The organism is Enterobacter cloacae complex sp. IR5441, assembly GCF_049238215.1.
Classification (GTDB): domain Bacteria; phylum Pseudomonadota; class Gammaproteobacteria; order Enterobacterales; family Enterobacteriaceae; genus Enterobacter; species Enterobacter hormaechei_C.
Window position 1 is genome coordinate 1 of sequence record NZ_JBMKIA010000015.1, and the last position, 55,797, is coordinate 55,797.

Here is a 55,797-nt window from a genome sequence, read left to right on the forward strand (position 1 = left end):
CACATCTTGTTGTCTGATTATTGATTTTTCGCGAAACCATTTGATCATATGACAAGATGTGTATCCACCTTAACTTAATGATTTTTACCAAAATCATTAGGGGATTCATCAGTGCTGAGCGTCGACACCCCGTGCGCTAAAATGTAACGGCAAAACGTTGTTATTAACGCCGCTCATCGCAGCGGCTGTGCTATCCAGCTTTGCAATCGGCATAGATTTTAATGAATCAAGATTGTTCAGAGCGAGCTGTAACAATCGTTCAGCTTCCTGGCTTAATTCAAATATGGTCTGTGTGTGCATGATAAAAGCCTTCCCTTAACGCAAATTTATTACTTTTATTAAGCCACGATGTTTTAATTATACTTTTCAGGCTTATATGATCACGTATGGAAAACATGTTCATTTAATACAACTAACTGAAGATAATGAGAATTTAAAAACCACCCTCGTAATACGTGTAAAACATCCCCTGGCCAGAAAGCCAAAAGTGAATAGACAAAACGCATTTTCAGGAAACATCAGGATATATCATCGTTATTTACCCACCAAAAAAGAGAGGTATTCCCTGGCGCCAAAAGATGTATGGCGTCAGAAGAGGATAGATAAATAACGGCTTGTTCCTTCACCTTATCCGAAATGGCACAGCGTAGCAATTTGCTGTAATAAAATATTCGATACATTTAGCATGATTACGATCTCTGCCGTTCAGGGCTTAAGATTCCCTTAATTCACTGACAGTTCGTGTCATCGCTTGCGCATTTATGCGCTATTTTTATAAAACAATATCACCGACAAAAGTGGGGATTTGCGTTATACTCGCTGCCTTTTTCGGCACACTGCCGTCATTTAGCTGGCGTTTTCCAGCGTGTTAACACTTTTGAGGATACCAACATGCAACTTCCACACTGCCCGAAATGCAATTCTGAATACACCTATGAAGACAATGGCATGTTCGTTTGCCCGGAATGCGCCCATGAATGGAACGATGCGGAGCCTGCACAGGACAGCGATGCGCTGATCGTGAAAGACGCAAACGGCAACCTGCTGGCAGACGGCGACAGCGTTACCGTTGTGAAAGATCTGAAGGTAAAAGGCAGTTCCTCTATGCTGAAGATAGGCACTAAAGTCAAAAATATCCGTCTGGTTGAAGGCGATCATAATATCGACTGCAAAATTGACGGCTTCGGTCCGATGAAACTGAAATCTGAGTTCGTGAAAAAGAACTGATTGTCCCGCCCGGTGACGCTTCGCTTACCGGGCGTTCGGGAACTACACTTAACGGGCTTTTCTTACGTGAGGTAAAGATTATGCCGTTAAGTCCCTACATCTCTTTCGCCGGCAACTGTGCGGAGGCGACCGCCTTCTATCAGCAGGCCGTCGGCGCAGAACTCCTCTACAAAATCACCTTCGGCGAAATGCCCAAAGACGAAAACAGCGAAGAAGGCTGTCCGTCAGGCATGAACTTCCCGGATACCGCCATCGCCCACTCTAATGTCCGCATTGCCGGCAGCGATATCATGATGAGCGATGGTCTGCCACCCGGTAGCAGCACGCAGTACGCCGGATTTACGCTGGTGCTCGACACGCAGGACGTGGATGAAGGCAAACGCTGGTTCGACAACCTCTCTGATGGCGGCAATGTCGAAATGGCCTGGCAGGAGACTTTCTGGGCGCACGGATTCGGGAAAGTCACCGATAAATACGGCGTGCCGTGGATGATTAACGTCGTTAAATCGTAGGCCACATAAGCGCAGCGCATCCGGCAACAGCGCCCGGAGACGCTGCGCTGACCGGGCCTGCGGTGATTGTCATCAAACTCCCCTCAACTCTTCAAACTCCCGCAACCAACACTTAACCTGAATGTCATATTGATGCGCCAGCATGAGGCCACATTTATCGTGAGGCCCGGCACATGCAAACTGTCATTCGCGTCGAGAAACTGAGCAAAACCTTCCATCACAACAAGGCGCTGCATGCCGTTGATCTGACCGTCCAGCAGGGCGAAATGGTGGCGCTGTTGGGACCGTCTGGTTCAGGTAAATCCACCCTTCTTCGTCATTTGAGCGGCCTGATTACCTGTGACAAAACGCCGGAAAGCCGCGTCGAACTGCTGGGGAACACCGTGCAACATGCGGGGCGTCTGGCGAGCGATATTCGCAAAAGCCGCGCTCAGACGGGCTATATCTTTCAGCAGTTCAACCTGGTGAACCGCCTGACCGTGCTCGAGAACGTGCTGATTGGCGCGCTCGGCAGCACCCCGTTCTGGCGCACCTGCCTGCGCTGGTTCTCCCCATCCCAGAAGCAAGAAGCCTTACAGGCGCTGACCCGCGTCGGCATGGCGCATTTCGCCCACCAGCGCGTCTCCACGCTCTCCGGCGGACAGCAGCAGCGCGTCGCCATCGCCCGCGCCCTGATGCAGAAAGCCAAAATCATTCTGGCCGATGAACCTATCGCCTCGCTGGACCCGGAATCGGCCCGCATCGTGATGGAAACCCTGCGCGACATCAATCAGAACGACGGCATCACCGTGGTGGTGACGCTGCATCAGGTGGATTACGCCCTGCGCTACTGCGAGCGCATCGTCGCCCTGCGTCAGGGCCATGTGTTCTTCGATGGCGCAAGCCACCAGTTTGATAACGAACGTTTCGATCATCTCTACCGCAGCGTAAACCGCGTCGAAGAGCGCGCGCAGGCTGCTTAACGTCCCCATAACGAGGAATGGACATGAACTACAAAGCCGTTGCCGCGCTGGCCTTCACCAGCATGTTCAGCATCAGCACCCTGCTAAGCCCTGCTTACGCTGAGGAACAGGAAAAAGCGCTGAACTTTGGCATCATTTCAACGGAATCACAGCAAAACCTGAAGCCGCAGTGGGAACCGTTCCTGAAAGATATGGAAACCAAACTGGGGATCAAAGTAAACGCCTTCTTCGCCCCGGACTACGCGGGCATCATTCAGGGAATGCGCTTCAACAAAGTCGACATCGCCTGGTATGGCAACCTCTCTGCTATGGAAGCGGTAGATCGCGCGAACGGCCAGGTCTTCGCCCAGACCGTTGCGGCAGACGGCTCCCCGGGCTACTGGAGCGTGCTGATCGTGAACAAAGACAGCCCGATCAACAATCTCAACGACATGCTCGCCAAACGCAAAGAGCTGACCTTTGGTAACGGCGACCCGAACTCCACTTCCGGCTTCCTCGTCCCTGGCTATTACGTCTTCGCGAAAAACAACGTCTCCGCCAGCGACTTTAAGCGCACGGTCAACGCCAGCCACGAAACCAACGCCCTGGCCGTGGCGAATAAGCAGGTTGACGTCGCCACCAACAACACTGAAAACCTCGACAAGCTGAAGACCTCCGCGCCGGACAAGCTGAAGGAAATCAAGGTTATCTGGAAATCGCCGCTGATCCCGGGCGACCCGATCGTGTGGCGCAAAAACCTCTCCGAGAGCACCAAGGACAAGGTCTACGACTTCTTTATGAACTACGGCAAAACGCCGGAAGAGAAAGCGGTTCTGGCGCGTCTGGGCTGGGCGCCGTTCCGCGCGTCCAGCGATTTGCAGCTGGTGCCGATTCGCCAGCTGGCGCTGTTCAAGCAGATGCAGGGCGTGAAGGATAACAAGGGTCTGAAGGAAGAAGAGAAGACCAGCAAAGTGTCGGAAATTCAGGCGCAGCTGGACGATCTCGACCGCCTGACCGCCGCGCTCGGTGCCATGACCAGCGTGAATAAAGCGGTGCAGTAACTTACGTCCCCTCTCCCTTGAGGGAGAGGGTTAGGGTGAGGGGGAAATGAGCACGCTGATGCCCTCACCCCGGCCCTCTCCCACAGGGAGAGGGGGAACAGATCGTAGGCCGGATAAGCGTAGCGCCATCCGGCACACAAAGACCCGCGGAGTAAAACATGCAAACCATCACCCTCCCGCCGCCAAAGCGCAGCTGGTTCTCGCTCATAAGCTGGGCCGTTCTGCTGGCGGTGCTCGTTATCTCCTGGAAGGGCGCGGAGATGGATCCGCTGCTGCTCTTCAAAGATTCCGGCAACATGGCGACCTTCGCCGCCGACTTCTTCCCGCCGGACTTCAGCCAGTGGCAGGACTACCTCGGTGAAATGGCGATCACCCTGCAAATTGCCGTCTGGGGCACCGCCCTCGCCGTGATCCTCTCCATTCCGTTTGGCCTGATGAGCGCCGAAAACATCGTGCCGTGGTGGGTTTACCAGCCGATGCGTCGCCTGATGGACGCCTGTCGCGCCATCAACGAAATGGTCTTTGCGATGCTGTTCGTGGTCGCCGTCGGCCTGGGTCCGTTCGCGGGCGTGATGGCGCTGTTCATCCACACCACCGGCGTGCTCTCCAAGCTGCTCTCCGAAGCGGTTGAAGCCATCGAGCCCGGCCCGGTGGAAGGCATCCGCGCAACCGGAGCGAACAAAATCGAAGAGATCCTGTACGGCGTCCTGCCGCAGGTGATGCCGCTGCTCATCTCCTACTCCCTGTACCGCTTCGAGTCCAACGTTCGCTCCGCCACCGTGGTCGGCATGGTGGGCGCAGGCGGCATTGGCGTCACCCTGTGGGAAGCCATTCGTGGTTTCCAGTTCCAGCAAACCTGCGCCCTGATGGTGCTCATCATCGTCACCGTCAGCCTGCTGGATTTCCTCTCTCAACGTTTGCGTAAGCACTTCATCTGAGAAGCGAGGCTTTGATTTGTATGCACTTATCCAGACATCCGACCAGTTACCCCACCCGCTGGCAAGAGATTGCGGCAAAGCTCGAAGTGGAGCTGCGCACGCACTACCGCTGCGGAGACTACCTGCCCGCTGAGCAGCAGCTTGCCGACCGCTACGAAGTGAATCGCCACACCCTGCGTCGCGCCATCGATCAACTGGTGGAGCGCGGCTGGGTCCAGCGCCGTCAGGGCGTCGGCGTACTGGTGCTGATGCGTCCGTTCGACTACCCGCTCAATGCCCAGGCGCGTTTTAGCCAGAACCTGCTCGATCAGGGCAGCCACCCCACCAGCGAAAAGCTGCTGTCAGTCCTGCGCCCGGCCTCCCGCCACGTGGCGGACGCGCTGGGGATTCAGGAGGGCGACAACGTCGTTCACCTGCGCACGTTGCGCCGGGTAAACGGCGTGGCGGTCTGTCAGATCGACCACTACTTCGCGGACCTCACCCTCTGGCCCGTGCTGCAACATTTCGCCAGCGGTTCCCTGCATGATTTTCTTCAGGACGCGACGGGTATCGCGCTCAAACGCACCCAGACGCGCATCAGCGCCCGCCGCGCGCAGGCGAAAGAGAGCAAGGTGCTGGAGATCCCCAACATGGCCCCGCTGCTCTGCGTGCGCACCCTCAACCACCGTGACGGCGACGTCAACGCAACGGAATACTCCGTCAGCCTGACCCGCGCCGACATGATTGAATTTACCATGGAGCACTGAATGCACTTCGACACCTCCACTCGTCAGCGCTGGATGCGCGTGCTGGCCCACAGCCAGCCTGATGCGCTGGCTGCCCGCATGAGCGCGCTCGGCCTGACGCCGGACTACGACACGATCCGCGCGCCGGAGATCGGCCTGGTGCAGATCCAGGCACGCATGGGCGGCACCGGCGAGCGCTTCTTCGCCGGCGATGCCACCCTCACCCGCGCGGTGATCCGCCTGAAAAGCGGCACGCTGGGCTACGGCTACGTACTTGGGCGCGACAAAACGCACGCCGAGCGCTGCGCAGCGATCGACGCGCTTTTACAGGAACAGCCGCATTTTCAGACGTTAATGGAAACCCTTATTGCCCCGCTGGAAGCCGACCGCGCCGCACGCCTTGCCGCGCGTCAGGCCGAAGTGAATACCAGCCGGGTCGACTTCTTTACGCTCGTTCGAGGAGACAACGCATGACGCTTCAACCTGCTTTTACCCTGGCCGTCCAGGATGCCCAACAGAGTTTCCGTCGCCTGCTGAAAGCCATGAGCGAGCCGGGCGTCATTGTCTCGCTGCACCAGCTCTCCCAGGGCTGGCTGCCGCTGAACCTCGCCTCGACCAGCGTGCTGCTGACCCTGGCGGACAACGACACCCCGGTATGGCTGTCAGGCGCATTGCTGAACGATATCGCCAGCCAGAACCTGCGCTTTCACACCAACGCGCCGCTGGTCGAGCAGCCCCAGCAGGCGGTCTTCGCCGTGGCCGACGAGCAAATCAGCCATGAACAGCTTAACGCCCTGAGCGAAGGCAGCGCCATCGCACCGGAAACCAGCGCCACGCTGATTTTGCAGGTCTCCAGCCTGAGCGGTGGCCGCATGCTGCGCCTGACGGGTGCAGGGATTGCCGATGAGCGGATGGTCGCCCCCCAGCTGCCTGAGTGCATCATTCATGAGCTGACCGAGCGCCCGCATCCGTTCCCGCTCGGTATCGACCTGATCCTGACCTGCGGCGAGCGCCTGCTGGCGATCCCGAGAACCACTCACGTGGAGGTGTGCTGATGTACGTTGCCGTCAAAGGGGGCGAGAAGGCGATCGCCGCCGCCCATGCCTTGCAGGCGCACAGACGCCGGGGGGATGACGCCCTTCCCGAGCTGAGCGTCGCCCAGATTGAACAGCAGTTAAACCTGGCCGTCGACCGCGTGATGACCGAAGGCGGCATCGCGGACCGCGAACTGGCGGCGCTGGCGCTGAAACAGGCCAGCGGCGATAACGTGGAAGCCATCTTCCTGCTGCGCGCTTACCGCACTACGCTTGCGAAGCTGGCGGTTAGCGAGCCGGTGAATACGGCGGAAATGCGATTAGAGCGCCGTATTTCTGCGGTGTACAAAGATATTCCTGGCGGCCAGCTGCTTGGTCCGACCTACGACTATACCCATCGCCTGCTGGACTTCACTCTGCTGGCGAACGGTGAAACACCGCAGCTCAGCGTCTCTGACGCTGAACAAGACGCCTCCCCGCACGTCTTTAGCCTGCTGGCAAACCAGGGGCTGGCGAAGGCGGAAGAGGACACCGGCAGCACACCGGATGACATCACCCGCACGCCGCCGGTCTATCCCTGTTCGCGCTCGTCCCGCCTGCAACAGCTGATGCGCGGCGATGAAGGGTATCTGCTGGCGCTGGCCTACTCCACGCAGCGCGGCTATGGGCGCAACCACCCCTTCGCGGCAGAGATCCGCAGCGGTTATATCGACATTGAAATCGTGCCGGAAGAGCTGGGTTTTGCGGTGAACATCGGCGAACTGCTGATGACCGAGTGCGAAATGGTCAACGGTTTTGTCGCGCCAGAGAATGAAGATCCGCACTTTACCCGCGGCTACGGGCTGGTGTATGGCCTGAGCGAGCGCAAGGCGATGGCGATGGCGCTGGTTGACCGTGCGCTCCAGGCGCCGGACTACGGCGAGCATATTGCAGGCCCGGCACAGGACGAAGAGTTCGTGCTGGCCCACGCGGATAACGTTGAGGCCGCCGGCTTTGTCTCGCACCTCAAGCTGCCGCACTACGTCGATTTCCAGGCCGAACTGGAACTGCTGAAACGCCTGCAACGGGAGCGCGCCAATGGCTAACTTAAGCGGCTACAACTTTGCCTATCTGGACGAACAAACTAAACGCATGATCCGCCGCGCCATCCTTAAGGCAGTGGCGATCCCCGGCTATCAGGTGCCGTTCGGCGGCCGCGAAATGCCAATGCCCTACGGCTGGGGCACCGGCGGTATTCAGATCACCGCCAGCGTGATCGGCGAAGCGGACGTGCTGAAGGTCATTGACCAGGGGGCAGACGACACCACCAACGCCGTGTCGATCCGCAACTTCTTTAAGCGCGTAACGGGCGTCAACACCACCGAAAAAACCGAAGACGCGACGCTGATCCAGACCCGTCACCGCATTCCGGAGACCCCGCTGACTGAAGATCAGATTTTGATTTTCCAGGTGCCGATCCCGGAGCCGCTGCGTTTTATTGAGCCGCGGGAAACCGAAACCCGCACCATGCACGCCCTGGAAGAGTACGGGATCATGCAGGTCAAACTGTATGAGGACATCGCCCGCTTCGGCCATATCGCCACCACCTACGCCTACCCGGTGAAGGTGAACGGCCGCTACGTGATGGACCCGTCGCCGATCCCGAAATTCGATAACCCGAAGATGGACATGATGCCCGCCCTGCAACTTTTTGGCGCCGGACGTGAAAAACGCATCTACGCCGTACCGCCGTACACCCGTGTGGAGAGTCTGGATTTTGACGATCACCCGTTTACGGTGCAGGAGTGGGACGAGCCGTGCGCCATCTGCGGTTCGAAGCATAGCTATCTGGATGAAGTGGTGCTGGACGACACGGGCAAACGGATGTTTGTCTGCTCCGACACCGATTACTGCCGCCAACAGAGCGAGGCGAACAGCCAATGAAACCGCTGCTTTCGGTTAATAACCTGACTCACCTTTATGCGCCGGGCAAAGGCTTTAACGACGTGTCGTTTGAGCTGTGGCCGGGCGAAGTGCTGGGCATTGTCGGCGAGTCCGGCTCCGGTAAAACCACCCTGCTGAAGTCCATCTCCGCGCGCCTGACGCCGCAGAATGGCGACATTTTGTATGAAGGCATGTCGCTGTATGGCATGAGCGAAGCCGATCGCCGCCGCCTGCTGCGCACCGAGTGGGGCGTGGTGCACCAGCACCCGATGGATGGCCTGCGCCGCCAGGTCTCGGCGGGGGGCAACATCGGCGAACGGCTGATGGCCACCGGCGCGCGCCACTACGGCAACATCCGCGCCACGGCGCAGCACTGGCTGGAAGAGGTTGAAATTCCCGCCTCGCGCATCGACGACCTGCCGACCACCTTCTCCGGCGGCATGCAGCAGCGTTTACAGATTGCCCGCAATCTCGTCACCCATCCGAAGCTGGTGTTTATGGATGAACCGACCGGCGGGCTGGACGTCTCTGTACAGGCTCGCCTGCTCGACCTGCTGCGCGGCCTGGTGGTGGAGCTAAACCTGGCGGTGGTGATTGTCACCCACGATTTAGGCGTCGCGCGCCTGCTGGCAGACCGCTTGCTGGTGATGAAGCAGGGTCAGGTGGTGGAAAGTGGGTTAACCGACCGCGTGCTCGACGATCCCCATCATCCGTATACCCAGCTGCTGGTGTCGTCCGTATTGCAGAACTGAGGGCGCGGTTGCCGGGTGGCGCTGCGCTTACCCGGCCTACGAACACCGCACCTTGTAGGCCGGGTAAGGCGAAGCCGCCACCCGGCAAAACGAACACCGCACCCGTAGGCCGGGTAAGGCGAAGCCGCCACCCGGCAAAACGAATCGCGAGGCCAACATGATCCACGTACAAAACGTAAGTAAAACCTTTGTGCTCCACCAGCAAAACGGCGTCCGCCTGCCGGTACTGCAAAATGCCTCGTTAGAGGTCAGCAACGGCGAATGCGTGGTGCTGCATGGCCATTCCGGCAGCGGAAAATCCACCCTGCTGCGCTCCCTGTATGCCAACTACCTGCCGGACGAAGGCCATATTCATATTCGCCATAACAATGAATGGGTCGATCTGGTTCAGGCTCCCGCGCGCAAAGTGCTGGAAGTGCGCCGCTCGACGATCGGCTGGGTCAGCCAGTTCCTGCGGGTGATCCCGCGGATCTCCGCCCTGGACGTGGTCATGCAACCCCTGCTGGATCTCGGCGTGCCGCGCGAAACCTGCGCCGCTAAAGCCGCCAGCCTGCTGACGCGCCTCAACGTACCGGAGCGTCTGTGGCACCTCGCCCCGTCGACCTTTTCCGGCGGCGAGCAGCAGCGCGTCAACATCGCCCGCGGCTTTATCGTCGATTACCCGATTTTACTCCTGGATGAACCCACCGCCTCGCTCGACAGTAAGAACAGCGCAGCGGTGATGGAACTGATCGAACAGGCCAAAGCGCGCGGCGCGGCGATCGTCGGGATCTTCCACGACGACGCCGTACGCCAACGCGTGGCGGACAGACTGCACCCGATGGGGACAAACGTATGATTATCAATAATGTCAGGCTGGTGCTGGAAAATGAGGTCGTGAACGGCTCGGTTGAGGTGCGGGACGGTGTCATCCGCGCCTTTGCCGAAACCCGGAGCCGCACTCCTGAAGCGATGGACGGCGAAGGCGGCTGGCTGCTGCCGGGGCTGATTGAGCTGCATACCGATAACCTCGATAAATTCTTCACCCCGCGCCCGAAGGTCGACTGGCCTGCTCATTCAGCGATGAGCAGCCACGACGCGCTGATGGTCGCCAGCGGCATCACCACGGTGCTGGACGCGGTGGCGATTGGCGACGTGCGCGACGGCGGCGATCGCCTGGAGAACCTGGAGAAGATGATCAACGCCGTGGAGGAGACGCAAAAGCGCGGCCTCAACCGCGCCGAGCACCGCCTGCACCTGCGCTGCGAGCTGCCGCACCACACCACCCTGCCGCTGTTTGAGAAGCTGGTGGGCCGCGAGCCGGTCTCGCTGGTTTCCCTGATGGATCACTCGCCGGGGCAGCGCCAGTTCGCCAACATTGAAAAGTATCGCGAATACTATCAGGGCAAATATTCGCTCAACGACGCGGAGATGGCGCGCTACGAAGAAGAGCAGCTCCAGCTTGCGGCCCAGTGGTCGCAGCCGAATCGCCTCTCCATTGCCGCGATGTGCCGGGACCGTAATATTGCCCTGGCCAGCCATGACGACGCCACGCACGATCACGTGCGCGAATCCCACCAGCTTGGCAGCGTGATAGCTGAATTTCCCACCACGTTTGAAGCGGCAGAGGCATCGCGTAAGCACGGCATGAACGTCCTGATGGGCGCGCCAAATATCGTGCGCGGCGGATCGCACTCCGGCAACGTGGCGGCAAGCAGGCTCGCCTCGCTCGGCCTGCTGGATATCCTCTCCTCTGACTATTACCCCGCCAGCCTGCTGGACGCGGCCTTCCGCGTCGCGGACGACGAGAACAACAGCTTCACGCTGCCACAGGCGATTCGCCTGGTGACGAAAAACCCGGCCAGCGCGCTTAATCTTCACGATCGCGGTGAAATTGCCGAGGGGAAACGGGCCGATCTGGTGCTCGCCCACCGTAAGGGCGAGCACATTCATATCGACCACGTCTGGCGTCAGGGAAAAAGGGTGTTCTGATGGGAAGACTCATCTGGTTAATGGGCCCGTCCGGCTCCGGGAAGGACAGCCTGCTGTCGGCGTTACGGCAGCGGGAACATTCACAGCTGCTGGTCGCGCACCGCTATATCACGCGCGATGCCAACGCCGGAAGCGAGAACCATATCGCCCTGAGCGAGCAGGAGTTTTTTACCCGCGCCGGACAAAACCTGCTGGCGCTGAGCTGGCATGCCAACGGTTACTACTATGGCGTCGGTATTGAGATTGACCTCTGGCTGCATGCGGGGTTCGACGTACTGGTTAACGGCTCGCGGGCGCATCTCCCGCAGGCTCGCGCCCGGTACGAAGCGGCGCTGCTCCCGGTCTGTTTGCAGGTTTCCCCGGACGTTCTCCGTAGCCGGCTACAAAAGCGGGGGCGCGAAAACGCGCGCGAGATCGACCAGCGGCTGGAACGGGCGGCACGCTACACCCCGTCGGGTTGCCATCTCCTCAATAACGACGGAAGTTTGCTACAGTCAGTCGAGACCTTTCTATCGCTTATTCGCCAGAAGGAGAAACAGCATGCCTGACTGCCAGCTTCGCCCCGCCACCTCCGACGATGCGCCGATCGTTTACGCGCTGATCTGCGAACTTAAGCAGGCCGAGTTCGATCATCAGGCGTTTCACGCCGGGTATCTGGCCAACTTGCAGGATCACAATATGCGTTACCAGCTGGCCGAGCTGGACGGGCAGATCATCGGTATGATCGGCCTGCATATGCAGTTTCACCTGCATCACGCCCGCTGGATCGGCGAGATCCAGGAGCTGGTGGTGATGCCGCAGGCGCGCGGATTAAAAGTGGGCAGCCAGCTGCTGGCCTGGGCAGAGGACGTCGCGCGACAGGCAGGCGCCGAGCTGACCGAGCTTTCCACCAGCGTGAAGCGCGTGGACGCGCACCGTTTTTATGTTCGTGAAGGATATACGCAAAGCCATTTCCGCTTCACTAAACCGCTGTAGAGGTGCGTTATGAGTCTGACGATCACGCTGACAGGAACCGGAGGGGCTCAGCTGGTGCCGGTGTTTGGCTGCGACTGCGCGGCGTGCCGACGGGCGCGTTTACAGGAAAATTATCGCCGTCGCCCCTGTAGCGCGGCGGTGAAATTCAACGATTCGGTCACCTTGCTGGACGCGGGTATTCCACACCTGATGGACGACTGGCCCGCGGGGAGTTTCAGGCAGATTTTGCTTACCCATTATCATATGGATCACGTTCAGGGGCTTTTTCCTCTGCGCTGGGGCGTGGGAGCGACCATTCCGGTTTACGGTCCGCCGGACGACGCAGGCTGTGACGACCTGTTCAAGCATCCGGGCCTCCTCGATTTCAGCCACACGGTGGAGCCGTTTGTGATGTTTGAACTTCAGGGCTTGCGGGTCACGCCGCTGCCGCTCAACCATTCAAAACTCACGTTTGGCTATCTGCTGGAGTCCGCCCACAGCCGCGTGGCGTGGCTTTCTGATACCGCCGGGCTACCGGATAAAACGGTGACGTTTCTGCTAAACAATCAGCCGCAGGCGATGATTATCGACTGTAGCCATGAACCGCGCCCGGAGACGCCGCGCAACCATTGTGATTTGAATACGGTGATTGCGCTGAACGAGGTGATTGGCTGTCCGCAGGTGATCCTGACGCATATCAGCCATCAGTTTGACGTGTGGATGATGGATAACCCGCTGCCGTCCGGCATTGAAGCGGGGTATGACGGGATGATGCTGGTACTGGATTAGGTTTTGCCGGGTGGCGGCTGCGCCTTACCCGGCCTACGCGTTGCAATACCGGGGTTACCACCGATCGTAATCATCCTCCAACCGGCGCTCATCCTCTTCTAACCGACGCCGATCGTCATCCAGCTGCCGCTGACGCTCGTCTAAACGCTGGCGTCGATCTTCTAACTGTCGACGACGATCGTCGTACTGGCGGCTGTCGGTTTGACGGCTGCGATCGTAACGATCGTCGTCATCGTCATTACGGCTGCTGCCGGGGTTATAGGCATCGTTGATCGCCTGCTGAATATTGCCAATGGCATCATCAATCACATCGGCATGCGCCAGTTGGCTGGTTAAAGTCAGCAGACCCAATAACAGAGCGGTAGAGTAACGTTTCATAAGGCCAGACTCGCAGGTGAACTGGCCTTACGGTAATGAATGGCAGGGAACCGGGGTAGCGGAGGAATCTCAATTCCTGGCCTGTTCAATCGCCCCTATCGCATCGACTCGCGCCTGATGTCGTCCCCCTTCAAACGGTGCATTTAGCCAGGCATCGACGATCATTTTTGCCAGCTCCAGTCCGACCACGCGCGAACCAAATGCCAGCACATTCGTGTTGTTATGCTGCCTTGAAAGCTGAGCTGAATAAGGTTCGCTACAGACCACTGCGCGGATGCCCGGGAACTTATTGGCCGTAATGGAGATCCCTACCCCCGTTCCGCAGATCAGGATGCCGCCATCCACCTCCTTATCGATAATAGCCTGTGCAACCGCGCTGGCATAATATGGGTAGTCAGTACGCTCCGGGGAACAGGTGCCCTTATCCACCACGTCGATGCCACGCGCGCGCAGATGGGCCAGAATATCCTCTTTCAGCATAAAACCTACGTGATCGCAGCCAAATGCAATCTTTTTCATAATAAACCTCATCGTGGGTTAACTTTACGAACTCGATGGAGTTGTGATTTAAGACCGGTCAGTTGTGCAATAAAACCTCAAAACCATCGAGTTCTGCGCGTGTTCTACACCCCTGACTTTGACATTTCAACTCTCTCATGACGGTATATTTCTTACGGCATGCATTAAAATCCGTTAACGTGTCATAATTATATTATTGATTTTTAAAGGCATCCTAAAGCAACCGCCCATCAAAACTTCACAGACAATAAAACTTTATGAATTTTCAAACATTGTGAAGTTGACAGCATATTTTCATGCCAGAGTGTGGTGATATAGTGTCGTCTTCATTTTTAAGGACAAAAGAGAGCGATGAGTCAGTCAGAATTTAAAAAAGAGCTGCCTAACGGCATTGGCCTTGCACCGTACCTGCGCATGAAGCAGGAAGGCATGACCGACAACGAAAGCCGTATCGTCGACTGGCTGCTCCAGCCGGGTAACCTGAGCGGCGCGCCTGCGATTAAAGACGTTGCCGAAACGCTGATGGTGTCGGAAGCGATGATCGTGAAAGTGGCCAAACTGCTCGGCTTTAGCGGTTTCCGTAACCTGCGTGCGGCGCTGGTCGACTACTTCTCGCAATCCGAACAAGTATTACCTGCGGAACTCGCTTTTGATGAAGCACCACAGGATGTGGTTAACAAAGTGTTCAATATTACGCTGCGCACCATTATGGAAGGCCAGTCGATAGTGAACGTGGATGAAATTCACCGCGCGGCACGTTTCTTCGCCCAGGCCAACCAGCGCGATCTGTACGGTGTGGGGGGTTCTAACGCTATTTGCGCCGACATCCAGCATAAGTTTCTACGCATCGGCGTGCGCTGCCAGTCGTATCAGGACGCGCACATTATGATGATGTCGGCATCGCTGCTGAAGGAAGGGGATGTGGTACTGGTGGTCTCCCATTCCGGCCGCACCAGTGATGTGAAAGCAGCAGTTGAGTTAGCAAAAAAGAACGGCGCCAAAATTATCTGTATTACCCATAGCTACCATTCGCCGATTGCTAAACTTGCTGATTATATTATTTGTTCGCCAGCACCAGAGACCCCGTTATTAGGGCGCAACGCCTCCGCGCGTATATTACAGCTTACATTATTAGATGCGTTATTTGTTTCCGTTGCACAACAAAATATCGAACAGGCCACACTTAATATGCAAAAAACCGGCGCTATTGTGGATTTCTTCTCTCCTGGCGCACTGAAGTAAATTAAAAGGTTAATCCTGCTCAGGCGGGATTAACAACAACATACCCTACATTGAGAACACTGCTATGAATAAATATCTGAAATATTTCAGCGGCGCCGCTATGGGCTTAATGTTATCCACCAGCGCGTTTGCTGCTGCGGAATATGCGGTGGTATTAAAAACGCTCTCCAATCCATTCTGGGTGGATATGAAGAAAGGGATTGAAGATGAAGCCAAAACCCTGGGAGTAAGCGTTGATATTTTTGCCTCGCCGTCAGAAGGGGATTTTCAGTCCCAGCTACAGCTGTTCGAAGATCTGAGTAATAAAAAATACAAGGGTATCGCTTTTGCCCCACTCTCCTCCGTGAATCTGGTCATGCCCGTCGCGCGCGCCTGGCAGAAAGGTCTCTATCTGGTGAATCTCGATGAAAAAATCGATATGGATAACCTGAAAAAAGCAGGTGGCAATGTAGAGGGGTTTGTCACAACGGACAACGTGGCCGTCGGCGCAAAAGGGGCCGATTTTATTATCAATAAACTTGGTGCGGAGGGGGGCGAAGTCGCAATCATTGAGGGTAAAGCCGGTAACGCATCGGGCGAGGCGCGCCGCAATGGCGCAACAGAAGCCTTCAAAAAAGCAAACCAAATTAAGCTGGTTGCCAGCCAGCCCGCCGACTGGGATCGCATTAAAGCTCTGGATGTGGCAACCAACGTGCTGCAACGAAACCCGAATCTGAAAGCCTTCTACTGCGCGAACGATACCATGGCGATGGGCGTGGCACAGGCGGTGGCAAACGCCGGTAAAATCGGCAAAGTGCTGGTGGTCGGCACCGATGGTATTCCAGAGGCGCGTAAGATGGTCGAAGCCGGTCAGATGACGGCAACCGTCGCACAAAACCCGGCGGACATCGGGGCGACCGGCCTGAAATTAATGGTGGATGCCGCGAAAACCGGGAAAGTCATCCCGCTGGAAAAAACGCCTGAATTCAAGTTGGTGGATTCGATTCTGGTGACAAAATAACGCAGAACTGTGCGGCTTGATGCCCTCACTCCGGCCCTCTCCCACAGGGAGAGGGTGAACAGAGAAGGAAATAAACATGGTCACGCCATATATCTCGATGGCGGGGATCGGCAAATCCTTTGGTCCGGTTCACGCATTAAAATCGGTTGATTTAACTATATACCCTCATGAGATCCACGCGTTATTAGGGGAGAATGGTGCCGGTAAATCAACCTTAATGAAAGTATTGTCGGGAATTCATGAACCGACCAAAGGCTCCATTATTATTAATGAAAAGAATTACGACAAATTGGATCATAAACTGGCAGCACGACTGGGCATCGGCATTATATATCAGGAACTCAGCGTTATTGATGAATTAACCGTGCTGGAAAATCTATATATAGGCCGTCACCTGACCAAAAAGGTTTGTGGCATCAGGATTATTGACTGGAAAAAGATGCGCATTCGCGGTGCGATGATGCTCTTACGCGTCGGATTAAAAGTCGATTTAGATGAAAAAGTAGCGAATTTATCCATCAGCCATAAACAGATGCTGGAAATTGCGAAAACCTTAATGCTCGATGCCAAAGTGATCATTATGGATGAACCCACATCTTCATTAACCAATAAAGAGGTGGATTATCTTTTCTTGATCATGAATCAGCTGCGTAAAGAAGGCACCGCCATTGTCTATATCTCGCATAAGCTCGCGGAAATCCGCCGCATCTGCGACCGCTACACGGTAATGAAAGACGGTTCCAGCGTATGCAGTGGCCTGGTGAGTGACGTTTCAAACGACGACATTGTGCGCCTGATGGTCGGCCGCGAACTGCAAAACCGCTTTAACGCCATGAAAGAGAGCACCGGCAACATCGAACGCGACACGGTGTTTGAGGTGAACAACGTCACCAGCCGGGACAAGAAAAAAGTGCGTGATATTTCGTTCAGCGTGAACCGCGGCGAAATACTGGGTTTTGCGGGTCTGGTCGGCTCGGGACGTACCGAACTGATGGACTGTCTCTTCGGCGTGGATAAACGCGCGAGCGGTGAAATTCGCCTCAACGGCAAAACCATCTCCCCGCGTTCGCCTCTGGATGCGTTGAAAAAAGGGATGGCCTACATCACCGAAAGCCGCCGCGAAAATGGCTTTTTCCCTAATTTCTCTATCGCCCAAAACATGGCCGTCAGCCAGAGCCTGAAAAACGGTGGCTATAAAGGGGCCATGGGGCTCTTTCGCGAGCATGAAGAACGCAAGACCGCCGAAGCACAGCGCCAGTTGCTGGCGTTGAAGTGCCATAGCGTAGAGCAAAACATCACCGAACTCTCCGGCGGCAATCAGCAAAAGGTGCTGATTTCTAAATGGCTGTGTTGCAACCCGGATGTCATCATTTTTGATGAACCCACGCGAGGCATCGACGTCGGCGCAAAGGCCGAAATCTACAAGGTGATGCGCCAGCTGGCTGACGAAGGCAAGGTCATCCTGATGGTGTCGTCTGAATTATCTGAAATTATCGCCGTCTGCGACCGCATCGCCGTGTTCTGCGAAGGGCGGCTGACGCAAATCCTGACCAATCGCGACGACATGAGCGAAGAGGAGATCATGGCATGGGCATTACCACAAGAGTGAAAGGCGATATGGCGGAGAAAAAGCCATTTAACTTCGCGCTGTTCTGGGACAAGTACGGTACCTTTTTTATCCTCGCGATTATAGTCGCCATCTTTGGCACGCTGTCATCGGAGTACTTCCTCACCACCAACAACATCACGCAGATTTTTGTCCAGAGCTCGGTAACGGTGCTGATCGGGATGGGCGAATTCTTTGCCATCCTTGTCGCGGGTATTGATCTGTCCGTCGGAGCCATTCTGGCACTCTCCGGCATGGTGACTGCCAAACTGATGCTGGCTGGTGTCGACCCGTTTTTTGCAGCACTGATTGGCGGCGTACTGGTCGGCGGCGCGCTGGGGGCGATCAATGGCTGTCTGGTCAACTGGACCGGGCTACATCCGTTCATTATCACTCTCGGTACTAACGCCATTTTTCGCGGCATCACGCTGGTGATTTCCGATGCTAACTCCGTCTATGGCTTCTCGTTCGATTTTGTAAACTTCTTCGCTGCCAGCGTCCTCGGGATACCCGTACCGGTCATCTTCTCGCTGATCGTCGCGGTGATCCTCTGGTTCCTCACCACCCGTATGCGGCTGGGGCGCAATATCTACGCCCTGGGCGGTAACAAAAACTCGGCGTTCTACTCCGGCATCGATGTGAAGTTTCATATTCTGGTGGTGTTCATTATTTCTGGCGTATGCGCCGGGCTGGCGGGCGTGGTGTCGACTGCGCGTCTGGGCGCAGCGGAGCCGCTGGCCGGGATGGGATTTGAAACATACGCCATCGCCAGCGCCATCATCGGCGGAACCAGCTTCTTCGGCGGTAAAGGCCGCATCTTCTCGGTCGTGATTGGTGGTCTCATCATCGGCACCATCAATAACGGACTCAATATCTTACAGGTACAAACCTACTACCAGCTGGTGGTAATGGGCGGGTTGATTATCGCCGCTGTTGCCCTCGACAGATTGATCAGTAAGTAAGGAAATCACTATGAAAATTTCACCCTCCCTGATGTGTATGGATCTGCTGAAATTCAAAGAACAGATCGAATTTATTGACCAGCACGCGGACTACTTCCATATCGACATCATGGACGGCCACTTTGTGCCTAATCTGACGCTGTCTCCGTTCTTTGTCGGCCAGGTGAAGAAGCTCGCCACCAAACCACTGGACTGTCACCTGATGGTGACTCGCCCGCAGGACTACATAAGCCAGCTGGCGCAGGCCGGAGCAGACTTCATCACACTGCACCCGGAGACCATCAACGGTCAGGCTTTCCGCCTGATTGAAGAGATCCGTCGTCACGGTATGAAAGTGGGACTCATCCTCAACCCGGAAACCCCGGTTGAGGCAATGAAATACTATATTCATAAGGCGGACAAAATCACCGTGATGACCGTCGATCCAGGCTTTGCCGGGCAGCCGTTCATTCCGGAAATGCTGGAGAAAATTGCCGAGCTGAAAGCCTGGCGCGAACGCGAAGGGCTGAGCTATGAGATTGAGATCGATGGCTCATGCAATCAGGCCACCTATAAAAAACTGATGGCCGCCGGCGCAGATGTCTTTATCGTCGGAACGTCTGGTCTGTTCAACCATGCAGAGAATATCGGGGATGCATGGCAGCTTATGGCCGGGCAGATCCTGTCGGCACGAAACGAGGTTGTTCCTCATGCAAAAACAGCCTGATGTCGTCGCCGGAGTGGATATGGGGGCCACTCATATCCGTTTTTGCCTGCAAACGGCCGACGGTGCGGTGTTGCATTGTGAAAAACAGCGCACCGCGGAGGTTATCCGCTCTGGTGTGGTGTGCGGCGTGACGGAAATGATCGCGGCTCAGCTGCGTCAATTACAGGTTCACTGTCGCGGTCTGGTCATGGGCTTTCCGGCACTGGTCGGCAAAGACAAACGCACCATTATTTCGACGCCAAATCTGCCTTTGCGGGCGAATGAGCTCCGCGATCTGGCAGGCAAACTTGAAGATGCGCTAGGCTGCCCGGTCGAATTTTCCCGCGACGTTAACCTTCAGCTTTCGTTTGACGTGGTGCAACACAATCTCCAGCAGCAAGAGGTTCTGGCGGCCTATCTTGGCACCGGCATGGGATTTGCCATCTGGCTAAACGGTGCTCCATGGACGGGCGCGCACGGCGTAGCGGGCGAGCTCGGGCATATTCCACAGGGGGATATGACGCGGCACTGTGGTTGTGGCAACCCGGGATGTCTGGAAACGGTTTGTTCCGGTATCGCATTGAAACAGTGGTACGAGCAGCAGCCCCGCGAGTATGCGATGGGAGATATCTTTTCAGCCGTACCCGATGACCCCTTCGTACAGCAACTCCTGAATCATGCAGCCCGCGCCATTGCCACCAGTGTAAATCTGTTCGATCCGGATGCGGTGATCCTCGGTGGCGGCGTAATGGATATGCCTGGCTTTCCGCGCGAAGCGCTGATTGTCGGGATAAAGCAGCATTTGCGCCGCCCGCTGCCGCATGAGTCCGTGAAATTTATCCCTGCCTCGTCGTCGTCTTTTAACGGCGCTCAGGGGGCCGCTACCCTGGCTCGCTGCCGGTTCCTGCCATCACCTTGCGCAGCGCCTGCGCCAGCTGTGCGCGGGTGAACGGTTTTCGCAGTAACTGAACGTCCGGCAGCTGCGGGTTATGCGCCGGGCGCAAATCCTGTCCGCTGATCAGCAGCACCGGCAACTGCGGATAGTGGCTGCGTACATGGCCGATCACCTCCGCACCACTCAGGCCGCCCGGCAACATCAGGTCGCTGATAAACATGCCGATATCCGGCGATGCGTCCAGCATGTTCAGCGCCTGCTCGCCGTTTTCGGCTTCAAGCGTCAGGTAGCCAAGCTGGTGCAGTTGCTCGCACAGTGTCTGCCGCACGCCCGCCTCATCTTCCAGGACCAGCACAAGCAGCTCACTCTCTGCCGGGGCCGTGGTCGCCAGCGCGGCATCATCGGAGAACGCGGGCAGCGTCGAGCGCGGCAGCTGGAGCCGCACGGTGGTTCCCTGCCCCGGCGCGCTTTCGATCTCAACGCGCCCCCCGGACTGACGCACAAAGCCGTACACCATCGACAGCCCTAACCCGCTGCCGCTGCCGGTCTGTTTGGTGGTGAAGAACGGTTCAAAGACCTGCGATTTCACCTCCTGCGACATCCCGCAGCCGTGGTCAATCACCTCCAGCGCGACCATATCCTGCCTGCGCCCGTCGCTGCGGGTCACACGCTGGTTCCAGGTGCGGATTTTGAGCACACCATTTTGCCCCTCCATTGCATCACGGGCGTTCATCACCAGGTTGATAATGGCGTTTTCCAGCTGGCTGACGTCAATCCATGCGGGCCAGGCCGGGGTTTGCGCTTCAATATCCAGCGTCAGCGTGGCGGGAAGCGAGTGCCGCATCAGCTCGCTCAGGTTCTCCAGCAGCGGCTTCATCTCTACCGCATGGGGTTGCAGGGATTGCTTGCGCGAGAAGGCCAGCAGACGCTGGGTGAGCATGGCCCCGCGTTCCGCGGCTTTGAGCGCACGAGTGATGCGCGGCGCGTCCGGTGACGCTGAATCGGTCAGCTCCAGACTGCCGATAATCACCGCCAGCAGGTTATTAAAATCATGCGCCAGCCCGCCCGTCAGTTGCCCAACCGCCTTCATTTTCTGGCTGTGCAGCAGCGCCTCCTCCAGCCCCTGACGTTCGATGCGGTCGACCTCCATCTGCGAGGTCTTCTCCTTCAGCAGCCGCGTGGTGTGCTCCAGCGAAGCGGTATTGCGGGCAAAAACGTTAAACGCGCGCGCCAGTTCCCCCAGCTCATCACGCCGCTGTAGCGCGGGCACCGACACATCCTGCTCGCCGTGAGCGAGGCGCGACATTGCCCTTGAGATAGCCGTCAGGTTGGAGCCCAGATTGCGGTAAATATACCAGCAGGCGCAGCCGGTGATGATCAGCGCCAGCACCGCGAAGACGCTGATAAACACGCTGATGGAGCGCAGCTCCTGGTGGCTTTGGGCGGTACGCAGCCGGGAGGCCTGCGCCACCTGTTCAACGTACTGATTGATGTCGCGGTTTAATATCGCCACCAGCGCCTTGATGTGGAACATGTACCAGCTGATGGACAGATCGCTCTCCTCCAGCTGCTTCGACAGTGGCGCGAGCTTGCGCAGCTCATCATTAAAATCCGGGAGCACCAGGTTGACCACCGGTTGCAGGGCGCTCGCGGGTAACATCGCGGTTACTGCATCCAGCTGCTGCACCGTGGCGCGCGGTGAAGGGGTATCAATGGCGGCAACGATCAGCCTGTCCATCTCTGCAAGCTGCCGGGCGTCTGGCACATTGCTCGCGTAACGGCGGTTGATATCCTGCAAATGACGCAGGTAGCTTTGGCTTTGATACAGCGCGCTGAGCAGCGCGTTACGCTCCAGATGCCGTTTTTGCCCGCGCTCCAACATTCCCGTCACGCTCTGCTGTAACTCATTGCTCCTGCGGATAATACGCGCCACCAGCGCCGGCTCCTGCTGCGCCAGCGGCGCATCGGCAAGCTGCTCCAGCGAGTGGCGCAGCGCCATCTGCGTCTGTTTCAGCCGTTCAGCTTCGCCTTTGTACTCCAGCGCACCGACTACCTGCGACAGCCGCACCGCCGCCGTCGCCACATTCGCGGTATCACGCGCGAGGTTCATGCTGCCGGTCATGTCATCCAGCGTTTGCTGCTGCACCTGCTCCTGGATCTGGCTGGCATGACGAAAGCCGAGCACCGCCACGCCGCTCACCATCAGCGTTACCGCCACCACCAGCAGGTTAAATATCAGCAGGCGACCGCGGGCGCTGGTGAAGAACGGGGGGCGTGAAGACATGTTGACTCCGTAACTGTGATCCACATTCGCTATTCATAACTATGACAAATATGAACAGCTTCTGACATTTTGCATTTACGCGCCTGTGATGAAGTGCAGATATCGACATTCACAGGAGATCCGCCATGAGCAGAACCCCGGTTTTAGAGATGCGCAATATTGCCAAGACGTTTGGCAATTTCCACGCGCTCAAGGGTGTGGATTTGACGGTTTTCCCCGGAGAGATCCACGCGCTGATGGGGGAAAACGGCGCCGGAAAAAGCACGCTGATGAAGATCCTCGCAGGCGCTTATACCGCCAGCAGCGGCGACATCCTCATCGACGGTCAGCCGTTTCACATCAAAGGTCCGAAGGATGCGCTGGCCGCAGGCATTACCCTGATTTATCAGGAGATGCAGCTTGCTCCTAACCTGACCGTGGCGGAAAACATTTTTCTCGGCAGCGAGCTGTCGCGCGGCGGGCTGGTCCAGCGCAAAGAGATGGCAGCCCAGGCGCAGGCGGTCATTGACCGTCTGGGCGCGCAGTTCAGTGCCACCGACCTGGTCATGAAGCTGACCATCGCCGAGCAACAGCAGGTGGAGATCGCCCGCGCGCTGCACCGCAACAGCCGTATTCTGGTGATGGATGAACCCACCGCCGCCCTCTCCTCGCGCGAAACCCACCGTCTGTTCGAACTGATTTTGCGCCTGCGCGATGAAGGGATGGCGATTATCTACATCAGCCACCGCATGGCGGAAGTGTATGAGCTTTCCGATCGCGTCAGCGTCCTGCGCGACGGGCAGTACGTCGGCAGCCTGACGCGCGACAAGCTGAATGCCTCTGAGCTGGTGCGCATGATGGTGGGCCGTCCGTTAAGCGATCTGTTTAACAAAGAGCGCGATATTCCGCTCGGCAGCCCGCGTCTGAACGTGCACCACCTGACAGATGGCAAAAAAGTGCTGCCGTGCAGTTTGCAGGTTCGCTCCGGTGAAATCGTCGGGCTGGCGGGGCTGGTCGGGGCCGGACGCTCCGAGCTGGCGCAGCTGATCTTCGGCGTGCGTAAAGCCACGGGCGGCATGATTGAGGTCGACGGCGAGCCGGTGGTGATCCACTCCCCGCGCGCGGCCATTGAAAACGGCATCGGTTTTCTTACCGAGAACCGCAAGGAGCAGGGGCTGTTTCTGGAGCTGGCGGCGCAGGAGAACATCACCATGGCGACGCTGGAGCGCGACGCCACCTTCGGCTGGCTGAACCGCAAAAAAGCGCAGTCTATTTCCGATGACGCCATCGCCCTGCTCAATATCCGCGTGCCGCATTCTCAGGTGCGCGCGGGCGGGCTCTCCGGCGGCAACCAGCAAAAGCTGCTGATCTCCCGCTGGGTGGCGATTGGCCCGCGCATTCTGATTCTGGACGAGCCCACGCGCGGGGTGGACGTCGGCGCGAAAAGCGAGATCTACCGCATCATGAACCAGATGGCGCGCAAAGGGGTGGCGATTCTGATGATCTCCAGCGAGCTGCCGGAAGTGGTGGGCATGAGCGACCGGGTGTACGTGATGCGGGAAGGCAGCATCGCGGGTGAACTTCACGGACGCGACATCTCTCAGGAAAACATTATGACGCTGGCAACCGGCGTGAACGACACACATCATCAGGCGGTGTAATTATGACAACTCCAACCCATCCGCAGCAGGTGGCGAAATCCGCCTCCGCCAAAAAAATGCTGATGAGCGATCTGATGCAAACGATCGGCATTTTGCCGATTTTAATCCTGATTGTGGCGGTATTTGGCTTTATCGCCCCGAACTTTTTCACCGAGAGCAACCTGCTGAATATTACCCGGCAGGCGTCGATCAACATCGTGCTGGCGGCGGGGATGACCTTCATCATCCTGACCGGCGGGATTGACCTCTCTGTGGGCTCGATTCTGGGCACTACGGCGGTAGCGGCGATGGTGGTCTCGCTTATCCCTGAATTTGCGATGCTCTCCATTCCGGCGGCGCTGATGCTCGGTATGGTGCTGGGGCTGTTCAACGGCGCGCTGGTGGCCTTTGCCGGGCTGCCGCCGTTTATCGTCACCCTCGGCACCTATACGGCACTGCGCGGCGCGGCGTATCTGCTGGCGGACGGCACGACGGTCATTAACTCCAACATTAACTTCGAGTGGATCGGCAACAACTACCTCGGCCCGATTCCGTGGCTGGTGGTGATCGCCCTAGCGGTGATTGTGGTGTGCTGGTTTATTCTGCGTCGCACAACCCTCGGCGTTCACATCTATGCGGTCGGCGGCAATATGCAGGCGGCACGCTTAACCGGCATCAAGGTCTGGCTGGTGCTGCTGTTTGTCTACGGCATGAGCGGCCTGCTCTCGGGATTAGGCGGCGTGATGAGCGCCTCGCGCCTCTACAGCGCCAACGGCAACCTCGGCACGGGGTACGAGCTGGATGCGATTGCGGCGGTGATCCTCGGCGGAACCAGCTTCGTCGGCGGGATCGGCACGATCACCGGCACGCTGGTCGGTGCATTGATCATCGCCACCCTCAACAACGGCATGACGCTGATGGGCGTCTCCTACTTCTGGCAGCTGGTGATCAAAGGGGCGGTGATCATCATAGCGGTGCTGATCGACAAATACCGTACCCGACACCATCAAAGTGCATAACAACAATACCCTACGAGAGGAATACAGCATGAGATTGAAGCCCTTAGTGACCGCGCTCTGTGCTGGCGCGCTGCTGGCCGCAACCCCGTTTGCGCAGGCAAAAGATCTGAAGTCCATCGGCGTGACGGTGGGCGACCTGGCTAACCCGTTCTTCGTGCAGATCACCAAAGGTGCCGAGCTGGAAGCGCGCAAGCTGGCGGGAGATAACGTCAAGGTGACGCTGGTCTCCAGCGGGTACGATCTGGGCCAGCAGGTGTCGCAGATCGATAACTTCATTGCGGCGAAAGTGGACATGATCATCCTCAACGCCGCGGATTCCAAAGGGATCGGCCCGGCGGTAAAACGCGCCAAAGAGGCAGGGATCGTGGTCGTGGCGGTTGACGTGGCGGCGGAAGGGGCTGATGCGACCATCACCTCCGATAACACCCAGGCGGGGGAGATGGCCTGTAAGTACATAACCGACCGCCTGAAAGGTAAAGGCAACGTGGTGATCATCAACGGGCCGCCGGTTTCTGCGGTACAAAACCGCGTGGAGGGCTGCCAGACCGAGTTCAGGCGCCACCCGGATATCAAAGTGCTCTCGGATAATCAGAACGCCAAAGGCAGCCGCGAAGGCGGACTGGAGGTCATGACCTCCCTGCTGGCGGCCAATCCGAAGATCGACGGCGTATTCGCAATTAACGATCCGACGGCGATCGGCGCCGATCTGGCAGCGAAACAGGCTCAACGTAATGAGTTCTTTATCGTTGGCGTGGATGGCAGCCCGGACGGTGAAGAAGCTCTGAAGCGCGAAAACTCCCTGTTTGTGGCGACGCCGGCGCAGGATCCGCAGGTGATGGCGGCGAAGGCGGTGGAGATCGGCTATGACATTCTTCAGGGCAAACCTGCGCCGAAAGAGCCTGTGCTGATCCCGGTGACGATGATCGATAAAAAGAACGTCGGCACGTATAAGGGGTGGACGGTTAAGTAAACCCGGTGCGGCCTGATGCCCTCACCCTAACCCTCTCCCTCAAGGGAGAGGGAACTTACTCACCCTCTCCCTTGAGGGAGAGGGCCGGGGTGAGGGGGTGGCATAAAACTCAAGGAGTCCCCATGAAACGCTCCGACATCAATGAAATCCTCGGCCACACGCGGCAGTTCTTCTCCATGCACGACGTGCATCTCCCGCCGTTTGCCAGCTTTCCGCCAACAAAATGGCAGCAGCTTGACCAGGCCGCCTGGCAGGAGGTGTTCGACCTCAGGCTCGGCTGGGACGTGACGGCGTTTGGCGGCAACCACTTTGCCGCACAGGGGCTGACGCTGTTCACCCTGCGCAACGGCTCCCCCAACGGCGTGCCTTATGAGAAGTGCTATGCCGAAAAAATCATGCACGTGCGCGACGGCCAGGTGACGCCGATGCATTTCCACTGGCGCAAGCGGGAGGACATCATCAACCGCGGCGGCGGGAATCTGATTATTGAGTTATGGAATGCGGGGGCGCATGAGGAGACCGAAAACACCGACGTGATCGTCACGATAGACGGTTGTCGGCAGACGCACGCGCCCGGCAGTCAGCTGCGCCTCACGCCAGGGGAAAGCATCTGCCTGACGCCCGGCCTGTACCATAGTTTCTGGGGCGAACGCGGCTTTGGCGACGTGCTGGTGGGCGAAGTGTCGTCGGTCAATGACGATGAACACGACAACCACTTTTTACAGCCCATTGACCGCTATAACACCATCGAAGAAGACGAACCGGCGGTGCTGGTGCTGTGCAACGAGTACACCCTGTTTCGGATATAAGGAGTGAATGATGCCATTGATTTCTCTTGCCGACGGTCTGGCACACGCCAGAGAACACCGCTACGCCCTGGGCGCGTTCAACGTTCTCGACTCCCATTTTCTGCGCGCGCTGTTTGCCGCCGCGAAGCAGGAACGTTCGCCGTTTATCATCAACATCGCGGAAGTGCATTTTAAGTACGTGTCTCTGGAGTCACTGGTGGAAGCGGTGAAGTTCGAAGCCGCCCGTCACAATATTCCCGTGGTGCTTAACCTCGACCATGGCCTGCATTTTGAGGCCGTCGTGCGCGCCCTGCGCTTAGGGTTCAGCTCGGTGATGTTCGACGGCTCGACGCTGAGCTATGAGGAAAATATCCGCCAGACCCGGGAAGTGGTGAAGATGTGCCACGCGGTGGGCGTCTCGGTGGAGGCGGAGCTGGGCGCAGTCGGCGGAGATGAAGGCGGCGCGCTGTACGGGCATGCGGACGAAGCGTTCTTTACCGACCCACAGCTGGCGCGCGAGTTTGTTGATTCAACCGGCATCGATGCGCTGGCGGTCGCCATTGGCAACGCGCACGGCAAATACAAGGGCGAGCCGAAGCTTGATTTCCCGCGTCTGGACGCCATTCGCCAGCAGACGGGCCTGCCGCTGGTGTTACACGGCGGCTCTGGCATCAGCGATGCTGATTTCCGCCGCGCCATCGAGCTGGGCATTCATAAAATCAACTTCTATACCGGCATGTCGCAGGCCGCGCTCGCCGCCGTTGAGCAGCGCATGGCAAACCGCCAGCCGCTGTACGATGAATTTGCCGAACTGCTGCTGGGTATTGAAGAGGCCATTACCGATACGGTCGCGGAGCAGATGCGCATCTTCGGCAGCGCGGGGCAGGCATAATGGAACGCAAAGGGATTATCGCCGCAGGCAACATGCTGGTGGATCACGTTCACCAGATCGTGCAGTGGCCGGAGCGCGGCTGGCTGGCGGAAATCACCCACAGTGAACGCTCAACCGGCGGTGCGCCGCTCAACGTTCTGCTGACGCTGGCGAAAATGCACGTCGGCCTGCCGCTACAGGCGGTGGGGCTGATTGGGGAAGACAGCGACGGAGACTATATTCTGGCGATGCTCGACCAGTATCACGTCAATCGCCAGCGCGTGCAGCGTACAACGTTCGCCCCAACGTCGATGTCGCAGGTGATGACCGACCCCAGCGGACAGCGCACCTTTTTCCACTCGCCGGGGGCCAACCGCCTGCTGGATCTTCCCGCCTTCGATCGTTTAGACGGATCGCTGAAGATCTTCCATCTCGGCTATCTGCTGCTGCTCGACAGCCTGGACATGCCGGACGAGGAGTTTGGCACCCGCAGCGCGCGGTTACTGGCACAGATGCGCGATCAGGGGTATGAAACCTCGCTCGATCTGGTCTCCCGCAAGGGCGATCCGCGCTATCAGCCGCTGGTGCTCCCTGCCCTGCGTCATCTTGATTATCTGGTGATTAACGAGCTGGAAGCCGGTGAGTTTAGCGGGCTTGAGATCCGCGACGGTCATGGTGTGCTGAACATGGTCCATATCGCCGACGCTGCCGCACAGCTGCTGGCGGCAGGCGTGCGGCAGCGGGTGGTGATCCACTGTCCGGAAGGGGCATGGGGTGAAGCACCGGGTGAAAAAGGGCAATGGGTTCCGTCGTGGAAGCTGACGCAGGACGAGATTATCGGCAGCGTCGGTGCGGGCGACGCGTTTTGCGCAGGCTTTTTATACGGTTGCCATGAATCGCTGTCGCTTACCGAGAGTATTTATCTGGCGCACGCCTGCGCGCGGGCCAGCCTGCTGGCGGCCAATGCGATTGACGGCGCGAAAACGCTGGCCGAGCTTCAGGCGTTTATTCAGGAGAACGGTCAGGCGGCTTTCTCATGATGGGAAACGTCCGTGGCAAAAACATAGCCCAGACCGCGAATGGTTTTGATCAGCAAAGGCTGGTGCGGATTGACCTCAATTTTTCGCCGTAGCCGCATGATCAACACGTCGATAGTGCGGTCAAAGACCTCGGCGCTTTCGCTGTGGGTCAGCTCCAGCAGCTGTTCACGACTCAGTACCCGGCGGGCGTTTTGCGTTAATGCCAGCAGCAGGCCGTATTCGCCCTGGGTTAATGGCACGGTATTACGCTGCGGATCGCTCAGCTCGCAGCGGGTGGTGTCCAGCGTCCAGCCGTTAAAGGTAATACCTTCAACGCGCGGCGCGGCAGGCTCCGCGTCCAGCGCGCCGGTTCGACGCAGCACCGCCTTAACGCGGGCGACCACCACGCGCGGATTGAACGGTTTTCCGATGTAATCATCGGCGCCCATTTCCAGCCCGACGACCACATCTGATTCACTTCCCAGCCCCGTCAGCATCACCACCGGTAGCGATGGTCGCTGCTTTTGCAGTTGCAGCAAAACCTGTAATCCGTTGATATCCGGCAGCATCATGTCCAGCAGAACCAGCGCAATGCCGGGATCCTGCTGGACACGGTTCACCGCGTCCTGACCGGTGTGACACGTCAGCACGGTAAAGACGTGCTCGCTGAGCACATCCTGTAGCAGTTCGCAGACTGCGACATCATCATCAACCACCAGAATCGCCGGTTTCATCGCATGCTTCCGTCAGGGGATTATGTTAAGTCTGAACCATTCTGCCGCTGGCTCCAGCCGAATTGTTTTTTACGTGACGGAAATTCAATCCATGTCACATCCCCTGCCCTTTCGACACGTCAATTTTGACGATTGGCTGTTTTTCGTCAGGGTTTTGCCCCGCAAAGGGCCGTAAAGTCAGGAAATACCCATAGTAAAAACATGGCATAGAAGCTGCATATTGGGCAGGTAAGAACTGTTTAACTGGAGCAAAGTGATGAAAAAAGTCGTCACGGTTTGCCCTTATTGTGCCTCAGGTTGCAAGATCCACCTGGTGGTCGATAACGGCAAAATCGTCCGGGCGGAAGCGGCGCAGGGTAAAACCAATCAGGGCACGCTGTGCCTGAAAGGGTACTACGGCTGGGATTTTATTAACGATACCCAAATCCTCACGCCGCGCCTGAAAACCCCTATGATCCGCCGCGAGCGCGGCGGCAAGCTGGAAGCCGTCTCCTGGAATGAAGCGCTGGATTACGTCGCCACGCGCCTCAGCGCCATCAAGGCCAAGTATGGCCCGGATGCGATTCAGACCACCGGCTCCTCACGCGGAACCGGGAATGAAACCAACTATGTGATGCAAAAATTCGCGCGCGCCGTTATTGGTACCAATAACGTCGACTGCTGCGCTCGCGTCTGACACGGCCCATCGGTTGCAGGTCTGCACCAGTCGGTCGGTAACGGCGCAATGAGTAATGCCATCAATGAGATAGATAACACCGATCTGGTGTTCATCTTCGGCTATAACCCGGCGGATTCTCACCCTATCGTCGCGAATCACGTTATTCGCGCCAAACAGAACGGGGCGAAAATCATCGTCTGCGATCCGCGTAAAATTGAAACCGCGCGCATTGCGGATATGCACATCGCACTGAAAAACGGCTCGAACATCGCGCTGTTGAATGCGATGGGGCACGTCATTATTGAGGAGAACCTCTACGACCAGGCGTTTGTCGCGAGCCGTACGGAAGGGTTTGAAGAGTATCGCAAGATTGTCGAAGGCTATACGCCGGAGTCAGTAGAGGCGATAACCGGCGTCAGCGCGCAGGAGATCCGCCAGGCGGCGCGGATGTACGCCGGAGCGAAAACCGCCGCCATCCTGTGGGGCATGGGCGTGACCCAGTTCTACCAGGGTGTGGAAACCGTGCGCTCGCTCACCAGCCTCGCCATGCTGACCGGCAATCTGGGTAAAGCGCATGTGGGCGTGAACCCGGTGCGTGGTCAGAATAACGTGCAGGGTGCGTGTGATATGGGCGCGCTGCCGGACACCTATCCGGGCTACCAGTACGTGAAGTTCCCGGAAAACCGCGAGAAGTTTGCGAAGGCCTGGGGCGTGGAAAGTCTGCCGGCACACACCGGATACCGCATCAGCGAGCTGCCGCACCGCGCGGCTCACGGTGAAGTACGTGCGGCCTACATCATGGGTGAAGATCCGCTCCAGACCGACGCCGAACTGTCCGCGGTGCGCAAAGGCTTTGAGGATCTGGAGCTGGTGATTGTTCAGGATATCTTTATGACCAAAACCGCGGCAGCGGCGGATGTGATTCTGCCGTCGACCTCCTGGGGCGAGCATGAAGGTGTCTATACGGCAGCAGACCGCGGCTTCCAGCGCTTCTTCAAGGCCGTCGAGCCGAAGTGGGATCTGAAAACGGACTGGCAGATCATCAGCGAAATCGCCACCCGCATGGGCTACCCGATGCACTACAACAACACCCAGGAGATCTGGGACGAGTTGCGGCATCTGTGCCCGGACTTTTATGGGGCAACCTATGAAAAAATGGGTGAGCTGGGCTACATCCAGTGGCCGTGCCGGGATGAGTCAGAATCCGATCAGGGGACGTCATACCTCTTTAAAGAGAAGTTCGACACCCCGAACGGGCTGGCGCAGTTCTTCACCTGCGACTGGGTCGCGCCGATCGATAAGCTCACCGACGAGTATCCGATGGTGCTCTCCACCGTGCGTGAAGTGGGCCACTACTCCTGCCGCTCCATGACCGGCAACTGCGCCGCGCTGGCGGCGCTGGCGGATGAACCGGGCTACGCGCAGATCAACACCGCCGATGCCGAACGTCTCGGTATTGAAGATGAAGCGCTGGTGTGGGTGAACTCGCGTAAAGGCCGCATCATTACCCGCGCGCAGGTCAGCGACCGTCCAAACAAAGGGGCAGTCTATATGACCTACCAGTGGTGGATTGGCGCCTGTAACGAGCTGGTGACGGAGAACTTAAGCCCGATAACCAAAACGCCGGAGTATAAATACTGCGCCGTAAACGTGGAGCCAATAGCGGATCAACACGCTGCGGAACAGTATGTGATCGACGAATATAACAAGCTGAAAGCCCGCCTGCGCGAAAGCGCAATGGGATGAAGCCGTTAATTAATCGCTGACTAAATGGGGTGAGATATTCACCCCATTATTATTTATGGCATCGCTATTAATTACATCTATATATATTTCTGAAGGCGTCTCGCAGAAAAAATGTAATTTGCGCGAAAATTAATTACATCTTTGCATTTTAATTCAGCGAGATAAGATATGCGGCGGGTGCTTAAGACTTTCTGTCTTGAGCATTGTTGAGGGACAGAAAGTGGAAAGCCCCGGGAAATTTGCATTTACCCGAGGCTACCCCTCAACAACCAACAGGTTGAGAGTAGCCTCTTATTCTTTTTTTCACAAGGAGTAAAAGGCATGACGCCATTAAAAACTACGTTAGGCATCGTCTTTATTATTTGCCTGACGATAGTGATCTTTACCTTTATTACTCGCGATAAGCTCTGCGAGTTTTCAATAAAGAGTGAACATCAGGAGGTGGCGGCGAAATTAGCCTGTAACGCAGGCTAACCTCTTCGGGCGGAACGCGTGTTCCGCCCGGCTTGTGGGATGCTGAGGTCTTAACGCACCCGTTTTTTTCTTCTGTCACCGCGATTATACTGCGCGGCGTGTACCCAGATGATAAGAATCCATGAAAACCCTTTTTCTGATGTTGTTATTTTTAACCGCGTTTGCCCATGCCGATGAGATAGGCAGCCAGTATAAAAAGCAGGCTGAAGCGGGCGATGCGCGCGCGCAGTATTATCTTGCCGATACCTGGTTCAGTTCCGGCGACAGCGCGCAGGCGGCGCTGTGGGCGGAAAAAGCGGCAAAAGGCGGTGATGTCGACGCCATGGCGCTGCTGTCGCAAATCCACTTTTCGCAGGGTGACTATGCGCAGGCTAAAGCCCTGGCCCAGCAGGCAAACATTGCGGGCAGCAAACGCGGCGCGATCATGCTGGCGCGGGTGCTGGTGAACACGCAGGCGGGCAAAACCGACTACCCGCAGGCCATCGCACTGCTGCAATCGGCGACCGAAGACATCGATAGCGACTCGGCGGTAGACGCGCAACAGCTGCTGGGGCTGATCTATGCCAACGGCATTGAAGTCCCTCAGGATGACGTGCAGGCCGCATCGTGGTTCAAGCGGAGTTCGGCTCTGTCCCGGACGGGCTATGCGGAGTACTGGGCAGGAATGCTGTTCAGGCAGGGTGAGAAAGGTTTTATCACACCGAATAAACAGAAAGCGCTTTACTGGTTAAACCTGAGCTGTACCGAAGGGTTTGATACCGGGTGTGAAGAGTTTGATGCGTTGAGCGGGGAGTAACGTGCCGGGTGGCGGCTTCGCCTTACCCGGCCTACAAAACCCGTAGGCCCGGTAAGCGCAGCGCCACCGGGCTTAGAATGTTACTGGTCAGCCGTTTTATCAAAACGACCCAGCACCTCGCGTTCATACGCCAGCGCTTTTTTACGGTCGAACTTGTGTTCCCACTTGGAGATTACCAGCACCGCCAGCGCATTACCCACCACGTTCAGCGCAGTACGCGCCATGTCGAGGATACGGTCCACACCGGCAATAAACGCCAGGCCTTCCAGCGGAATACCGACGCTGCCCAGCGTCGCCAGCAGCACCACGAAGGAGACGCCCGGCACGCCTGCGATGCCTTTTGAAGTCACCATCAGCGTCAGAACCAGCACGATCTCCTGCCACAGCGACAGGTCAATGCCGTACAGCTGCGCGATAAAGATTGCCGCAATACTCTGATACAGCGTCGAACCATCCAGGTTAAAGGAGTAACCCGTTGGTACCACGAAGCTGGTAATGGACGCCGGCGCACCGTAGGCCTCCATCTTCTCAATGATACGCGGCAGTACGCTCTCGGAGCTTGCCGTGGAGTAGGCCAGAATCAGCTCATCCTTCAGGATGCGGATCAGGATCCAGATGCTGAGCCCGCACAGGCGCGCCACAATGCCCAGCACCACCAGCGCGAAGAACAGAATCGCGAAGTGCACCAGAATCACCAGCTTCGCCAGCGGCCACAGGGAGGCAAAGCCGAAGTTCGCTACGGTCACCGCAATCAGCGCGAATACCCCGACCGGCGCATAGCGCATCACCATGTGGGTGACTTTGAACATGGTTTCGGAGACAGATCGGAACACGGTGACCAGCGGTTCACGGTGCGTCGCGGGCAGGGAAGAAAGCCCCAGACCAAAGAGTACCGAGAAGAAGATGATCGGCAGCATCTCGCCCTTCGCCATGGACGCGATAATGTTGGTCGGCACCAGCGAGAGAATAGTCCCCATCAGTCCATGCGAATGGCTCTGCACATCGGCGGTTGTGCTTTGGTATTTCGAAATATCCACCGTCGCCAGCTGTGACATATCGATCCCGGCACCAGGCTGGAACACATTCGCCAGGGTGATGCCAAGAACGATGGCAACCGTGGTGATCACTTCGAAATAGAGAATAGTTTTAACGCCGATGCGGCCTAACTGTTTCGCATCACCGACACCCGCGATACCGACCACCAGCGTCGAGATCACAATCGGCACAACAATCATCTTGATCAGATGAATAAAGATATCGCCCGCAGGGGAGAGAAGGTTCGCAATCAGCCACTCGCGGCTGTCGCTATGATAATGGAGGTAACTGCCCAGCAAGATGCCCAGCACAAGGGCCAGCAGGATCTGCCAGGCCAGGCTGACTTTCAAATTTTTCATAGAAACTGACTTCCTCAATGAAATCTCCGTACCATCAAAACTGCATGAATATGGAGACATACTGAAAGGGTATGAATTGTGTTGCGTTGGTTTATGGGATTTTTTAACGCGCCGTATGAGTATCATTTGCACGGCATGCTGCGCAAGCCTTAAAGAACAAGGCATTTCACTGCAAAAAGTGTCATTGACGGCAATTTATAGCAATTCTCATAAATAACCATTTGTTATAAAAAATATTTTCACTTCAAAAAAGTGAATAATTCTTCAGGTGAATTATTTCCCTTCAAAGTTTCATTCGCTCAATTTTCATACTCTTCAGACATTGCGTGATCTGTCGCCCAAATACTAAACAAAGCTTGTAAAGCCCCTACTATTAACGTTTTTGCGACATATTATTAACATCTTACAAGGAGAAAAAAAGCCATGAGCCAAATACACAAACACGACATTCCCGCAAACATTGCGGACCGTTGCCTGATAAGCCCGGAGCAATACCAGGAGAAATACCAGCAGTCCGTTTCCAGCCCTGACGCGTTCTGGGGTGAGCAGGGCCACATCCTCGACTGGATCAAACCTTATCAGAAGGTAAAGAACACCTCTTTCGCGCCGGGCAACGTCTCCATTAAATGGTATGAAGACGGCACGCTGAACCTGGCGGCGAACTGCCTGGACCGCCATCTTGCTGAACGCGGCAACGAAACGGCCATCATCTGGGAAGGCGACGATGCCTCTCAGAGTAAACATATCACCTATAACGAACTTCATCGCGACGTGTGCCGCTTTGCCAACGTGCTGCTGGCCCAGGGCATTAAAAAAGGCGATGTGGTGGCGATCTATATGCCAATGGTGCCGGAAGCCGCCGTGGCTATGCTGGCCTGCGCGCGCATCGGTGCGATCCACTCCGTTATCTTCGGCGGTTTCTCGCCGGAGGCGGTTGCCGGGCGTATTGTCGACTCAAATTCGAAGCTGGTGATCACCGCTGACGAGGGCGTGCGCGCCGGGCGCGGTATTCCGCTGAAGAAAAACGTTGATGAAGCGCTGAAAAACCCGAACGTGAAATCCATCAGTAACGTCATTGTCTTCAAACGCACGGGCGGCAAAATCGACTGGCACGAGGGGCGCGACCTGTGGTGGAGCGATCTGATTGAAAACGCCAGCGACCAGCATCAGCCTGAAGAGATGAACGCGGAAGATCCGCTGTTTATTCTTTATACCTCCGGCTCCACCGGTAAGCCGAAAGGCGTGCTGCATACCACCGGCGGCTATCTGGTTTACGCGGCCACCACCTTTAAATACGTTTTCGACTACCATCCGGGCGACATCTACTGGTGTACCGCCGACGTGGGCTGGGTGACCGGTCATAGCTACCTGCTGTACGGCCCGCTGGCCTGCGGCGCAACGACGCTGATGTTTGAAGGCGTACCGAACTGGCCGACCCCGGCGCGTATGTGCCAGGTGGTTGATAAGCATCAGGTCAACATTCTCTACACCGCGCCAACGGCGATCCGCGCGCTGATGGCGGAAGGCGATAAAGCCATCGAAGGGACCGACCGCTCTTCCCTGCGTATCCTCGGCTCCGTGGGCGAGCCGATCAACCCCGAAGCCTGGGAGTGGTACTGGAAGAAGATCGGCAACGAGAAGTGCCCGGTGATGGATACCTGGTGGCAGACCGAAACCGGCGGCTTCATGATCACCCCGATGCCGGGTGCCACGCAGCTGAAAGCCGGTTCGGCCACCCGTCCGTTCTTCGGCGTGCAGCCTGCGCTGGTGGACAACGAAGGCAATCCGCAGGAAGGCGCTACCGAGGGCAACCTGGTGATCGTCGATTCCTGGCCTGGCCAGGCGCGTACCCTGTTCGGCGACCATGAGCGCTTCGAGCAGACCTACTTCTCGACCTTCAAAAACATGTACTTCAGCGGCGACGGCGCGCGCCGGGATGAAGACGGTTATTACTGGATCACCGGACGCGTGGACGACGTGCTGAACGTCTCCGGCCACCGTCTGGGCACGGCGGAGATTGAGTCTGCGCTGGTGTCGCATCCGAAAATTGCCGAAGCGGCGGTTGTCGGCATTCCTCACAACATCAAAGGCCAGGCGATCTACGCCTACGTCACTCTGAACCACGGCGAAGAGCCGTCGCCAGAGCTGTATACCGAGGTGCGCAACTGGGTGCGTAAAGAGATCGGCCCGCTTGCCACGCCGGACGTGCTGCACTGGACCGACTCGCTGCCGAAAACCCGTTCCGGCAAGATTATGCGCCGTATCCTGCGCAAAATCGCGGCGGGCGACACCAGTAACCTCGGTGATACCTCAACGCTGGCCGATCCTGGCGTGGTGGACAAACTGCTCGAAGAGAAGCAGGCCATCGCAATGCCTTCCTAGTGTTTTCTCCCTCTCCCCGTGGGAGAGGGCCGGGGTGAGGGCATCAGACCGCACCTTCCTCCCCTCACCCTCTCCCCACAGGGGAGAGGGGATAAAAACAAACCAACCTTACTTCTGGAGACTCTGTGATGAATAACGATATTTGTCAGCAGATAGAGAATAGTGCGCACTACAGGGAGCTCGTCGAAAAACGGCAACGGTTTGCCTTCATCCTTTCCATCATCATGCTGATTATCTACGTCGGCTTTATTCTGCTGATCGCCTTTGCGCCGCACTGGCTGGGCACCCCGCTGCATGAGGGTACCAGCGTCACGCGCGGTATTCCGATTGGGATTGGCGTGATCATCATTTCGTTTGTGCTGACGGGTGTGTACGTCTGGCGCGCCAACGGTGAATTCGATCGTCTTAACAGAGAAGTTCTGCGCGAGGTAAAAGCATCATGAAGCGAGTCCTGACGGCGCTAGCCGCCACACTTCCCTTTGCTGCCCATGCAGCAGATGCCCTTACTGGCGAGGTTCAGCGCCAGCCAACCAACTGGCAGGCGATTATCATGTTCCTGATTTTCGTGGTGCTGACGCTGTACATCACCTACTGGGCGTCGAAACGCGTACGCTCCCGTAACGATTACTACACCGCGGGCGGCAATATTACCGGCTTCCAGAACGGGCTGGCGATCGCGGGGGACTTTATGTCCGCCGCCTCGTTCCTTGGGATCTCCGCGCTGGTGTATACCTCAGGGTATGACGGCCTGATCTACTCCCTCGGGTTCCTGGTGGGCTGGCCAATCATTCTGTTCCTGATTGCCGAGCGCCTGCGCAACCTGGGACGCTATACCTTTGCTGACGTCGCCTCCTATCGCCTGAAGCAGGGGCCGATTCGCTCCCTCTCCGCCTGCGGTTCGCTGGTGGTGGTGGCGCTCTATCTGATCGCCCAGATGGTGGGCGCGGGCAAACTGATCGAGCTGCTGTTCGGCCTGAACTACCACGTCGCGGTGGTGCTGGTAGGCGTGCTGATGGTGATGTACGTCCTGTTCGGCGGCATGCTGGCCACCACCTGGGTACAGATCATCAAAGCGGTACTACTGCTGTTCGGCGCCAGCTTTATGGCCTTTATGGTGATGAAGCACGTCGGGTTCAGCTTCAATAATCTGTTTACCGAAGCGATGGCGGTCCACCCGAAAGGGGAAGCGATCATGAGCCCGGGCGGGCTGGTGAAAGATCCGATATCCGCGCTCTCGCTCGGTCTCGGCCTGATGTTCGGTACCGCTGGCCTGCCGCATATCCTGATGCGTTTCTTCACGGTGTCAGATGCGCGTGAAGCGCGTAAAAGCGTGTTCTACGCCACCGGGTTTATGGGCTACTTCTACATTCTGACCTTTATCATCGGCTTCGGCGCAATCATGCTGGTGGGGGCAAACCCGGCGTTTAAAGACGCGGCGGGCGCGCTTATCGGCGGTAACAACATGGCGGCGGTGCATCTGGCCGACGCGGTGGGCGGCAACCTGTTCCTCGGCTTTATCTCTGCCGTGGCCTTTGCCACCATCCTCGCGGTGGTTGCAGGGCTGACGCTGGCCGGCGCGTCGGCGGTTTCGCATGACCTCTACGCCAACGTCTTCCGCAAAGGCGCAAGCGAGCGCGATGAGCTGAAAGTCTCCAAAATCACCGTGCTGGTGCTGGGCGTCGTCGCCATCCTGCTGGGGATTTTGTTCGAGAAACAGAACATCGCCTTTATGGTCGGGCTGGCCTTCTCGATTGCGGCAAGCTGTAACTTCCCGATCATTCTGCTCTCCATGTACTGGTCAAAACTGACCACCCGTGGGGCGATGATCGGCGGCTGGCTGGGCCTGCTGACGGCGGTGATTCTGATGATCCTCGGCCCGACCATCTGGGTGCAGATCCTCGGTCACGAAAGCGCTATCTTCCCGTATGAATACCCGGCGCTGTTCTCCATTGCCGTGGCGTTTATCGGGATCTGGATTTTCTCTGCCACCGATAATTCACCGGAGGGTAACCTGGAGCGTGAAAAATTCCGCGCCCAGTTTATCCGCTCGCAAACCGGCCTGGGCGTTGAGCAGGGCCGCGCGCACTAAGCCTTTTCTCCCCGGTCGCTCTGGCCGGGGAGCTTAAAACATCACCCACGCCACCAGCGGCGCAATCAGCACCATCGTGACGCCCGAAAGCATCATCACCAGGCTCGCGACCACGCCCTCCTGCTGTCCCAGCTCATACGAACGTGCCGTCCCCGCCCCGTGCGACGCCGCGCCAAACCCCGCGCCTTTCGCCATCCCTTCGCGAATGGAAAGCCGCAGAAACAGCACATCCCCCACTGCCATGCCGAAGACGCCCGTCACCACCACAAACAGCGCCACCAGATCCGGCTGGCCACCGAGCGGTTTGGCGGCTGCCAGCGCAAACGGCGTGGTCACCGAACGCACCGCCAGGCTGCGCTGGATTTCATCCGACAGGGTAAACAGCCGCGCCAGCCAGACCGAGCTGCACACCGCCACCACCGTCGCGGTGACGACGCCCGCGCTGAGCGACATCCAGTGGCGTCTGATAATGGCGAGGTTGTCATAAACGGGTACGGCGAAGGCGATGGTCGCCGGGCCGAGCAGCCACAGCAGCCATTGGGATTCGCCAATGTAGTTCTGCCAGGAGATATGGCCGAAGACCAGCATCAGCACCAGCAGGATCGGCGTAAAGACCAGCGGCATCAGCGGCAGCGCGCGAAAGCGGCGATACAGGCGCTTGTTGGCAAAGTAGATGACGACTGTCGCAATCAGGCACAGCACGCTTATCTGAAAGTTAGTCATGCGTCTGCCTGCTGATTTCAAAGCGATACACTTTATCCACCACCCAGGCGGTGGCGCCCAGCACCATCAGCGTGCTCAGGGCGATAACCGCAAAGATGCGCCAGCCGTCGACCATCAGCAGCTGGGCATAGTTCACCACCGCCACCACGGCCGGCACAAAGAACAACAGCATCTCCGCCAGCAGCCAGCGTGCGCCGGCCCGCACCCAGCTAAGGGGCAACGCGCGACAGAGGATCAGCGTCAGCATCAGCACCATCCCCACCAGGTTGGCGGGTAAAGGCAGATGCAGCCAGTCGACAAGATATTCCGCGAAAACAAACAGTCCCGCGTAAAGCAGTACCTGAACCGGTACCTGGAGTCGTTGCACAACGGCAGGCGTAACACGGCTTAACGCCACGGCCATGGGGGTTTTCCTCAGAAATGAGACGAGGCGCCAGTATAGTGAGCGTACGGTATCGACTGAAATGAATTAAAATCATCGAAGGTATAGTTTCGAGGAATAATCATGGACATAAGAACGCTGCGCTATTTTGTCGAGGTGGTTCGCCAGCAAAGTTTTACCCGCGCAGCGGAGAAGTTATTCGTAACCCAGCCAACCATCAGCAAGATGCTGAAAAACCTCGAAGATGAGCTGAACTGTACCCTGCTGATCCGCGACGGACGCAAGCTACTGCTGACCGATACCGGTCGCGTGGTGTTCGAGCGCGGGCTGGCAATTCTGGCGGAGTTCCGCCAGCTGGAGGCCGAGCTTGGGGACATCAACCATCTGACAAAAGGGCTGCTGCGGCTCGGTATTCCGCCGATGGTCGGCATGATGATGGCCGGTCCGATAAGTCTGTTTCGTCAGCGCTATCCCGGCGTGGAGCTAAAAATTTCTGAATTTGGCGGCCTGACCGTGCAGCAGGCGGTGATGAACGGTGAACTGGACGTGGCCATGACGGCCCTTCCCGTGGAGGAGGAGAGCGGCCTGGCGACGCTGCCTCTGTTCAGTCACCCGCTGTGCGTGCTGGTGCCGCGCTCCGGCGACTGGCTGAAGATTGAGTCAGTAAAACCCGAGCTGCTCGGCGAACACCCGCTGCTGATTTACAACGAAGATTTCGCCTTAAGCCGCCAGCTGATGGCGCTGTTTAACCAGCATAACGTGAAGCCGCGCATTGCGGTGCGCAGCGGCCAGTGGGATTTTCTGGCAGCGATGGTACAGGCGGGCGTGGGGATTGCCATTCTGCCGCAGCCGATCTGCGAGCGGCTGGATAAAAATACGCTGCGCTGGATCCCGCTGGAGAGCGACCTGCACTGGCAGCTGGGGATGATCTGGCGTGAAGGGGTCTATCTGTCGCACAGCGCGCAGGCGTGGTTGCAATGCTGTGAGGGGTTTTGGGTACCCTCTCCCACAGGGAGAGGGTACCGATCGAGCACGTAGGCCCGGTAAGCGCAGCGCCACCGGGCAATTACAGCGCTACTGATTCTCAATCAACAATGCTTCCAGCAGATCCAGATCGTGCAGCAGCTTTTGCAGCGTCTCGTTGCTGATCTGCCGCGTGGCGCGCAGGTGATACAGCTCGGCACGCTCGGAGCGCAGCGCCGCCAGGCGGAAACGGCGTTCGAGGTTCTCTTCCTGCAACGAACTTTCCACGTCGTTACGTCCGTCAGCACGGCGACGCAAATTACCGATCACGCGTGAACTGACTTCCTTCAGCAGCTGGTTATCAATGTTCTCTTCGGCATCGGCGGCCAGACGCTCCTCCATCTTCTCGATGGCGACAATCGCCACTTCCGCCGTCGCCGCACGGGCAATCCGCTCTTCTTTGTGCTGTTGCGAGGAGTCCCCCGCGTCAATATGTTGCAGCAGAATCGGCAGCATAATCACGCCGACAAACAGGGAGAAGAGGATCACGCCCGCCGCCAGGAACACCAGCTCGTAGCGCGCCGGGAAGACGTCACCCGTCGGCAGCAGCAGAGGAATGGAGAGGACACCAGCAAGGGTGATCGCCCCGCGCACGCCCGCGAAAGAGGCAATCAGCAGCTCGCGCGTGGTCCACGAGCCAAACTCCATCGGCTTTTTGGTCAGGAAGCGAACGCTGAATTTCTTCATCGTCCACAGCCAGCCGAAACGCACCAGCATCAGCGCAAGGTAGATGAGCACGATATCGGTAAACAGCATCCAGACTTCAACGTTTGGATCCGCTTCGGCCGCAATCAGCGAGGATTCCATAATGCCCGGCAGTTGCAGACCCAACAGCAGGAACACCATGCCGTTAAACACAAACTCGAGCATGGCCCAGGTACTGTTCGCGCGCAGGCGCATCGCCAGCGGCGCGCGCCGCATAACGCCGGAGCGGGTGATGGTCATCCCCGCGGCTACCGCCGCCAGAATGCCCGACACGCCGATGTGTTCGGCAATCAGGTAAGAGGCAAACGGCAGCAGGAACAGCAGGACGATCTGCGTCGCCGGTTCATCACCACCCCAGCGGCTAAGGAAGCGCAGCGAGCGTCCGTACAGCCAGCTCACTACGAAGCCCGCGAGGATACCGCCAATCGCCACCTTGAAGAATTCCAGGGTCGCGCCGCCGACGGTAAAGACCATGGTGCCCATGGCAACCGCCACGGCAAACTTCAGGGCGACCAGGCCAGAGGCGTCGTTCATCAGCGCCTCGCCCTGCAAAATGCCCATGATTTTCTTTGGAATGCGCCCTTCGCCCACAATGCCGGACAGCGCCACGGCGTCGGTAGGCGACAGCACGGCGGCCAGCGCAAAGGCGGGTATGAGCGGGATCCCCGGTACGGCCCAGTAGATCAGAAAACCAATCCCGACCACGGTGACCACCACCAGCGCCAGCGCCAGGCCGAAGATCTCTCGCCCGTGCTCCAGAAATTCGCGCGTCGGCGTTTTCCAGCCATCGGCAAACAGCAGCGGCGGGATAAACAGCACGAGGAACAGTTCCGGATCGAACTCCACGTGCAGACCGAACGTCGGCCACGCCAGCAGCGCACCGATAGCTATTTGCATTAAAGGCAGGGGGACCTGGAAGGGCAGTACGCGTGTAACCACCCCGGATAATGAGACCACAAGGGTCATGATGAGTATTGTGAAGAAAATTTCCATGCGTTCCCTGTTTGCTGTGTTTCTTATATGCCAAACCTGAGGCGTCGTGCCTCTTATTCTATCCTCTCCAGAGTAACGTAAAAGGCAACAGGATGAGTCCTGAAAATAAAAACGGGCGGCCTGAGCCACCCGTTTTCGCATAAAAAGTCAATTCAGATGGCCCAGCCGCCCGCGTAGAACGCCACCAGCGCAACGGCGATGACCACGGTACCGATGTTCAGCTTACGCCACTCACCGGAGACCAGACGCCCAATCACCAGCGAGGCGAAGCCGATCATAATGCCGGTCACGATGTTACAGGTCAGCACGATGAATACCGCAGTGATCAGGCCTGACATGGCATCAACAAAATCCGCGAAATCGATTTTCGCCACGTTGCTCAGCATCAGCAGGCCGACGTACATCAGCGCAGGTGCGGTCGCGTAAGCTGGCACCAGATAAGAGAGCGGAGAGAGGAACAGGATCAGCAGGAACAGCACGCCAACGGTGATGGCCGTCAGGCCGGTTTTACCGCCTGCCGCCGTACCCGCTGCGGACTCAATGTACACCGCCGCAGGCGCCGCGCCCACCAGACCAGAGAAGACGCTGCTCAGGGAGTCGGTGGTCAGCGCTTTGCCGCCGTCAATAATCTGTCCGTCTTTATCCAGCAGGTTCGCCTGACCGGCCACCGCGCGGATGGTGCCGGTGGCGTCAAACACCGCGGTCATTACCAGCGCCAGCACGCTTGGCAGGATCACCGGGTTCAGCGCGCCCACAATATCCAGGCTGCCAATCAGGGAGTTGCCGTTGTCATCGCTCAGCGACGGCATGGCGAAAATCCCGGAGAAATGAACGGTCGGGTCGAAGATCAGGCCGACGATGGACACGCCGATAATGGTCAGCAGAATGCCGCCCGGCACTTTCAGTTTTTCCAGGCCAATGATCACCGCCAGACCCACCAGCGACATGATCACCGGGAAGCTCGCGAAGTTACCCAGCGCAACCGGCAGGCCGTCCAGCGGGTTCTTGATGACCAGACCCACGCCGTTGGCAGCGATCAGCAGCAGGAACAGGCCAATACCGATGCCGGTGCCGTGCGCCACGCCCTGCGGCAGGTTGCGCAAAATCCAGCTACGAATGCCGGTCGCTGAAATCACGGTGAACAGCACGCCCATCAGGAACACGGCGCCGAGCGCTACCGGGACGCTGATATGCTGGCCCAGCACCAGGCTGAAGGCGGTGAACGCGGTCAGGGAGATGGCGCACCCGATCGCCAGAGGCAGGTTCGCCCACAGGCCCATCACAATCGAACCCACACCCGCAACCAGGCAGGTGGCAACGAAGACCGCCGCTGGCGGGAAGCCCGCTTTGCCGAGCATGCCCGGCACCACGATGACGGAGTACACCATCGCCAGAAACGTGGTCAGACCGGCAACAACTTCCTGGCGCACGGTGCTGCCGCGAGCAGAAATTTTAAACATGGCGTCAAGTGAACCGCCGGTACGCGCAGATGGCGTAGACATAGAAAACATCCCCTGAAAATTTTTATTGAAAGTCCGTAAGCGTGGTGGAGACTCCACTGCCAGCGAAACGTCAAATCCTTGTGCTGCGTTTGCGACGAAAGGGGCGTCACAAAAAAAGCAAACGTTTAGCTCCGCGCTTACAAAACGGGTGGTCAAATGTAGGCAAACGATTATCTAGCCTAATACCCGCCCTTTTCAACTGAACTTTCTCGTTTTTCGCTAAAATTGCCTCATGACGATGAAGAATTAAGCAGAGGATGCGCAAACGTTATCGTCCATGCGCAATTTCGTTACATTTCATCCCTCGCCGGGGATCGTCAGCGGGCCGCCTTTCGCAAGCGTTGTCTGCCAGCCCGGACGTGCCTCCACTCTCTGTTTCCACGCCGCTATGTGGTCGAGATTGTCGATGCCGCCTCTCGCCAGCAGGGCGAAGAGGGGAAAACTCATCTGGATATCAGCCATGGTCAGCGTGTCACCGGCAAACCAGCTGTTTTCTGCAAGATGATCGTTAATAAAGCGCGCATGCGTTTCCAGCTGGCGGTTGAGATACGCTTTTTGCACCCCCTGCCCCAGCGCCTTACCCAGCGTGCGCAGGCCAAACGGGACGGGTGGTTTACCGAGGCTGTTGAATACCAGCTTCATTAACAGCAGCGGCATCAGAGACCCTTCGGCGTAATGCAGCCAGAAGCGATACTGCACTTTATGGGCGGGATCTAACGGTTTGAATCGTGACGCCGAATCGTACGTTTCCTGAAGATATTCCAGAATCGCGCCTGATTCGGCCAGCACCAGTCCGTTATCTTCCAGTACCGGGGATTTCCCCAGCGGATGCACTTTTTTGAGCGAATCCGGTGCAAGCATGGATTTCTCGCGCTGGTAGCGCACAATCTCATACGTCAGACCCAGCTCTTCCAGCGCCCAGAGGACGCGATGTGAACGAGACTGATTAAGGTGGTGGACCGTTAGCATGATGTTCTCCGGTGATTCATACTTTTTAACTATAGAAAACTGAACAACTTCACGAAAAAAATTCGGCTAAAATCTCACCGTCTCCGGTGGCAAAAACGGCGGCCGGGCATAGAATTAAAGTGTCAGTACAAACCGGAACCTCCTCCACAAGCTCGACACGAGGGGTACTGATGTCGGGGGAAACCCTCCCGTGAGCCAGCGGGATAGAGAGAAAGACAAAGACCGGAAAAAACTAAAGCGCCCTTAGTGGCGCTTTAGTTCTTTATGCTTGTTGCCGGGTGGCGGCTGCGCCTTACCCGGCCTGCAAAACCGAGAGCGTAGGCCGGGTAAGCGAAGCGCCACCCGGCAAACACCTCTCAATCCTCCTCCAGCAACCGCGCCCCTGTTCCCTGCTCGCCCAGCCTGTCACCCGGGTTACGCAGCGGACAATCGCTGCGTGATAAACACCCGCAACCAATGCAGCCGTCCAGCTCATCGCGCAGGGCCACCAGCGTGTGAATACGACGATCCAGTTCTTCTCGCCACTGGGACGACAGCTGCTTCCACTCCTTCGCGCTCAGCGAGTGCCCTTCCGGCAATACGCCGAACGCGTCACCGATGGTGGCCAGAGGAATGCCGATACGTTGCGCAATTTTGATGATCGCCACGTAGCGGAGCACATCGCGGGTGTAGCGCCGCTGGTTTCCGGCGTTACGGATACTTTTTATTAACCCTTTGCTTTCATAGAAGTGGAGTGCCGACACCGCCACACCGCTTCGCTTAGCCACTTCACCGGGGGTTAACAGCGCTTTGATGCGCGGTAATCTCTTTTCCATAAAACCTCTTTACCTCAAGTTAACTTGAGGAATTATACTCCCCCGCAGAGAAAACGACGAATCAACCAGGACAGATGTCTCCACAGAGGGGTAACCTTATGTCGCATCAGCAAATTATTCAGACACTTATTGAATGGATTGATGAACATATCGACCAGCCGTTGAACATTGATGTGGTCGCTAAGAAGTCGGGCTATTCGAAATGGTATTTACAGAGAATGTTCCGCACCGTAATGCATCAAACGCTGGGTGATTACATTCGCCAGCGCAGGCTCCTGCTGGCGGCGCAGGCGTTACGCTCAACGCAGCGGCCCATTTTTGATATCGCAATGGATCTGGGCTATGTGTCGCAGCAGACCTTTTCCCGCGTCTTCCGCCGCGAGTTTGACCGTACGCCGAGCGACTACCGCCATCAGCTCAATTAATGCGTGTTAACGCAAGGGTTGCTGCTGCCAGGCCATAAATGCCTGGGGCGGCATCGCTTTCGCGAAGTGCCATCCCTGACAATACTGCACGCCACGCTTCAGCAACCAGCTCACCTGCTCCCCCGTCTCGACCCCTTCCGCAATGGTTTTCAGCCGCAGGCTTTGCGCCATCTCAATGATGTGCTCGGCAATCAGGTGGCTGGTGCTGTTGGTGGTTAAGGTATCGATAAAGGATTTGTCGATTTTCAGGATATCGACGTTCAGCGAATAGAGGTTATGCAGGTTAGAGTAGCCGGTTCCGAAATCATCAATCGCCACTTCATACCCCGCCTGGCGAAACGCCTGAATGACCGGCGTAGTTTTTGGCACGTCAATAAACCCCCGCTCCGTCACCTCAATTTTGATTTGCTGCGCGCGAACCGAGTAAAAGCGGGCTTTGTCGGAGATCAGGGCGATAAGACGCGAAGAGTGAAAATCCGACGCCGACAGGTTAATCGAGACATACAGATCGGGATGAGCGGCAAGAAAATGGCCCAGATCGCTGAACACCTCCTCCACGACGTAATCCGTAATGCGCTCAATCATCCCCTCTTTTTCTGCCAGGGGAATAAATTCCGCCGGGCTCATAACCTGACCGTTGAATCCAGGCCAGCGCAACAACGCCTCTGCCCCCACGCACTGGTTATTTTTAATATCAATAATGGGCTGATAATGGACGCACAGCTGGCGTTTATTCAGCGCCCGGTGCAGAAGTCGGCCAGGCGAATTGAATTCACGGTGTGTACGCGACCACACCAGCAGAATAATAATGCTGCAAATTATCCCCAGCGGTAGCGTCAGGGTAGCCTGATGATAAAGCGTTTTATAAAAACGGGCGCTGGAGGTTGAAACGATGGCCGCAATCGGCCGCTGCCCGGATTTCACGATCGTATAAAAACGGTCACCTTTCTGAAAAGTCGTTTCCTGATGTCGAAGCATCGAATGCAATAAAGAAATATTGGCTTTCTGGCTTACAGAAAAGAATGCATTGCTGACGGTGTCATACACCCCCCACGACAGGGAACGATCGTCTGACATCACCTCACTGTACGAAAGCGGGTTGACCACTGCGACATAATTTCCGCGCTGCATATATATCATTTTATAACCATCAAAAAATGGCGTATCGCGAAAATAATAGATAGCAACGTCGGGTTTACGTGTGTAATTGGCAGCGGGAATGGTGTAAGGATGATCCGGCGTAAAAAGGGTCGAGCAGAGAAACGACTGGCCTTCAGCATAAATTAAATCGGCAACAAAAAGACGACCGCGGGAAACGTTCAACATATATTGACGATGCTCCGGCGTACACACTTTTCCCTGATATTTTTCCGCGTCTTCCCGGGCCAGATCAACCTGTTGAATAACCCGTTCAGTTTTGTTTAAAGCAAGTTCAGCAAACGTGCGCAGCTGGGCGCTGATTTCCGACACGGCTCTACGCTGGGCAAACCATAGCGCAAGCATCACCGGCAGCATAACTACCATGATAATCCCGACCACTTTGAGCATGTTGCGCAGCGCGCTACGATTCATTTCCCGCTCTGTATCCCTGCATGTTGTACGCCTGTAGCAATGAAGACCGGCTGCTTTGATAAACAGGTGATTACGTTGCATGAATCATGGGAAGTTAGCAACTGACTTTTGGTATTAAAAATCCTAAAATTCGTGATGCCGATAATATTTTCCCGTAAGCCAAACTAAAAGTATTCATTTCGTTTCTGATAAGGAAAATAATTACCCGCGACAGGTGTGGAAAATTCGCTGGCTGAAATAGCCTGCTCTTTGTTCTTATGCTGATTTATAAATAATCAGACGCCAGGACCGTTTTTCCTCTTCCCGTACGCTTGGCGTCATATAATGCCTTATCGGCACGCATCAGTATGGCAGAAGTATCCCGTTGCCCCTGACAGACTTCAACCACCCCGGCGCTGAAAGAGAGTACCAGCGTTTTATCGCCCACACGCAGCGGTTTTGAGATCAGCGCGGCACGCAGCCGGGAAGAGAGCAACGTAGCGGCCATACCATCCGTGTGCGCCAGCAGAAGAACAAACTCTTCGCCCCCCACCCGTCCCAGCGCCGACCCTGCCGGGCTCACCTCGCGAATACGGTCGCAAAAGTGGATCAATGCCGCATCGCCAACCTGATGTCCCCACCGATCATTGATCTGCTTGAAATAATCGAGATCGAACATCAGGAGACAGAAGTGGCTACTGACATCCTGCGGCGAACTGGCTGCCAGCGCTATTTTGAGACGCTGTAAGATTGTCGAGCGATTCAGACAGCCCGTCAGATCGTCCGTGGTGGCTTTGACGGTCAGCTGCTGTTCTGCTTTTTTACGTTCGGTGATATCCAGGCCAATGTTGAGAATGGAGTTATCCGGCAAAAGGATGTTTGACCAGAGAATGGTTAACTGCGTCCCGTCTTTACGCACCGGGTGCCATTCGTACATATCCTTAAGTGGTGCGAAACGAACCGACTCCTGCACGCGCTGTCGCTCCTCAGGATCCGGGTAAAACAGGGCCAGCGGATCGGGATGCTCGCCGATTTCAGTCATACTCCAGCCAAAGACTTTTTCGCATTCGGCATTCCACAATACACACCGGTTATGCCTGTCAAAGGCGTTCATTAATACCGGAGCACGCTCAAATAAGGTTTTATATTGCGTGACGACGCGCTGCATTTCCTGCGCCGTTTTTTCCCGCACGATGATGTCATCAAAATAATCTTTTAGCTTCTCAACCAATACCACCACGATATTTTTCAGTATCGGCAACGAGGTCAGTTTTTCATTAAAAGCCAAAAAGAAATAACCACTGCACTGTCTGCCATGCGCTGAGAATTTACACAGCACGCCGCTTTGCAGCCGCGCATAGCCTGGGTGCTGAGGGGAAAATACCGCCCGGCCAATATGCTCTTTCCAGAAGATCACCCGCCAGGCGCGGTGATGCCGCTGCAACAGGGTGCTGGCAAGAAAATCCGCCACGTTAAAGGCGTGACACGTCACGTCGCCGGCACAAACCACGCGCGGCCCGTCTGCGGATTCGACACTGACCCATGAGAGATTTGCCCCCAGTGCGCTGTTGATAATTTCCAGCATTTCAACCGGCGAACACTGCGCGTTGAGTTGCGGCATCAGCTTCGCCAGGGCATGCAGCGCCTGCATGCTGTCGTTAATAATCTCGCGTCTTTTTTCTTTCATTATCTTTTCGCAGGTCATTAATCGAGAGAGCAACCGCAATAATTCATATCTGAATAAAAGAATAAGACCACGAAATCAAAGAGCATGCTGAGTGTAAAACAAAGAATACAAAATCCAAAAAAGGCAATTAATTCAATGCGATGAATTAATTTTGCGGGTACATTTATTGTTCCACACAAGCATAATCCATAGATATACTGCTGTAAACGCTATACAGCCGATGGCGTTTTGCAAAGGTTTTGCTATCTGAATGAATTAAAAATAAAAATTCCGACCAGACGCGGATATGAGCGACGACGATATATTTTCCCTGGTAATAAACCCACTTTTACCCCACACGGATACTGGCGAATAAAACAGCAAATGTGATATAGTTCACACATCTTATGTAACGAGAAATATTGTTTCATTCCAGTTCGTCTGTTTTGTCGAGGATGGGTTTTATGGCAACCATTACCACCAGCATGGTGCTCCTGCGCTGGCCGTTGTTGAGCGCAGTTTTGATGTTCCTGGCCAGCACGTTAAACATTCAGTTTCGAAAGTCCGACTACGCAGGTCTTGCTGTGATTAGCACCCTGTTAGGGTTGGGCGCCGCATGCTGGTTCGCGACAGGTTTGCTTGGCATTACGCTGGTAGACATTGCCGCCGTCTGGGAAAACATTAAAGTGGTGATGGTTGAAGCCATGAGCCACACTCCGCCAGACTGGCCGATGGTGATTACCTGATAGCCTGTTATAAAAAAACCCAGACATTGTCTGGGTTTTTTGTTTTTCACGCGTCTGGATATCAGAACGGGATATCGTCGTCGAAATCCATTGGCGGTTCGTTAGACGGTGCCGGAGCAGACTGCTGCTGCGGACGGGACTGCGCGCCGCCGCTGAACTGGTTGCCGCCCTGAGGCTGCTGAGGCTGACCCCAACCACCCTGCTGCTGATTCTGACCGCCACCTGCCGGTGCGCCACCGCCCTGACGGCCACCCAGCATTTGCATGGTGCCGCCCACATTCACCACCACTTCCGTGGTGTACTTCTCAGCGCCGGATTGGTCGGTCCATTTGCGGGTACGCAGCTGGCCTTCGATATAGACCTGAGAACCTTTACGCAGATACTCACCGGCCACTTCGGCCAGTTTGCCAAACAGCACAACGCGGTGCCATTCGGTCTGCTCTTTCATTTCTCCGGTCGCTTTATCACGCCAGGATTCGGAAGTAGCCAGCGTAATGTTGGCAACTGCGCCACCACTCGGCATGTAGCGTACTTCCGGGTCCTGGCCCAGATTACCGACGAGAATCACCTTGTTTACGCCTCTGCTGGCCATGTTCGTGTCTCCTGAATACGTTTCTTAATAGTGTAAACGCGCGAGTGTACCATTTCCATGCTGCACTTTGATAGTTGCGTAGCACGTTCCAGAGTTCTCCCGCGAACTCGACATTGTTACACAGTGGATCAGAAAATGCATTCCAATACTGTATATTCAAACAGGTCATTTTGTGTCATAATTAGCCGTTTCTGACAGCCGTTTGTCCTTCAAACAAATCAGGCAATCCGTGTTCCAACCGGGAAAGGTGAATGGATAAGATCGAAGTTCGGGGCGCCCGCACCCATAATCTCAAGAATATCAACCTCATAATCCCTCGCGACAAACTCATCGTCGTGACCGGGCTTTCGGGGTCTGGCAAATCCTCACTGGCTTTCGACACTTTGTATGCCGAAGGACAGCGTCGTTACGTTGAATCGCTCTCGGCGTACGCGCGTCAGTTCCTGTCGCTGATGGAAAAACCGGATGTCGACCACATTGAAGGGTTGTCCCCTGCTATCTCCATTGAGCAGAAATCCACATCGCATAACCCGCGCTCCACGGTCGGTACCATTACCGAAATCCATGACTACCTGCGTCTGCTGTATGCGCGCGTGGGCGAGCCGCGCTGCCCGGATCACGACGTCCCGCTGGCGGCACAAACCGTGAGCCAGATGGTGGATAACGTGCTGTCGCAGCCGGAAGGCAAACGCCTGATGCTGCTGGCGCCGATCATTAAAGAGCGTAAGGGCGAGCACACCAAAACGCTGGAGAACCTGGCAAGCCAGGGCTATATCCGCGCCCGTATCGACGGTGAAGTGTGTGACCTGTCCGATCCGCCAAAGCTGGAGCTGCAAAAGAAACACACCATCGAAGTGGTGATTGACCGCTTTAAGGTACGTGAAGATCTGGCGACGCGTCTGGCGGAATCCTTTGAAACGGCGCTGGAACTCTCTGGCGGCACGGCGGTGGTGTCAGACATGGACGATGCAAAAGCGGAAGAGCTGCTCTTCTCCGCCAACTTCGCCTGCCCGATTTGCGGCTACAGCATGCGCGAGCTGGAACCGCGCCTGTTCTCGTTCAACAACCCGGCGGGCGCGTGCCCGACCTGTGACGGCCTGGGCGTTCAGCAGTATTTCGACCCAGACCGCGTGATTCAGAACCCGGAACTGTCGCTGGCGGGTGGCGCTATTCGCGGCTGGGATAAGCGTAATTTTTACTACTTCCAGATGCTGAAATCGCTGGCTGAGCACTATAAGTTCGACGTTGAAGCCCCGTGGGCCAGCCTGAGCGCGAACGTACATAAAGTGATCCTGTTCGGTTCCGGCAAAGAGAATATTGAGTTCAAGTACATGAACGATCGCGGTGACACTTCCGTGCGTCGCCACCCGTTCGAAGGGGTGTTGCACAACATGGAGCGCCGCTACAAAGAGACCGAATCCAGCGCGGTGCGTGAGGAGCTGGCGAAGTTCATCAGCAACCGCTCCTGCGCCACCTGCGAGGGTACACGTCTGCGTCGCGAAGCGCGTCACGTGTTTGTCGAAAACACGGCACTGCCGACCATCTCAGACATGAGCATCGGCCACGCGATGGACTTCTTCAACAACCTGAAGCTCTCCGGACAGCGCGCGAAAATCGCTGAAAAAGTGCTGAAAGAGATCGGCGATCGCCTCAAGTTCCTCGTGAACGTCGGTCTGAACTACCTGACGCTTTCCCGCTCGGCTGAAACGCTGTCCGGCGGTGAAGCCCAGCGTATCCGTCTGGCGAGCCAGATTGGCGCGGGCTTAGTCGGCGTGATGTACGTGCTGGATGAGCCGTCTATCGGCCTGCACCAGCGCGACAACGAACGCCTGCTCGGCACGCTGGTTCACCTGCGTAACCTCGGCAACACGGTAATCGTGGTCGAGCACGACGAAGATGCGATCCGCGCCGCGGACCACGTGATCGATATCGGCCCGGGCGCAGGCGTACACGGCGGCCAGGTGGTCGCGGAAGGGACGCTGAAAGACATCATGGCGGTGCCTGAATCGCTGACCGGCCAGTACATGAGCGGCAAGCGCAAAATTGAAGTGCCGAAACAGCGCGTGGCGGCGAACCCGGAAAAAGTGCTGAAGCTGACCGGGGCGCGCGGCAACAACCTGAAGGACGTGACCCTGACGCTGCCTGTCGGGCTGTTTACCTGCATCACCGGCGTGTCCGGTTCCGGTAAATCGACGCTGATCAACGATACGCTGTTCCCAATTGCGCAGACGGCGCTGAACGGCGCGACGCTGGCCGAGCCTGCGCCGTACCGCGACATTCAGGGGCTGGAGCATTTCGACAAGGTTATCGACATCGATCAGAGCCCGATTGGCCGTACGCCGCGTTCCAACCCGGCGACCTATACCGGCGTCTTTACGCCCGTACGTGAACTCTTTGCCGGCGTGCCGGAAGCGCGTTCACGCGGCTATACGCCAGGCCGTTTCAGCTTTAACGTGCGCGGCGGCCGCTGTGAAGCGTGCCAGGGCGACGGCGTAATCAAGGTTGAGATGCACTTCCTGCCGGATATCTACGTGCCGTGCGACCAGTGCAAAGGTAAGCGTTATAACCGCGAAACGCTGGAGATTAAGTACAAAGGCAAGACCATCCACGAAGTGCTGGATATGACCATCGAAGAGGCGCGCGAGTTCTTTGACGCCGTCCCTGCGCTGGCGCGTAAGCTGCAAACCCTGATGGATGTGGGTCTGACCTATATTCGTCTGGGGCAGTCAGCGACAACGCTGTCCGGCGGTGAAGCGCAGCGCGTGAAGCTGGCGCGTGAGCTGTCCAAACGCGGTACCGGTCAGACGCTGTATATTCTGGATGAGCCGACCACCGGCCTGCACTTTGCGGATATCCAGCAGCTGCTGGACGTGCTGCACCAGCTGCGCGATCAGGGCAACACCATCGTGGTGATTGAGCACAACCTGGACGTGATTAAAACCGCTGACTGGATTGTCGATCTCGGCCCGGAAGGCGGCAGCGGCGGCGGTGAAATCCTCGTCTCCGGTACGCCAGAGACCGTTGCAGAGTGCGAAGCCTCGCACACCGCGCGCTTCCTCAAACCGTTGCTGTAATCGTCACACGGAGAGCTGCTGTCGGATCGTTTCCGGCAGCAGTTCAACCGCCTGTAGATACGACGCATCCACCAGGTAGTAAATTTGCGAATCTGGCAGCGAGCCGTCGAGAAACACCGTACTCCAGTGCGCTTTATTCAGATGCTTACTTGGCCTGACATCATCGTGCTGCTGGCGCAGTAAGTCGGCCAGTTCCGGACTGGTTTTCAGTGATGCCGCAGGCCGCGCATCCACCTCTTTCACCATCGCGAACAGCACATCACCCACTTTGATCTGCGTGGCTTTCCAGTCGCTGTGAACGCTTTGTTCCGCACCCGGCTTGCTCATGCAGTACTGAAGTATCTCCGAAATTGTCATCTTTATTCCCCTTGTAGCGTTGCGATAATTTTACGCGAACCACCGTGAATGCGATGTTCTCCCAGCCAGATCCCCTGCCACGTTCCCAGCTGTAGCCGTCCGTTGTGGACCGGCAGCATCAGCGAGACGCCCAGCAAAGAGGATTTGATGTGCGAAGGCATATCGTCCGCCCCCTCGTAATCATGCTCATACGGGGCGTTATCCGGGACGCTCTTCAGAAAATGGTGCTCCATGTCGGACCGGACGGTGGGATCGCAATTTTCATTGAGCGTGAGAGAAGCAGACGTGTGCTGAAGCAGCAGATGCAGCAAACCCGTTTTGACGCGCGACAGGTCGCGGATTTGCCCGATGACTTCGTCCGTCACAAGGTGAAATCCGCGTGGTTTTGCGCTTAAGGTCAGGGTCTGTTGATACCACATGTGCTGCTCCATTATGAAAGGTGAATCTTTCTAAGTGTGCAGCAAGAAAGCGAAAGGTAAAACCCGCGCGGCGAGATTTGCTTAAAAAAGCATTCACCCCGCCGTTAATGCGTCAGTATTCAGAGTTAACGATCACCTCTTCACCAAATTTTCCGGCCATCGGCAGCGGTCGGTAGGTGGAGTTCGAGGCGCGTAACACCCTGATGCCTCTGGCTCCCACGTCTTGCGCCGCGGTGATGTCGTTATCTGAATCCCCGTAGAACACTTTGATATTTTTCTTTTCCAGCCACTGGGTTTTGGTGTTTTGCCCTTCCTGGTCCCCGGCAAAAATGACCGGGTTCATGCTGGCCGCCGGGATCAGGAAATCATCCTGTAGCGTTTTCGAGACGGTTTCGGTTTTGGTCTGGCTACGTCCGGTCACGAAGTAAATGCTGTCGCCGCGCTTTACGTGCATGGCAATCAGCGCGCGGGCAACCTCTTTCGGGATACTGAACTCATCCCAGCCGTTGTTCATCTTTTCCCAGAATTCCGGGTTTTTCAGATAGGCTTCGCTGTCCGGGGAGTACGTTTTTTTGCCGCGCCAGAAACCGGGGCTGGAGAAGAGAACGGTATCGTCAATATCGAAACCCACGGCCATCGGTGGGCGACCCGTCAGGCTATTTTCGATTTGTGCCACTGAAACCCAGTGAATGGGGGCCTGCTCGGCAAGCATGGCGGCGGTGGTGCCGGTGTAAAGCGGCGTGGGTGCAGAAGCCCGCGCAACAACGGTGCTATTAAGCGAGAACAATAAGCAGGCGGCGCTGAGCGCCAGTGTGATCTTGCGCATATTTTCCCCTGAATATTCAGTTTGTTATCTTTTTATTTTGAGCGGATGGTCAAAAAACTATCCGACCATAAC

Annotated in this window: 55 protein-coding genes and 1 pseudogene; 38 read left to right on the forward strand and 18 right to left on the reverse strand. The window is 56.9% G+C overall.

Going from position 1 to position 55,797, the window contains the following annotated elements; all coding sequences use genetic code 11:
* Positions 1-114: 114 nt before the first annotated feature.
* Positions 115-300, reverse strand: a pseudogene (locus ACOTX5_RS16250) (hypothetical protein); the annotation flags it as partial.
* A gap of 591 nt (positions 301-891) precedes the next feature.
* On the opposite strand from ACOTX5_RS16250, the gene ACOTX5_RS16255 reads away from it, so the two are divergent.
* From ACOTX5_RS16255 to phnP, 16 genes are all read left to right on the forward strand, one after another.
* Positions 892-1,227, forward strand: a complete 336-nt coding sequence (locus ACOTX5_RS16255) for a zinc ribbon domain-containing protein YjdM (RefSeq protein ID WP_003860206.1) — start codon at positions 892-894, stop codon at positions 1,225-1,227.
* A gap of 80 nt (positions 1,228-1,307) precedes the next feature.
* Positions 1,308-1,739 carry a VOC family metalloprotein YjdN gene (yjdN, locus tag ACOTX5_RS16260; RefSeq protein ID WP_003860208.1) on the forward strand — a complete coding sequence of 144 codons (432 nt, stop codon included), beginning with the start codon at positions 1,308-1,310 and terminating at the stop codon, positions 1,737-1,739.
* A 173-nt stretch (positions 1,740-1,912) separates the two neighbouring features.
* Positions 1,913-2,701, forward strand: coding sequence for a phosphonate ABC transporter ATP-binding protein (phnC, locus tag ACOTX5_RS16265; protein WP_003860210.1), 789 nt, complete (start codon positions 1,913-1,915; stop codon positions 2,699-2,701).
* Positions 2,702-2,724: 23 nt separating this feature from the next.
* Entirely contained in the window at positions 2,725-3,741 is a 1,017-nt protein-coding gene (gene phnD / locus ACOTX5_RS16270; RefSeq protein ID WP_032652248.1) for a phosphonate ABC transporter substrate-binding protein, read from the forward strand.
* Between the two features lie 158 nt (positions 3,742-3,899).
* Entirely contained in the window at positions 3,900-4,679 is a 780-nt protein-coding gene (gene phnE, locus ACOTX5_RS16275; protein ID WP_032620758.1) for a phosphonate ABC transporter, permease protein PhnE, read from the forward strand.
* 20 nt (positions 4,680-4,699) lie between these two features.
* Positions 4,700-5,425, forward strand: coding sequence for a phosphonate metabolism transcriptional regulator PhnF (gene phnF / locus ACOTX5_RS16280; RefSeq protein ID WP_006810434.1), 726 nt, complete (start codon positions 4,700-4,702; stop codon positions 5,423-5,425).
* The gene (gene phnG / locus ACOTX5_RS16285; protein ID WP_017694700.1) at positions 5,426-5,878 is read left to right on the forward strand and encodes a phosphonate C-P lyase system protein PhnG; all 453 of its coding nucleotides are present in this window, start codon (positions 5,426-5,428) and stop codon (positions 5,876-5,878) included.
* Positions 5,875-6,459, forward strand: a complete 585-nt coding sequence (gene phnH / locus ACOTX5_RS16290; RefSeq protein WP_039271994.1) for a phosphonate C-P lyase system protein PhnH — start codon at positions 5,875-5,877, stop codon at positions 6,457-6,459. The genes phnG and phnH overlap by 4 nt, the downstream gene beginning before the upstream one ends.
* On the forward strand, positions 6,459-7,523 hold the full coding sequence (locus ACOTX5_RS16295) for a carbon-phosphorus lyase complex subunit PhnI (RefSeq protein WP_015570222.1): 1,065 nt from the start codon (positions 6,459-6,461) through the stop codon (positions 7,521-7,523). The genes phnH and ACOTX5_RS16295 overlap by 1 nt, the downstream gene beginning before the upstream one ends.
* Complete coding sequence (phnJ, locus tag ACOTX5_RS16300) at positions 7,516-8,361, forward strand: alpha-D-ribose 1-methylphosphonate 5-phosphate C-P-lyase PhnJ (RefSeq protein ID WP_006810438.1); 846 nt, start codon at positions 7,516-7,518, stop codon at positions 8,359-8,361. Before ACOTX5_RS16295 ends, phnJ begins: the two co-directional genes overlap by 8 nt.
* Positions 8,358-9,113 (forward strand): phosphonate C-P lyase system protein PhnK, encoded by a 756-nt coding sequence (gene phnK, locus ACOTX5_RS16305; protein WP_039271996.1) that lies wholly within the window; start codon positions 8,358-8,360, stop codon positions 9,111-9,113. The genes phnJ and phnK overlap by 4 nt, the downstream gene beginning before the upstream one ends.
* A 157-nt stretch (positions 9,114-9,270) precedes the next feature.
* Positions 9,271-9,951, forward strand: a complete 681-nt coding sequence (gene phnL / locus ACOTX5_RS16310; protein WP_017382651.1) for a phosphonate C-P lyase system protein PhnL — start codon at positions 9,271-9,273, stop codon at positions 9,949-9,951.
* Complete coding sequence (gene phnM / locus ACOTX5_RS16315; RefSeq protein WP_015570219.1) at positions 9,948-11,084, forward strand: alpha-D-ribose 1-methylphosphonate 5-triphosphate diphosphatase; 1,137 nt, start codon at positions 9,948-9,950, stop codon at positions 11,082-11,084. Before phnL ends, phnM begins: the two co-directional genes overlap by 4 nt.
* On the forward strand, positions 11,081-11,632 hold the full coding sequence (phnN, locus tag ACOTX5_RS16320; RefSeq protein WP_026080559.1) for a ribose 1,5-bisphosphokinase: 552 nt from the start codon (positions 11,081-11,083) through the stop codon (positions 11,630-11,632). The genes phnM and phnN overlap by 4 nt, the downstream gene beginning before the upstream one ends.
* The gene (gene phnO, locus ACOTX5_RS16325) at positions 11,625-12,059 is read left to right on the forward strand and encodes an aminoalkylphosphonate N-acetyltransferase (protein WP_023295777.1); all 435 of its coding nucleotides are present in this window, start codon (positions 11,625-11,627) and stop codon (positions 12,057-12,059) included. The genes phnN and phnO overlap by 8 nt, the downstream gene beginning before the upstream one ends.
* Before the next feature lie 9 nt (positions 12,060-12,068).
* Complete coding sequence (gene phnP, locus ACOTX5_RS16330) at positions 12,069-12,827, forward strand: phosphonate metabolism protein PhnP (RefSeq protein WP_045911455.1); 759 nt, start codon at positions 12,069-12,071, stop codon at positions 12,825-12,827.
* A gap of 54 nt (positions 12,828-12,881) precedes the next feature.
* On the opposite strand, the gene yjdP is transcribed toward phnP, so the two are convergent.
* Together yjdP and rpiB are read right to left on the reverse strand one after the other, a co-directional pair.
* The gene (gene yjdP / locus ACOTX5_RS16335; protein ID WP_017382647.1) at positions 12,882-13,205 is read right to left on the reverse strand and encodes a DDRRRQL repeat protein YjdP; all 324 of its coding nucleotides are present in this window, start codon (positions 13,203-13,205) and stop codon (positions 12,882-12,884) included.
* A 69-nt stretch (positions 13,206-13,274) separates the two neighbouring features.
* Positions 13,275-13,724, reverse strand: a complete 450-nt coding sequence (rpiB, locus tag ACOTX5_RS16340; protein ID WP_023295775.1) for a bifunctional allose-6-phosphate isomerase/ribose-5-phosphate isomerase RpiB — start codon at positions 13,722-13,724, stop codon at positions 13,275-13,277.
* A 351-nt stretch (positions 13,725-14,075) separates the two neighbouring features.
* On the opposite strand from rpiB, the gene ACOTX5_RS16345 reads away from it, so the two are divergent.
* The 6 genes from ACOTX5_RS16345 (at position 14,076) to alsK (ending at position 20,168) form a co-directional block, all read left to right on the forward strand.
* A complete protein-coding gene (locus tag ACOTX5_RS16345; protein ID WP_015570213.1) occupies positions 14,076-14,966 on the forward strand; it encodes a MurR/RpiR family transcriptional regulator in 891 nt (296 codons plus the stop codon).
* Positions 14,967-15,030: 64 nt separating this feature from the next.
* Complete coding sequence (gene alsB, locus ACOTX5_RS16350; RefSeq protein WP_015570212.1) at positions 15,031-15,966, forward strand: D-allose transporter substrate-binding protein; 936 nt, start codon at positions 15,031-15,033, stop codon at positions 15,964-15,966.
* Between the two features lie 76 nt (positions 15,967-16,042).
* On the forward strand, positions 16,043-17,575 hold the full coding sequence (gene alsA, locus ACOTX5_RS16355; RefSeq protein WP_063438845.1) for a D-allose ABC transporter ATP-binding protein AlsA: 1,533 nt from the start codon (positions 16,043-16,045) through the stop codon (positions 17,573-17,575).
* On the forward strand, positions 17,554-18,534 hold the full coding sequence (alsC, locus tag ACOTX5_RS16360) for a D-allose ABC transporter permease (protein ID WP_017382644.1): 981 nt from the start codon (positions 17,554-17,556) through the stop codon (positions 18,532-18,534). Before alsA ends, alsC begins: the two co-directional genes overlap by 22 nt.
* A gap of 10 nt (positions 18,535-18,544) precedes the next feature.
* A complete protein-coding gene (gene alsE, locus ACOTX5_RS16365) occupies positions 18,545-19,240 on the forward strand; it encodes a D-allulose 6-phosphate 3-epimerase (RefSeq protein WP_015570210.1) in 696 nt (231 codons plus the stop codon).
* Entirely contained in the window at positions 19,224-20,168 is a 945-nt protein-coding gene (gene alsK, locus ACOTX5_RS16370; protein ID WP_045911458.1) for an allose kinase, read from the forward strand. Before alsE ends, alsK begins: the two co-directional genes overlap by 17 nt.
* Here the strand turns inward: alsK and ACOTX5_RS16375 are convergent.
* A complete protein-coding gene (locus ACOTX5_RS16375) occupies positions 20,101-22,398 on the reverse strand; it encodes a hybrid sensor histidine kinase/response regulator (protein ID WP_047726986.1) in 2,298 nt (765 codons plus the stop codon). The two genes, alsK and ACOTX5_RS16375, sit on opposite strands and share 68 nt — an antisense overlap.
* Positions 22,399-22,523: 125 nt before the next feature.
* On the opposite strand from ACOTX5_RS16375, the gene ACOTX5_RS16380 reads away from it, so the two are divergent.
* The 6 genes from ACOTX5_RS16380 to ACOTX5_RS16405 all read left to right on the forward strand — a co-directional run bounded on the left by ACOTX5_RS16380 (position 22,524) and on the right by ACOTX5_RS16405 (position 28,705).
* The gene (locus ACOTX5_RS16380) at positions 22,524-24,038 is read left to right on the forward strand and encodes a sugar ABC transporter ATP-binding protein (protein WP_017382641.1); all 1,515 of its coding nucleotides are present in this window, start codon (positions 22,524-22,526) and stop codon (positions 24,036-24,038) included.
* A gap of 2 nt (positions 24,039-24,040) precedes the next feature.
* Positions 24,041-25,036 (forward strand): ABC transporter permease subunit, encoded by a 996-nt coding sequence (locus tag ACOTX5_RS16385; RefSeq protein WP_003860239.1) that lies wholly within the window; start codon positions 24,041-24,043, stop codon positions 25,034-25,036.
* A 28-nt stretch (positions 25,037-25,064) separates the two neighbouring features.
* Positions 25,065-26,006, forward strand: coding sequence for an ABC transporter substrate-binding protein (locus tag ACOTX5_RS16390; protein ID WP_003860240.1), 942 nt, complete (start codon positions 25,065-25,067; stop codon positions 26,004-26,006).
* Between the two features lie 122 nt (positions 26,007-26,128).
* Positions 26,129-26,815, forward strand: coding sequence for a D-lyxose/D-mannose family sugar isomerase (locus ACOTX5_RS16395; protein ID WP_047726984.1), 687 nt, complete (start codon positions 26,129-26,131; stop codon positions 26,813-26,815).
* Between the two features lie 10 nt (positions 26,816-26,825).
* The gene (locus ACOTX5_RS16400; RefSeq protein ID WP_045911460.1) at positions 26,826-27,686 is read left to right on the forward strand and encodes a ketose 1,6-bisphosphate aldolase; all 861 of its coding nucleotides are present in this window, start codon (positions 26,826-26,828) and stop codon (positions 27,684-27,686) included.
* Positions 27,686-28,705, forward strand: a complete 1,020-nt coding sequence (locus ACOTX5_RS16405; protein ID WP_045911461.1) for a carbohydrate kinase family protein — start codon at positions 27,686-27,688, stop codon at positions 28,703-28,705. The genes ACOTX5_RS16400 and ACOTX5_RS16405 overlap by 1 nt, the downstream gene beginning before the upstream one ends.
* Here the strand turns inward: ACOTX5_RS16405 and ACOTX5_RS16410 are convergent.
* A complete protein-coding gene (locus ACOTX5_RS16410) occupies positions 28,687-29,418 on the reverse strand; it encodes a response regulator (RefSeq protein ID WP_015570202.1) in 732 nt (243 codons plus the stop codon). The genes ACOTX5_RS16405 and ACOTX5_RS16410 overlap by 19 nt on opposite strands.
* A 256-nt stretch (positions 29,419-29,674) precedes the next feature.
* Here ACOTX5_RS16410 and fdhF point away from each other — a divergent pair, with 256 nt between their 5' ends.
* The 3 genes from fdhF to ACOTX5_RS16425 all read left to right on the forward strand — a co-directional run bounded on the left by fdhF (position 29,675) and on the right by ACOTX5_RS16425 (position 33,092).
* Complete coding sequence (gene fdhF, locus ACOTX5_RS16415) at positions 29,675-31,822, forward strand: formate dehydrogenase subunit alpha (RefSeq protein WP_080024796.1); 2,148 nt, start codon at positions 29,675-29,677, stop codon at positions 31,820-31,822.
* A gap of 321 nt (positions 31,823-32,143) precedes the next feature.
* Positions 32,144-32,296 carry a Hok/Gef family protein gene (locus ACOTX5_RS16420; protein ID WP_023295770.1) on the forward strand — a complete coding sequence of 51 codons (153 nt, stop codon included), beginning with the start codon at positions 32,144-32,146 and terminating at the stop codon, positions 32,294-32,296.
* A 121-nt stretch (positions 32,297-32,417) separates the two neighbouring features.
* Positions 32,418-33,092 (forward strand): tetratricopeptide repeat protein, encoded by a 675-nt coding sequence (locus ACOTX5_RS16425; protein WP_047726979.1) that lies wholly within the window; start codon positions 32,418-32,420, stop codon positions 33,090-33,092.
* 80 nt (positions 33,093-33,172) lie between these two features.
* On the opposite strand, the gene gltP is transcribed toward ACOTX5_RS16425, so the two are convergent.
* Complete coding sequence (gltP, locus tag ACOTX5_RS16430; protein WP_015570199.1) at positions 33,173-34,486, reverse strand: glutamate/aspartate:proton symporter GltP; 1,314 nt, start codon at positions 34,484-34,486, stop codon at positions 33,173-33,175.
* Between the two features lie 423 nt (positions 34,487-34,909).
* Between gltP and acs the strand changes: the two genes are divergently transcribed.
* The 3 genes from acs to actP all read left to right on the forward strand — a co-directional run bounded on the left by acs (position 34,910) and on the right by actP (position 38,957).
* Entirely contained in the window at positions 34,910-36,868 is a 1,959-nt protein-coding gene (gene acs, locus ACOTX5_RS16435; RefSeq protein ID WP_045907627.1) for an acetate--CoA ligase, read from the forward strand.
* 128 nt (positions 36,869-36,996) lie between these two features.
* A complete protein-coding gene (locus tag ACOTX5_RS16440; RefSeq protein WP_017382635.1) occupies positions 36,997-37,311 on the forward strand; it encodes a DUF485 domain-containing protein in 315 nt (104 codons plus the stop codon).
* Positions 37,308-38,957, forward strand: a complete 1,650-nt coding sequence (gene actP, locus ACOTX5_RS16445) for a cation/acetate symporter ActP (protein ID WP_033488129.1) — start codon at positions 37,308-37,310, stop codon at positions 38,955-38,957. Before ACOTX5_RS16440 ends, actP begins: the two co-directional genes overlap by 4 nt.
* 33 nt (positions 38,958-38,990) lie before the next feature.
* Here actP and ACOTX5_RS16450 read toward each other — a convergent pair whose 3' ends face one another.
* On the reverse strand, positions 38,991-39,680 hold the full coding sequence (locus tag ACOTX5_RS16450; RefSeq protein ID WP_045911462.1) for an LrgB family protein: 690 nt from the start codon (positions 39,678-39,680) through the stop codon (positions 38,991-38,993).
* Positions 39,673-40,083, reverse strand: coding sequence for a CidA/LrgA family protein (locus tag ACOTX5_RS16455; RefSeq protein WP_032103693.1), 411 nt, complete (start codon positions 40,081-40,083; stop codon positions 39,673-39,675). The genes ACOTX5_RS16450 and ACOTX5_RS16455 overlap by 8 nt, the downstream gene beginning before the upstream one ends.
* Before the next feature lie 102 nt (positions 40,084-40,185).
* Between ACOTX5_RS16455 and ACOTX5_RS16460 the strand changes: the two genes are divergently transcribed.
* On the forward strand, positions 40,186-41,100 hold the full coding sequence (locus ACOTX5_RS16460; RefSeq protein ID WP_032103692.1) for a LysR family transcriptional regulator: 915 nt from the start codon (positions 40,186-40,188) through the stop codon (positions 41,098-41,100).
* A 36-nt stretch (positions 41,101-41,136) separates the two neighbouring features.
* On the opposite strand, the gene ACOTX5_RS16465 is transcribed toward ACOTX5_RS16460, so the two are convergent.
* From ACOTX5_RS16465 to soxR, 4 genes are all read right to left on the reverse strand, one after another.
* Positions 41,137-42,783: a Na+/H+ antiporter gene (locus ACOTX5_RS16465; protein ID WP_003860270.1), complete on the reverse strand. Its 1,647-nt coding sequence runs from the start codon at positions 42,781-42,783 to the stop codon at positions 41,137-41,139.
* A 152-nt stretch (positions 42,784-42,935) separates the two neighbouring features.
* Positions 42,936-44,285, reverse strand: a complete 1,350-nt coding sequence (gene ghxP, locus ACOTX5_RS16470) for a guanine/hypoxanthine transporter GhxP (protein WP_023295766.1) — start codon at positions 44,283-44,285, stop codon at positions 42,936-42,938.
* A gap of 297 nt (positions 44,286-44,582) precedes the next feature.
* A complete protein-coding gene (locus ACOTX5_RS16475; RefSeq protein WP_017694715.1) occupies positions 44,583-45,254 on the reverse strand; it encodes a glutathione S-transferase family protein in 672 nt (223 codons plus the stop codon).
* Positions 45,255-45,610: 356 nt separating this feature from the next.
* Positions 45,611-46,069 (reverse strand): redox-sensitive transcriptional activator SoxR, encoded by a 459-nt coding sequence (soxR, locus tag ACOTX5_RS16480; RefSeq protein ID WP_003860275.1) that lies wholly within the window; start codon positions 46,067-46,069, stop codon positions 45,611-45,613.
* A gap of 98 nt (positions 46,070-46,167) precedes the next feature.
* On the opposite strand from soxR, the gene soxS reads away from it, so the two are divergent.
* Positions 46,168-46,494 carry a superoxide response transcriptional regulator SoxS gene (soxS, locus tag ACOTX5_RS16485; RefSeq protein WP_003860277.1) on the forward strand — a complete coding sequence of 109 codons (327 nt, stop codon included), beginning with the start codon at positions 46,168-46,170 and terminating at the stop codon, positions 46,492-46,494.
* A 6-nt stretch (positions 46,495-46,500) separates the two neighbouring features.
* Here soxS and ACOTX5_RS16490 read toward each other — a convergent pair whose 3' ends face one another.
* Both ACOTX5_RS16490 and ACOTX5_RS16495 read right to left on the reverse strand, forming a co-directional pair.
* A complete protein-coding gene (locus tag ACOTX5_RS16490; RefSeq protein ID WP_063945233.1) occupies positions 46,501-48,066 on the reverse strand; it encodes an EAL domain-containing protein in 1,566 nt (521 codons plus the stop codon).
* A 265-nt stretch (positions 48,067-48,331) separates the two neighbouring features.
* The gene (locus ACOTX5_RS16495) at positions 48,332-49,732 is read right to left on the reverse strand and encodes a sensor domain-containing diguanylate cyclase (protein WP_045911463.1); all 1,401 of its coding nucleotides are present in this window, start codon (positions 49,730-49,732) and stop codon (positions 48,332-48,334) included.
* Positions 49,733-50,175: 443 nt separating this feature from the next.
* Between ACOTX5_RS16495 and ACOTX5_RS16500 the strand changes: the two genes are divergently transcribed.
* Entirely contained in the window at positions 50,176-50,457 is a 282-nt protein-coding gene (locus ACOTX5_RS16500) for a YjcB family protein (RefSeq protein WP_003860282.1), read from the forward strand.
* Positions 50,458-50,518: 61 nt separating this feature from the next.
* On the opposite strand, the gene ssb1 is transcribed toward ACOTX5_RS16500, so the two are convergent.
* Positions 50,519-51,049, reverse strand: coding sequence for a single-stranded DNA-binding protein SSB1 (ssb1, locus tag ACOTX5_RS16505; protein WP_006177466.1), 531 nt, complete (start codon positions 51,047-51,049; stop codon positions 50,519-50,521).
* Positions 51,050-51,300: 251 nt separating this feature from the next.
* Between ssb1 and uvrA the strand changes: the two genes are divergently transcribed.
* Entirely contained in the window at positions 51,301-54,123 is a 2,823-nt protein-coding gene (gene uvrA / locus ACOTX5_RS16510; RefSeq protein ID WP_003860287.1) for an excinuclease ABC subunit UvrA, read from the forward strand.
* A 3-nt stretch (positions 54,124-54,126) separates the two neighbouring features.
* On the opposite strand, the gene ACOTX5_RS16515 is transcribed toward uvrA, so the two are convergent.
* The 3 genes from ACOTX5_RS16515 to aphA form a co-directional block, all read right to left on the reverse strand.
* Positions 54,127-54,480, reverse strand: coding sequence for an MmcQ/YjbR family DNA-binding protein (locus ACOTX5_RS16515; protein ID WP_017382628.1), 354 nt, complete (start codon positions 54,478-54,480; stop codon positions 54,127-54,129).
* 2 nt (positions 54,481-54,482) lie between these two features.
* Positions 54,483-54,899 carry a secondary thiamine-phosphate synthase enzyme YjbQ gene (locus ACOTX5_RS16520; RefSeq protein ID WP_017382627.1) on the reverse strand — a complete coding sequence of 139 codons (417 nt, stop codon included), beginning with the start codon at positions 54,897-54,899 and terminating at the stop codon, positions 54,483-54,485.
* A 112-nt stretch (positions 54,900-55,011) separates the two neighbouring features.
* Positions 55,012-55,725, reverse strand: a complete 714-nt coding sequence (gene aphA, locus ACOTX5_RS16525; RefSeq protein ID WP_045911464.1) for an acid phosphatase AphA — start codon at positions 55,723-55,725, stop codon at positions 55,012-55,014.
* Positions 55,726-55,797 lie beyond the last annotated feature (72 nt).

What these genes read in the sequence shown, in the direction of transcription:
- ACOTX5_RS16255 (WP_003860206.1), top strand. Translation starts at nt 892, where the DNA reads ATGCAACTTCCACACTGCCCGAAATGCAATTCTGAATACACCTATGAA.
- yjdN (WP_003860208.1), top strand. Translation starts at nt 1,308, where the DNA reads ATGCCGTTAAGTCCCTACATCTCTTTCGCCGGCAACTGTGCGGAGGCG.
- phnC (WP_003860210.1), top strand. Translation starts at nt 1,913, where the DNA reads ATGCAAACTGTCATTCGCGTCGAGAAACTGAGCAAAACCTTCCATCAC.
- phnD (WP_032652248.1), top strand. Translation starts at nt 2,725, where the DNA reads ATGAACTACAAAGCCGTTGCCGCGCTGGCCTTCACCAGCATGTTCAGC.
- phnE (WP_032620758.1), top strand. Translation starts at nt 3,900, where the DNA reads ATGCAAACCATCACCCTCCCGCCGCCAAAGCGCAGCTGGTTCTCGCTC.
- phnF (WP_006810434.1), top strand. Translation starts at nt 4,700, where the DNA reads ATGCACTTATCCAGACATCCGACCAGTTACCCCACCCGCTGGCAAGAG.
- phnG (WP_017694700.1), top strand. Translation starts at nt 5,426, where the DNA reads ATGCACTTCGACACCTCCACTCGTCAGCGCTGGATGCGCGTGCTGGCC.
- phnH (WP_039271994.1), top strand. Translation starts at nt 5,875, where the DNA reads ATGACGCTTCAACCTGCTTTTACCCTGGCCGTCCAGGATGCCCAACAG.
- ACOTX5_RS16295 (WP_015570222.1), top strand. Translation starts at nt 6,459, where the DNA reads ATGTACGTTGCCGTCAAAGGGGGCGAGAAGGCGATCGCCGCCGCCCAT.
- phnJ (WP_006810438.1), top strand. Translation starts at nt 7,516, where the DNA reads ATGGCTAACTTAAGCGGCTACAACTTTGCCTATCTGGACGAACAAACT.
- phnK (WP_039271996.1), top strand. Translation starts at nt 8,358, where the DNA reads ATGAAACCGCTGCTTTCGGTTAATAACCTGACTCACCTTTATGCGCCG.
- phnL (WP_017382651.1), top strand. Translation starts at nt 9,271, where the DNA reads ATGATCCACGTACAAAACGTAAGTAAAACCTTTGTGCTCCACCAGCAA.
- phnM (WP_015570219.1), top strand. Translation starts at nt 9,948, where the DNA reads ATGATTATCAATAATGTCAGGCTGGTGCTGGAAAATGAGGTCGTGAAC.
- phnO (WP_023295777.1), top strand. Translation starts at nt 11,625, where the DNA reads ATGCCTGACTGCCAGCTTCGCCCCGCCACCTCCGACGATGCGCCGATC.
- phnP (WP_045911455.1), top strand. Translation starts at nt 12,069, where the DNA reads ATGAGTCTGACGATCACGCTGACAGGAACCGGAGGGGCTCAGCTGGTG.
- yjdP (WP_017382647.1), bottom strand. Translation starts at nt 13,205, where the DNA reads ATGAAACGTTACTCTACCGCTCTGTTATTGGGTCTGCTGACTTTAACC.
- rpiB (WP_023295775.1), bottom strand. Translation starts at nt 13,724, where the DNA reads ATGAAAAAGATTGCATTTGGCTGCGATCACGTAGGTTTTATGCTGAAA.
- ACOTX5_RS16345 (WP_015570213.1), top strand. Translation starts at nt 14,076, where the DNA reads ATGAGTCAGTCAGAATTTAAAAAAGAGCTGCCTAACGGCATTGGCCTT.
- alsB (WP_015570212.1), top strand. Translation starts at nt 15,031, where the DNA reads ATGAATAAATATCTGAAATATTTCAGCGGCGCCGCTATGGGCTTAATG.
- alsA (WP_063438845.1), top strand. Translation starts at nt 16,043, where the DNA reads ATGGTCACGCCATATATCTCGATGGCGGGGATCGGCAAATCCTTTGGT.
- alsC (WP_017382644.1), top strand. Translation starts at nt 17,554, where the DNA reads ATGGGCATTACCACAAGAGTGAAAGGCGATATGGCGGAGAAAAAGCCA.
- alsE (WP_015570210.1), top strand. Translation starts at nt 18,545, where the DNA reads ATGAAAATTTCACCCTCCCTGATGTGTATGGATCTGCTGAAATTCAAA.
- alsK (WP_045911458.1), top strand. Translation starts at nt 19,224, where the DNA reads ATGCAAAAACAGCCTGATGTCGTCGCCGGAGTGGATATGGGGGCCACT.
- ACOTX5_RS16375 (WP_047726986.1), bottom strand. Translation starts at nt 22,398, where the DNA reads ATGTCTTCACGCCCCCCGTTCTTCACCAGCGCCCGCGGTCGCCTGCTG.
- ACOTX5_RS16380 (WP_017382641.1), top strand. Translation starts at nt 22,524, where the DNA reads ATGAGCAGAACCCCGGTTTTAGAGATGCGCAATATTGCCAAGACGTTT.
- ACOTX5_RS16385 (WP_003860239.1), top strand. Translation starts at nt 24,041, where the DNA reads ATGACAACTCCAACCCATCCGCAGCAGGTGGCGAAATCCGCCTCCGCC.
- ACOTX5_RS16390 (WP_003860240.1), top strand. Translation starts at nt 25,065, where the DNA reads ATGAGATTGAAGCCCTTAGTGACCGCGCTCTGTGCTGGCGCGCTGCTG.
- ACOTX5_RS16395 (WP_047726984.1), top strand. Translation starts at nt 26,129, where the DNA reads ATGAAACGCTCCGACATCAATGAAATCCTCGGCCACACGCGGCAGTTC.
- ACOTX5_RS16400 (WP_045911460.1), top strand. Translation starts at nt 26,826, where the DNA reads ATGCCATTGATTTCTCTTGCCGACGGTCTGGCACACGCCAGAGAACAC.
- ACOTX5_RS16405 (WP_045911461.1), top strand. Translation starts at nt 27,686, where the DNA reads ATGGAACGCAAAGGGATTATCGCCGCAGGCAACATGCTGGTGGATCAC.
- ACOTX5_RS16410 (WP_015570202.1), bottom strand. Translation starts at nt 29,418, where the DNA reads ATGAAACCGGCGATTCTGGTGGTTGATGATGATGTCGCAGTCTGCGAA.
- ACOTX5_RS16420 (WP_023295770.1), top strand. Translation starts at nt 32,144, where the DNA reads ATGACGCCATTAAAAACTACGTTAGGCATCGTCTTTATTATTTGCCTG.
- ACOTX5_RS16425 (WP_047726979.1), top strand. Translation starts at nt 32,418, where the DNA reads ATGAAAACCCTTTTTCTGATGTTGTTATTTTTAACCGCGTTTGCCCAT.
- gltP (WP_015570199.1), bottom strand. Translation starts at nt 34,486, where the DNA reads ATGAAAAATTTGAAAGTCAGCCTGGCCTGGCAGATCCTGCTGGCCCTT.
- acs (WP_045907627.1), top strand. Translation starts at nt 34,910, where the DNA reads ATGAGCCAAATACACAAACACGACATTCCCGCAAACATTGCGGACCGT.
- ACOTX5_RS16440 (WP_017382635.1), top strand. Translation starts at nt 36,997, where the DNA reads ATGAATAACGATATTTGTCAGCAGATAGAGAATAGTGCGCACTACAGG.
- actP (WP_033488129.1), top strand. Translation starts at nt 37,308, where the DNA reads ATGAAGCGAGTCCTGACGGCGCTAGCCGCCACACTTCCCTTTGCTGCC.
- ACOTX5_RS16450 (WP_045911462.1), bottom strand. Translation starts at nt 39,680, where the DNA reads ATGACTAACTTTCAGATAAGCGTGCTGTGCCTGATTGCGACAGTCGTC.
- ACOTX5_RS16455 (WP_032103693.1), bottom strand. Translation starts at nt 40,083, where the DNA reads ATGGCCGTGGCGTTAAGCCGTGTTACGCCTGCCGTTGTGCAACGACTC.
- ACOTX5_RS16460 (WP_032103692.1), top strand. Translation starts at nt 40,186, where the DNA reads ATGGACATAAGAACGCTGCGCTATTTTGTCGAGGTGGTTCGCCAGCAA.
- ACOTX5_RS16465 (WP_003860270.1), bottom strand. Translation starts at nt 42,783, where the DNA reads ATGGAAATTTTCTTCACAATACTCATCATGACCCTTGTGGTCTCATTA.
- ghxP (WP_023295766.1), bottom strand. Translation starts at nt 44,285, where the DNA reads ATGTCTACGCCATCTGCGCGTACCGGCGGTTCACTTGACGCCATGTTT.
- ACOTX5_RS16475 (WP_017694715.1), bottom strand. Translation starts at nt 45,254, where the DNA reads ATGCTAACGGTCCACCACCTTAATCAGTCTCGTTCACATCGCGTCCTC.
- soxR (WP_003860275.1), bottom strand. Translation starts at nt 46,069, where the DNA reads ATGGAAAAGAGATTACCGCGCATCAAAGCGCTGTTAACCCCCGGTGAA.
- soxS (WP_003860277.1), top strand. Translation starts at nt 46,168, where the DNA reads ATGTCGCATCAGCAAATTATTCAGACACTTATTGAATGGATTGATGAA.
- ACOTX5_RS16490 (WP_063945233.1), bottom strand. Translation starts at nt 48,066, where the DNA reads ATGAATCGTAGCGCGCTGCGCAACATGCTCAAAGTGGTCGGGATTATC.
- ACOTX5_RS16495 (WP_045911463.1), bottom strand. Translation starts at nt 49,732, where the DNA reads ATGAAAGAAAAAAGACGCGAGATTATTAACGACAGCATGCAGGCGCTG.
- ACOTX5_RS16500 (WP_003860282.1), top strand. Translation starts at nt 50,176, where the DNA reads ATGGCAACCATTACCACCAGCATGGTGCTCCTGCGCTGGCCGTTGTTG.
- ssb1 (WP_006177466.1), bottom strand. Translation starts at nt 51,049, where the DNA reads ATGGCCAGCAGAGGCGTAAACAAGGTGATTCTCGTCGGTAATCTGGGC.
- uvrA (WP_003860287.1), top strand. Translation starts at nt 51,301, where the DNA reads ATGGATAAGATCGAAGTTCGGGGCGCCCGCACCCATAATCTCAAGAAT.
- ACOTX5_RS16515 (WP_017382628.1), bottom strand. Translation starts at nt 54,480, where the DNA reads ATGACAATTTCGGAGATACTTCAGTACTGCATGAGCAAGCCGGGTGCG.
- ACOTX5_RS16520 (WP_017382627.1), bottom strand. Translation starts at nt 54,899, where the DNA reads ATGTGGTATCAACAGACCCTGACCTTAAGCGCAAAACCACGCGGATTT.
- aphA (WP_045911464.1), bottom strand. Translation starts at nt 55,725, where the DNA reads ATGCGCAAGATCACACTGGCGCTCAGCGCCGCCTGCTTATTGTTCTCG.